Raw genomic sequence first — 57,671 nt, 5'->3', positions numbered from 1 at the left:
GATCGCCTCGATCTCGGGCACCACGTAGTGCGGCCGATGGCGCTCGATGACGGCCATCAGTGCATCGGCGTCGGTCATGTCGATCACCTCGGCGCGATGTGCCACCTGCTGCCCGGGCGCATCGGCGTACCGATCCACCGCGATCACCTCGACACCGAGGCGCTGGAAGGCGATGATCACCTCTTTGCCCAGTTCACCGGCGCCGAGCACCATCACCTTGGTCGCGGTCGGGCTCAGCGGCGTGCCGAGCACCGCGGGCGGTCCGACCGCGGCATGGCCCACCTCGTGCACCGGCCCGCCCTGCACCGGCGCGGCCTCCTCGTCGGCCGGCACCGACGCCTCGGAAGCACCTTGGCTGTCTGACGTCATGCCCAAATCCTACGTGCAGTTCAGCACAGACCCGCGGGGCCCACGGAACCCTCGCTCAACCCGTGACCTCGTGCACGTAGCACCACCGCCACACCTCTCCGGGCTCGGCCGAACGCATCACCGGGTGGCCGCTCTCGTCGAAATGCGCAGTGGCGTGGCGGCGCGGGCTGGAATCGCAGCATCCGACATGCCCGCATGTCAGGCAGATCCGCAGGTGCGCCCAATGGTGTTCGCCGAGCGCGGTGCACTCCTCGCAGGCGGCGTAGTCACCGGCGCGCGGCTCGGGGTCCGCGTTCGAGTCGATGCCGTAGGTCGCCAACTCCTCACATCGTGATCCGCCGCCCGACGATCCACCCCCACCCATGGTCTCGGATCGGTCGTCGCCACCTCGCCGGAAGATACGCATGTACGCCATTATCCGGATCGTCGCGATCCCCGCGACGGGCGATGCCGGGATAGGTTCTTCGCGTGAGCGCATCGCTGTTGTTGGTGGCGGTGGTTGCCGTGGTCCTCGCCGCACTGTGCCGGCGATACGGATTGTCGGCGCCGCTGATCCTCGTCCTGGTCGGCCTGGGTATCGGCTGGATCCCGGGTACCCCCGAGGTGATGCTGGAACCGGAGCTGGTGCTGTTCCTGATCCTGCCGCCGCTGCTCTATTCGGCCGCGCAGGAGAGTTCCTACCAGGCCATCCGCGCCAACCGGCGGGCGATCGGGCTCCTCGCCATCGGCCTGCCGCTCTTCACCACGGTGATCGTCGGACTGGTCGCCTACGCGACGGTGCCGCACCTGCCACTCGCCGCGGCGCTGGTGCTCGGCGCCGTGGTGGCCCCGCCGGACGCGGTGTCGGCGCAGGCGATCGGGCGGCGCGTCGGACTCCCCCGACGGATCATGACCCTGCTCGGCGGCGAGAGCCTGCTGAACGACGCGACCGCCCTCACCGCCTTCCGGGTGGCCCTGGCCGCCGCGATCGGTGCGACCGCGTCGGTATGGGAAGGGTTGTCCACCTTCGCCATTGCCGCCGTCGGCGGCCTCGTCATCGGGCTGGCGGTCGGATTCGCCGTCTCCTGGCTGCGGCTCTGGCTCACCGACCCGCCGATGGAGACGGCGATCGGCCTGATGGTGCCGTTCGGGACGTATTACGTCGCCGAGGAGATCCACGCCTCCGGCGTGATCGCCGTGGTGGTCGCGGGACTGTTCCTCGGTCAGCGATCGGTGCGACTCGGCTACGCCACGCGACTGCAGGACGACGCGGTCCGCAAATCGATCGACGCGCTCCTGGAATCCTTCGTGTTCCTCCTCATCGGGCTCCAGCTGCCGTTCCTCATCCGCGGTCTCGCCGGTGAGTCGTGGGTCCAGATCGCCATCGATGCCGCCGTCGTGCTGGCCGCGACGATCCTGGCAAGGTTCCTGTGGGTCTATCCCGCCACCTACCTACCCAGGGCGCTCTCGTCCAGGATCCGTCGCCGCGAGGAACGCCCGGCGCCCCGCGCGGTGTTCATCGTCGGGTGGGCGGGGATGCGGGGGGTGGTCTCGCTGGCCGCGGCCTTCGCGATCCCGCTGACCACCGACGACGGCGGGCCGTTCCCGGCGCGCGCCGAGATCCTGTTCCTCACCTTCGTCGTCGTGGTCGGCACGCTGCTCCTGCAGGGCACCACCCTGGGCTGGATGATCCGCCGACTCGGCATCGGCACCGACGACGCCGCGAAGGACCGGCTGGCCTATGCGTCGGCGCAGGATCGCGCGTCCCGGGCGTCGGAACGACGACTCGACGAGCTGGCCGCAGAGCTCGCGGAGAACGACCCGCGTAGACATCAGGTGGGGATGTTGCGGAAGTGGGTGACCACCCAACGCAACGTCGGCTGGGAGGAACTCGGGCGCGGCCCCGAGGACATCGGCGAGAGTCCCACCGCGGCCGGCAACCGGATGCGCATGGAGCTGTTACAGATCCAGCGGAAGGTGTTCATCGAGGAGCGCGACGACGGCCACATCGACGACGAGGTCTTGCGAACCGCGTTGCGCCGGTTGGATTTCGCGGAGGGACAGATGGATCGGGAAGTCGACTGACGTAGCCTGCAGCCAGGTCCGAGCCAACCCCGTTCAGCCCCACCGTCATGCTGCTGACGGTGAGCGTCCTCGCCGAGGGCACCTGACCGTCGCCCCGAGCGCACAGATGACACCAAAGCGCGCCACGGCGACGACATTCGACACGGCGACTCGCTCAGGTGTCATCCGGGTCGGCGATCCGTGCCGCATGGACCACCGTCTCCGCCGTCCGGCCGCGCAGAGTGGTGGCCTCCTGCTGCTCCCATCGCGCGGCCTCCGGCCCGGCCGCCTCGACGGCATGACCGGACGCGAGCGGACGCGCCGGATCCCGTTTGGCCAGTTCCGAGAGCCGTGCGCTCTCGTTGACCGCATCGCCGATCACCGTGTACTCGAATCGTTCGATGGCGCCGACGTTTCCGGCGACGACCCGCCCATAGCTGACGCCGATGCCTGCGGCCAGATCGGGCACGTCCCGTGCGAGGCCGCCGGCGATCTGCCGGGCAGCGGACAGCGCGGCGCCGGCCGGGTCCTCGAGGTCGATCGGCGCCCCGAAGATCGCCAGCACCGCATCACCTTCGAATTTGTTCACCAGACCGTGCCGGCCCTCGACCGCTGCGACGATCACCGCGAAGAACCTGTTGAGGATCTCGACCACCTCGGTCGGGCTGTGTCGCGACGCCAGCGTGGTGGAACCGATCACGTCGACGAACACCACCGCGACGATGCGTTCGGAACCGCCGAGCTCCGGATCTCGTTGCAGCGCAGCGGCAGCGACGTCGCGCCCGACATGCCGGCCGAAGAGATCCTGCAACCGCGCACGCTCCCGCAGCCCGGTCACCATGCCGTTGAAGCCCACCTGCAGGTCACCGAGTTCGGTGCCGTCGTAGACCACCAGATCGACGTCGGTGTCACCGTCCTGGACCCGCTTCATCCCCGACCGCACGCTCCGGATCGGCCCGGTGATACTGACACTGGACAGAACGGTCAGGATCAGCCCGGTCCCCAACGCGATCACCGCCAGCACGGTGACGCCGATGAACAGGTCGAGTTTGTCGGTGTCGTCGCGGAACACGCCGAAGAGCACGACGAGCAGGATTCCGGTGATCGGGATCGCGGAGCCGGCCAGCCAGGACACCAGTGACCGGGCCCGCACACCGCTGCGTTTGCGGCGACCGTATCCGGCGCTGATCACCTCGGCGAGGACCGGCCGCATCGCGAATTCCACCAAGAGGTACGAGTTCGCAACCACCACAACGCCACTCAGTGCGACGACGAAGAAGATCTTGGGAATGAGGGCGGGATCGAGAACCCCGTACATGATCGTGAACATCACGGTGGCGACGCCCCAGAGCATCCCCTGGATGGCGACCAGCCGCCACGGCGCGCGCTGGGTGCGGCGAGCGTCTCGCGCGCTCGGCTGCCGGCCGCGGATCGCCCATCGCAGATCGCGGACCACCACCACGGTGCCGAGTCCGATGCCGACGACGAACGCGGCCCCAACATAGACGGGCAGCACGAGGAAGTTCACCCACCAGAGGCGGGCCTGGAACACCGACGGCTGCGGAATCCCGACGCCGGTCAACAGGATCGCGACGCCGGCGCCGATCAGGTTGGCGACCACGATCATCCCGGTCAGCAGGGTCTGGATACGCAGGCGCTGACGGAAGGAACTCTCGTCGGCGGACCCGAGCAGAATCGACCCGTAATCCCTGCTGCCCTGCGCCGTCATCGAGTCCCCCGCCGGCCCTTCCGCTTACACGATCTCGCGACGAACGATGGTCTGTTCCCGGCCCGGCCCCACTCCGATGCACGAGATATGAGCTCCGGCAAGCTCTTCCAGTCGAAGAATGTAGTTCTGGGCGTTCTGTGGCAGGTCCTCGAAAGTCCGGCACTCCGAGATGTCCTCCCACCAACCGGGCATCTCCTCGTAGACCGGCTTCGCGTGGTGGAAACCGGTCTGCGTCATCGGCATCTCGTCGATGCGTTCGCCGTCGACCTCGTATGCCACGCAGATCGGCACCGTGTCCAGGCCGGAGAGCACGTCGAGCTTGGTGAGGAAGTAGTCGGTGATGCCGTTGACGCGCGTGGCATACCGCGCGATGACGGCATCGAACCAGCCGCAACGACGTGCGCGACCGGTCGTCACGCCGACCTCGCCGCCCGTCTTGGCGAGGTACTCGCCCCACTCGTCGAAGAGTTCGGTGGGGAACGGTCCCGACCCCACGCGGGTGGTGTAGGCCTTGAGGATGCCCAGCACGGTGGTGATCTTGTTGGGACCGATCCCGGAGCCGACGGCGGCGCCGCCGGACGTCGGATTAGACGACGTGACATACGGATACGTGCCGTGGTCGACGTCGAGCAACGTGCCCTGCGACCCTTCCAGCAGCACCGTCTCGCCCTGTTCGAGGGCCTGGTTGAGCAGCAGTCGGGTATCGGCGATGCGGTGCATGAACCCCTCGGCCTGCTCGAGCACCTCCTCGACCACCTGCGCGGGATCGAGGGCACGACGGTTGTAGATCTTCACCAGGATCTGGTTCTTCAGCTCCAGCGCGGCCTCGACCTTCTGCGCCAGGATCTTCTCGTCGAGCACGTCGGCGGCCCGGACCCCGACGCGGGCGATCTTGTCCTGATAGCAGGGCCCGATGCCGCGGCCGGTGGTGCCGATCTTCTTGTTCCCCAGGAACCGCTCGGTGACCTTGTCGATCGCCACGTGGTACGGCATCAGCAGGTGCGCGTCGGCCGAGATGAGCAGACCCGAGGTGTCGACGTCGCGGTCCTCGAGGCCGCCGAGCTCGGTCAGCAGTACCCCCGGATCGACCACCACGCCGTTGCCGATGACGTTCTTCACCCCGGGCGTCAGGATTCCGGAGGGGATCAGATGGAGTGCGAAGGTCTCCCCGTTCGGGAGGACGACGGTATGTCCGGCGTTGTTGCCGCCCTGATACCGAACCACCCACTGCAGCTTTCCGCCGAGCAGGTCGGTTGCCTTACCTTTGCCCTCGTCCCCCCATTGGGCGCCGATAAGCACGATCGCGGCCATGGTCGGATGCTCCTTTGAGTTGGCGCGCTGAACAACAGGCCAACCTTACTTGGTCGACGTCGCATCCAGAGCGGTGGATACGCTATCCGCGTGCCGATTGTCCCGATCACCGAAGCGGCGACGACCGCGGAGAAGCGGGCGATCCGCGCCGCCGTCGCCGATGCCCTGATCGATCCCGACGTCTCGCGGATCGTCGTGACCCCGCTCGACGGGGCCGGGGCCGATGCCTACCTCGCCCAGGTGGTGGCCGCGCTGATGATCGGTGAGCGCCTCGACGTGGAGGTCGCCTACGCGGCGCCGTCGCCGACCCGGGCCACCGTCGTCTACGGACTGCCCCACGGCGTCGGCGCGGCCGCACTCGCCGAGCGGGGCCGGGCGCGGGCGGTACCGCTGATCCGCGACGACGCGGCCACCGTGCTGGTGGGCCGGGCCCGGCACCTCGGCGCCGACGACGCGAAACTGCACGGCGAGACCTATGTGGACAACGAGCGCCTTTTCACCGGCGAGGTCCGCGGGGTGGAGATCGAACCTCTCCGCACCGCGCCCGGTCTCCGGGCGCGGCTCGATCGGCCCCTGATCAGGGGCCGATGGCATCTCGGGCGGGCCGCGCAGACCGGCGGCACCAACATCGTCGTCGAGCGTGAGGGGACGGTCACGCCGCGGGTTCTGAAACGGTCGACGTTTTACCGGCATCATGTGGACATGAACCTGGTGTTGCTGCCATGACCACCACGACCCGCGAGATCGCCCGCGCCGTCCGCCCGGGCCCGGTCTTCCTCGGCCTCGTCGTGGTGGCGGTGATCGGCGGGTGGATCGTGGCCGGTTCCGAGCCCGGACGCAATCTCGAGTCGGTCGGCGGGACCCTGCTCGTCGTCCTCGCCGGCTGGGTCATCTCGCTGTGCCTGCACGAGTTCGCCCACGCGGTCACCGCGTTCCGGTTCGGCGACCGCAATGCCGAACTCCGCGGCTACCTCACCCTGAACCCGTTGCGCTACACCCATCCGGGGCTGTCGCTGGGACTGCCACTGCTGATCATCCTGTTGGGCGGCATCGGTTTTCCCGGCGGCGCGGTCTACGTGAACCAGCACGGGTTCACGCGCGTCCAGCGGACGATCGTGTCGCTGGCCGGCCCGGCCACCAACGCGCTGCTCGGCGTCGCGCTCCTGCTGGCCGTCCGGTTCGCCGCGCCGGACTCCTCCGGCGCCCTGGGCTTCGGCGCGTCGAACGTCCTCTACATCGTCGACGGGCTCAACCTGTGGGCCGCGTTGTCGATGCTGGCCTTCCTGCAGATCACCGCCGCCGTGCTGAACCTGCTGCCGGTGCCCGGTTTCGACGGCTACGGCGCGATCGACCCCTACCTGTCGGATCAGACCCGCGCGTCGGTCAGCAAGATCGCCCCGTACGGATTCCTGATCGTCTTCGCACTGCTGTTCATCCCGTTCCTCAACCGCGCGTTCTTCGATCTCGTCTACTGGCTGTTCGGCCTGTCCGGGGTACCGAGTGCACTCGCGTCCTACGGCTGGGACCTGTTCGTCTTCTGGCGGTAGAGGCCGGCAACCGACGCCGGCAGATCGCCGGGGCTCGCGGTGACCGGCTCGTCGTAGACCACCCGCATCGGGATGTGTCCGGTCCAGCCGTCCGATCCCGCCCCGTCCGATCCCGGCCCGCCCGACCGCGCCTTGGCCAACCACTGCCCGTCGACGATGGGCAGAGCCAGGATCACGGTGGCCGACAACTCCTTGTGCGTGTGGTCGCGGACCTCCACGCTGCGGCCGGGGAGCACCGCGTCGGAGAAGACATCGAGAGCGCGTGCGGCATCGGACGGGTCGACGCGCTCGAGCGTGCCGCGCACCACCACCGACCGGTAGTTCATCGAATGGTCGAACAAGGTAGCGGCGACGACGAGGCCGTCGGCGACGAAAGCGGTGAACGTCGCACGCGCTCCGGCCGCGACCTGCCGCAGCGCCCCCGCCCCCGAGGACCCGTGGATCAGGAGTCGGTCGCCGTCGCGGGCCACGAGCATCGGCACCGACCACGGGAACCCGTCGTCGGTGACGGTGGACAGCACACCGACGTGGGCTTCATGCAGCACCTGGTCGAGGAGTGCACGATCACCGCCCCGATCGGGTTTACGCGTGAGGGAGGCGAGGTCGGCGTCGTCGGACATGGAAGCCAGCATGACCGGACCGCGACGGATTGTCAGCCGGGTTTCCCGCGGCGGCGCTCACCACCGCAGTTCGTCGTGGCACCGCTCCCGCACGTCGTGCGGATCGACCTGGATGGTGGCGTGCTCGAGACCGTGCCGGGTGAGCACTGCCTGGGCGGCGGTCAGCACCTCGCGATTGGATCCGTTGCTGCCCAGGTGGACCGTGGCGACATCCATGCCGGTGGTGAGGGTCCAGACGTGCAGGTCGTGAACATCGTCGACGGAGGGGATCGCGGCGAGTTCCTGTCGCAGTTCGTCGACGTCGATGTGCGCGGGCGCCTGCTGGTTGAGGATGCGGAGCGCCTCGAGGGCCAACCGCACGGCACGCGGGACCACCCACAGGGCGATGAGGACGGCCACCACGACGTCGGCGTAGCCCCACCCGGTGGTCAGCGCGACCACGCCGGCGATCAGCACACCCACGCTGCCGACCGCGTCGGCGAGGACCTCGAGGTAGGCGCCGCGGACGGCAATCGATTCCTGTGCGTCCGCGCGCAGCAGCAGCATCACCGCGAGATTGACGAGCAACCCGATCAGGGCGACGACGATGAGGGTGAGGCCGGGCACCTCCGGGTCGGTGCCGATCCGTTCCACCGCCTCGTAGAGCACGAAGGCCGCGACCCCGATCAGCAATACGGCATTCGCCACGGCGGTGAAGACCTCGGCGCGATGCCAGCCGAAACTGCGGTCGTCGGTGGTGGCACCGTGTTTGGCCAGCAGCAGCGCGACCAGACCCATCACCAGGGCGACGACGTCGGTCAGCATGTGACCGGCGTCGGCGATCAGGGCCAGCGAATCGACCAGCAGGCCCACCACGAGCTCGACGACGAAATAGCCACCGATGATCGCGACGGCAACCGCCATCGGCCAGATCCGGCGATTCGCCACGGATCCGGTCGTGTCGGCGTGCGTGTGTGAGTGTGAGTGGCCCATTTGTCGTCAATATATGCGCGTTTTCGCATATATGACAAGAGGTAACCCTAAGTTGTCGCCGGTTCGCCGTGGTCGGTCCGAGTCAGCGCAACGTGGCCATCGCCGAGGACCGGCGCAGTCCGGCAATCATCAGCATGTCGATCAGCAGCGACCGCAGCTCGGCCATCACGGCCGTCTCCGACAGCGCGCTGCCGGTGACCAGCTCGGCCTTGGCCTTGCGCGCGACCGTGCGGATGACGCGCGCGGCGTCGGCCTGGTCGGGCTCCTCGCCCGGTTTGGCGATCATCATCTCGCGCAGCACCTCGAAGGCTTCCGCGACGTCGGCGATGATGTCCACGATCTCCGGTCGCAGAGGCTCGCCGCGCTGGGTCATGCCGAGCGCCCGTCGCGCGATGATCCGGAAATTCCGGACGGCATTGTCGATCGGATCGGCCGTCGCCGAGATACGCGCGAGGCGTTCCCGCGCGTTCCAGTACAGGGGCGAGAGGGTGCTCACCTCGCGACCGCCGCGCATGTCGGCACGCATCTCGTTGATCGCGTCCTGCGTGCCGCGCGCGGAGACGAGCGCCTCGGTGACGGCGTCGACCTCCATCTCGCGAAGGCCGGTGACCAGGGTGCGGGCCGAGTCGCGCATGGTCGCGAGGAGTGCCGCCGCATCGCGGCGGGCCCGGTGGGCCGGATTGACCGGGAACAGCGCCACGATGATCATCCCGACCACCCCGCCGATGAGAGCGTCGATCGCGCGGTGGAACCCGCCGATGCCTCCGGGCGGGAGCAGCGTCGCCACCAGGACGCCCGACGACGCGGCCTGCATGGGAACGAGCGGCCCGTTGTCGAGGAACACGGCCACCGACATCGCCAGCGCGACGACCACCATGATCTGCCACGTACCCGACCCGATCTGCGAGACCAGGACGTCGCCGATGAGGATTCCCAGCGTGACACCTGCGACGAGTTCGACCGAGCGGCGCCACCGTTTACCCAGCGACAGGCCGAGCGAGACGACGGCGGCGATCGGCGCGAAGAACGGCTGCGGGTGGCCGAAGATGTTCACGGCGATCCACCAGGCGGCGCCCGCCGCGAGTGAACACTGCGCGATGGGCACCAGCGACAACAAGAGTCGCCGAACCCGCTGCCGCACCGGCGGCGGTAATCCGTTCAGCCGTCGGCGCAGCCAGTCGGTCAAGCCAGTCCGAGGTGCTGCGCCGCCGTCGGGTCGCTGTCGTTGAGGAGATCCAGACAGCGCAGGTACTCGTCTTCTTCACCGACCGTCCGCGCGGCGCGCGCCAATGCACCGACACAGCGCAGAAAGCCCTGATTGGGCTCGTGGCTCCACGGCACCGGGCCGAAACCCTTCCAGCCGTGGCGGCGCAGCTGGTCGAGGCCACGGTGATAGCCGGTCCGCGCATACGCGTAGGCCTCGATCACCTTGGGCGTACCGGCTCCGGCGTCCGCCGCCGCCAGGGCGGCATCGGCCAGGTACGCCCACGCGATCGAGGCGGTGGGGTGGACGGCCGCGGTCTCGGCCGGATCTGCTCCGTTGAGCAGGTCCGATTCGGCCTCGTCGTCGCCTGTGAGCAGGACCGGCTGCGGTCCGAGCAGATCTCCGAAGGAAGTCACGCCTACATTGAATCACTCCAGAACCGCAGGAGCGTCCTGGCCGCGTACGGCGTCGACGGCTCGTCGATCACCCGACCGGAGTACGTCACAGCCCACCGAGTACGGCACCCAGGGGGGATTCGCTAGGGTGAGTGGCGCGATCGACCAAGCGCAACCGACTCGGCGGGTGACGGCGGGCAGTCGGGGCGGCGACCACATCGATTCGGGAGAAGGCGGGGTGTTCAACACGATGCCTCCATCACGCGACGACCAGGATTCATTGCTCGGCCGCGCCCGCTCCGCATGGCGCAATCGCGGTAAAGACCACGCGGCACAGACCGGCCGCCGCGGCCCGGATGACTCCTGGGTCGCCAGTACGAAGGACGACGACGCAGCGGTGACCGACGCGACGAACAACGAGGATGCGACCGACACGTCGGCAGACGACGCTGCGACACAGGACTTCGGAGCACAAGACCCTGCGGCGCAAGTCACCGGAGCACAGGACACCGGAGCGCAGGACACCGGCGCGCAGGGCGAGGCGGTCGACGAGACGCCGTCCGACGAGACCGCGGACGAGTCGTCGAGTGACGGCGCGGAGTCCGAGACGGACGACGAGCCCTCCGGAGAAGCCGACGACTCGGCCACAGCGGGCGATTGGGACACAGAGGGCGACTCGGCCACAGAGGGCGATGCGGCAACGGAAGAGCCATCGGCCGAAGGCGACACGGCAGCAGACGCCGGCACATCAGACGACGCCGAGCCCGACGAGGCGCCGGACTCCCCCGACACCGGTACCGACACCACCGCGACAGTGACCGAGGCGGCATCAGGGACCGAGGCGGCAGAGACCGAGGCGGCATCAGGGACCGCGACCGACGAATCGGAACCGGCCGCCGCGGAGGAGTCCACCGAGCAGACCACCGAGGCCCCCAAGGCAGCCCGTCCGAAGCCCAAGGGTGGCCGCGGGATCGACTCGGCCACCAAGGTGATCCGCCGCGAGGACCTGCCCGACATCAGTGAACTCGAGGACCTCGAGAACATCGAGGCCGAGGCCGGTTCCGACGCTGCGGAGACCGCGACCGGCCGCGGTGAGAACACCGGTGAGAACACCGGCGAGAACACCAAGGCGGACAAGCCGAAGACCAAGCGGTCGGGTATCGGTCCGAGCGATTCGGCGACGACGGTGATCCAGCGCGGCGATCTCCCCGATTCCGCAGACCTCGACGACCTGTCCGAAATCGACGCGCTCGGTGCAGGCGGAGGCGCCGCCGCGGGTGCCACTGCTGCGGCCGCTGCCGGCGCGGCCGCTGCCGCCAAGTCCGACCGCACCGACGCCGAGAGCAACACCGATCACGTCGACAGCAACCGCGATCGCGCCGACAGCAACAAGGATCGCGCCGACAGCAACGACGACCAGGACGCGGACGGCTCCACCAAGGCCTTCCCCACCGGCACCGACACCGCAGGGACCGGCACTACCGCGAAGCCGGCGGAGTCCGACGATTCCGACGACTCCGAGACCCGGCCGGTGACCAAGGCTGCCCCAGCAACATCGGCAGCGGGTGCGGGTGCGGCGGCAGGCACCACGTCGGCCGCCCAGGGCTGGTCCACCACCGCCCACAAGCCCACCGTCTACCCCGGCAAGGACGACACGTCGAAGCCGAAGCCCGCCAAGGAGTCCTCCGGTCGCCGGCGCTGGCCGCTGCTCGTCGGTGCCGCCGTGGTCGTCGTGATCGCCGTGATCGGCGGGGTCTTCGCGTACCTGAACCTGCGTCCCCCGGCCCCGGCCGACGAGGCCGCCGACGTCGCGAAGGAGTTCTCCACCGCTCTGTACGAGGGCGATCTGAGCACCCTGCGCTCCACCACCTGCGGTCAACGCAACGAGTTCTACACGACGATCAGCGATGCCGATTTCCAGAAGATCTACGACGGCCAGAAGACCCGGAACGAACTCATCCAGGTCAGTGATGTCAAGGCCGTCAAGGTCACCGGCGACGGTCATCAGGCCGTGGTCGAGGTCTCGGCGCTGCACAGCAGCAAACCGGACGCACCTCAGACCGTGACCATCAACCTGCAGAAGTCCGGCGATGATTGGAAGGTGTGCACGCCTCAGTGACCGGCAACGGACCGACCACCCGACTGCCACACAGCGACACCCGGGCACTTAGCGGCGCCCCGGCACATAGCGATACCTGGGTTCAGCACAACGCCCCACCACCCCGGAGTCCGCACACGCCGTATCCGCTCGACGCGCCGCCGCAGGCCTACTTCGAGCCCGCAACGCATCCACTGCGCATCGAGCGCCGGACCACCCGGACCACACCGCCGCCACGTCTGCACCGACGTCGGATCGACCCCGCCGTCGTGGCCGCCGCGATCGTCATGGTCGCGCTCGCCGTCGGGGTCGTCGTCGGTCTCGCAACGCTCTGACCCGCCACCCCGCCGACAGCAACCGGAATCCCGCCCACAGCAACACGTTTCGCGCCCACAGCAACACGTTTCGCGCTGACAGCACCCCAATCCTGTGCCAGGACACCCCGAGACGCCGACAGCGCCCGGCCGTGAGCCGGACGCTGTCGGTGATGCTCGGCGTCGGTCCGCAGACCGACGGGCGGGCGGGTCGGATCAGGCGCTGATCGACTTGCCCGTCGACTTCAGGTCTGTGCACGCCTCGACGACACGCTCGGACATCGACGTCTCGGCCTTCTTGGACCACACGCGCGGGTCGTAGGTCTTCTTGTTGCCGACCTCGCCGTCGATCTTCAGCACGCCGTCGTAATTCGAGAGCATGTGCCCGGCAACCGGACGGGTATAGGCGTACTGGGTGTCGGTGTCGACGTTCATCTTGACGACGCCGTAGCTCAGCGCCTCCTCGATCTCGCTCTTCAGCGAGCCGGAACCACCGTGGAAGACGAAGTCGAACGGCTTCGCGCCGTCGGCCAGCCCGAGCTTCTTCACCGCGACCTCCTGGCCGGAGTTGAGCACGTCGGGGCGCAGCTTCACGTTGCCGGGCTTGTACACGCCGTGCACGTTGCCGAAGGTGGCCGCCAGGAGGTAGCGGTTGCCCGAGTCGCTGGCGCCGAGTGCGTCCAGGGTCTTCTCGAAGTCCTCGGGCGTGGTGAACAGCTTGTCGTTGACCTCGTTCTCGACGCCGTCCTCTTCGCCGCCGACAACGCCGATCTCGATCTCCAGGATGATCTTGGCCGCGCCCGCCTTGGCGAGCAGATCCTTGGCGATCTCCAGGTTCTCGCCGAGCGGGACCGCGCTGCCGTCCCACATGTGCGACTGGAACAGCGGGTTCTGGCCCGCGTCGACGCGCTCCTGCGACACTGCCAACAGCGGACGGACGTAGGTGTCCAGCTTGTCCTTCGGGCAGTGGTCGGTGTGCAGGCCGATCGTCACGTCGTACTTCGCGGCGACCACGTGGGCGAACTCGGCCAGCGCGACGGCGCCGGTGACCATGTCCTTGACCCCGAGTCCGGAGCCGAACTCCGCACCACCGGTCGAGAACTGGATGATGCCGTCGCTGCCCGCGTCGGCGAATCCCTTGATGGCGGCATTGATCGTCGACGACGACGTGCAGTTGATGGCCGGGAAGGCGTATCCGCCCTTCTTGGCCTTGTCGAACATCTCGGCGTACTGCTCGGGGGTTGCAATCGGCATTTCTCGTCCTCCAACCGGATCGGTTTCGCAGTCGTGGTTCACGCTGTCGGAGCGGTCACTCCCGTTCAGTATGGCAAGTGCCGTCCGCGCGCGTGCGACGCCTGGTGTCCGGCGGATGCGGCACAGCGGTGGGATGTGACGGCGCATGGATGTGACAACGCGCAATGACCGTTATGTCGGATTGTCGGTACGATGGCCCGCAATGTCCACGAACCCGACGACCGCCCCGACGCAGCTTTCCTCCTCGCCCGGGCACGGCGATCCCGCCGATCCCGCCGATCACGACGCCGATGGGTCGCGCCGACCACGAGCCGTCGCCGCCAACGTGGTCCGCGGCGCCCTGATCGGTGTGGCCGAGACCGTGCCCGGCGTCTCGGGCGGCACTGTCGCCCTCGTGTCCGGCATCTACGGCCGGCTCATCGGATCGGTCAAACACGTCCTCGACATCCCGCGAATGTTGGTCACCAGGGGCGACTGGCGCGCGAGCGGACGGCAGGTCGACTGGTGGCTGCTCATCCCGGTCTGTCTGGGCATGGCGGTCACGGTCTTCTCGATCGCGGGCGTCATGGAGAGTTTCGTGACCGATCAGCCAGTCGCCTCCAGGGCCCTGTTCATGGGCATGATCGCAATGTCGGTGGTCGTCCCGTTCCTGGAGATCGAGAACGGGGCGCTGACGCGGCGTCCGGCCAGACTCCGGGCGGTTGGCGTGTTCGCCGCCGCCGCCGCGGTCGCTTTCGCGCTCACCTCGCTGCCCCGCTCCGAGATCGTCGACCCACCGCTCATCCTCACCTTCGGCGCGGCGGCGATCGCCGTCTGTGCCCTGGTACTGCCCGGCGTCTCCGGCTCGTTCTTCCTCCTCGTCGTCGGGATGTACGCGCCGACGCTGGCCGCCGTCGACGCGATGGACATCCGGTACCTCGCCGTGTTCGCTCTCGGTGCCCTGGTCGGCCTGATGTCGTTCGTGCGCGCGCTCGAATGGCTCCTCGCGAACCACCACACGCTCGCCATGGTCGCCGCGGCCGGCTTGTTGTCGGGCTCGCTGCGCGCACTCTGGCCGTGGCAGACCGACGACGGCGGACTGCTGGGTGTCGGCGACGACTGGCCGGTTGCCCTGCTGCTGCTCACGGTGGGCGCGGCGGTCGTGGCCGTGGTCGCGCTGGTACAGCGGCGCCTCTACACCGCCGACGCCTCGGCGGCTGACGCCGAGCATCGCGAGGCCAGGTACTCTGGGGCCCCGTGATCGACTCCGCGCTCGCCCAAACCACGACGAACGTCGCCCTCATGCCGGGATTCCTCGACCCGGTGACCCTCCTCGGGTATTTCGGCGCGTGGGCCTTCTGGGGTCTGCTGCTGGTGATCCTGATCGAGTCCGGAGTCCTCTTCCCCGTCCTCCCGGGCGACTCCCTGCTGTTCGTGGCCGGCATGGTGGTCGCCGCCGGCGGCAAGGAGGGCATCGACCAGTTCGCCTCGCTGTGGCAACTCCTGATCTTCGTCCCGATCGCCGCCATCATCGGCGGACAGATCGGCTACTGGATCGGCCGCTATGTGGGCACCGCCATGTTCAAGCCGGACGCCCGCTTCCTCAAGGAGCGGTACCTGACCGAGGCTCACGAGTTCTTCGACCGGCGCGGACCGGTGACCATCTTCCTGGCCCGCTTTGTGCCGATCGTCCGCACCATCGCTCCCATCGTGGCGGGCGCCGCGCGGATGAAGTACTCCGTCTTCGTCGTCTACAACGTCGCCGGCGCCATCGTCTGGGGCGCGGGGATCGTGCTGCTCGGGTACTGGCTCGGCCGTTTCGAATTCGTCCAGAACCTCATCGAGCCGATCTTCATCGTGATCGTGGTGCTGTCGGTGCTGCCGATGTTCATCGAGTGGTATCGCAGGCGTCGGGCGGCCAAGGTCACCGCCAACGCCGTCCCGGCGGACACCGCCGGCGCTGACACCGATGTGAGCGAGGGACCTGAGACCTACCGCTGATCCACCGTTCTGCCCACACGCCCGGGTGACAACTCACGCGTCCGGACACTCGGTGTGCGGCCGACCCAGTGCCGCGTCCACACCCGCCAGGTACTCGTTCAGGCTCAGCGGTCCGAAGAGCGCGCGGTGGACGATGTAACCCTGCGACACCGCAACCATCCCCCGCGTGATCGCATCGACCTCGGCGACGCGACCGCCCTGTGCGGCGACCCAGCGCGCGACCGCGCCTTTGTAGGCGTCCCGGATCTGGCCGATCGCCTGTTCGACGACGTTGCCGATCTCCACATCGACCGCCGCCTCCGCCCACATCTGCAGGACGACTCGATGCGGCACCTGATCGTCGTCGAGAGCTCCCAGAAAGACACCGAGGATCTCTCGTGGTGTCTGGGGCTCCGGTGTCTCGAAACGGCTGTCGACCAGGGCTTGCGCCCGCGGGCCGATCACCGACGCCGCCACATCTGCCGCGATCTGCGCCTTTCCGCCGAAGTGCGAGTAGATCGATCCCGTCGACAATCCCGACTCGGCCGAGATGTCGGCGATCGACGTACGTGCGACGCCGCGGGTCGCCATCACCCGTAATGCCGCCGCGACGATCTCGTCACGGCGCGACTGTGCGGTTTCCTGGGTCAGACGAGGCATACAAAAAGAATACTCATTCTGTATAGTAGCCGCGAACGAACCCTGATCGATCGCCACGATGGAGTGTTGACATGACACAGACGACCGCGGACACCACGCCGCGACCCACACGTCCGGTGACCACCTGGCCCGCGGCGATGACCATGGCGCTGCTCGCCGCAGTGGCCATCGGCGTGGTTGTCCTGGCCTTCTTGTGGCCGGTCGCGACCTCGTCGGCAAAAGATCTTCCGGTCGGGCTCGTCGGTGAGCCGGCCGCGGTAGCGCAGGTCGAGCAGAACATCGGCACCAATGCGCCCGGCACCTTCGACACGACCACCTACGCCACGCGCGACGAGGCGGTGTCTGCGATCAAGCGACGTGACGCCGACGGCGCGATCATCGTGGGCCGGACACCGGAGGTACTGGTCGCCTCAGCCGCCGGACCGGCCACCGTGACGATCCTCAAGGGTGTGGCCGGCTCGCTACAGCAACAGGCGGGAGCACAAGCGGCAAACGCCGGTGCGGGCTCGGCTCCGGCGACCGTCACGACGACGGACATCGTGCCGCTCGCCGAGTCCGATCCGAACGGCTCGGGCCTGAGCGCCCTCGGCTTCCCGCTCGTGCTGGCCGGACTGCTCGGCGGCATCCTGATCGCGCTGCTCGTCAGTGGTGTGACCCGTCGCCTGGCGGCGCTCGTCGTGGTCGCCGTCGTCGGCGGCATCGGCGTGACCCTGGTGACGCACACCTGGTTCGGCTTTCTGCCCGGCGACTTCCTGCCGCTGTGTGCGGGGATCAGCCTCGCCGTGTTGGGCACCGCGTCATTCGTCGTCGGGATGAACGCCCTCATCGGCCCGGCCGGCATCGGCGTCGCCGCGGTCATCACCATGTTCGTCGGAAACCCGTTGTCGGCAGCGACAATTCCGGTGCAGTTCCTCGCCTCCCCGTGGGGAACCATCGGCCAGTACCTCGTCCCCGGCGCCGGGGCGACCCTGGTGCGCGATCTCGGCTACTTCCCCGAGGCGGATGCGACCCGGTCGTGGCTCGTCCTGACGGCATGGGCGGTTGTCGGTGTCGCGTTGAGCGCCCTCGGACATTTCCGGAACCGCGAGGTGGTGCATGTTGCGGCCTTCGAGGAACCGGCCACCGACTGACGGTCTGGCTCAGGGGGACACCGCGTACGCCGCGGCGAGATCGATGCGCAGCCAGCCGCCGTTGGGACCCGACTGGTCGAGCGGATAGCCCGAACGGATCGCCGTGCGGCGCAGGATGTCCAGCCGTTGTGCGTCGGTCAGGCGCGGGAACCGGCTGCGCAGCAGGGCCGCGGCCGAGGCGGGGATCGCGTTGCGCTGGCCCGGCGACACGACCGGGAATCCGTACGTCATCATCCCGCGGTGCTCGGTGACCGCCTGCTGCGTGGTCAGGTACGGCGTATCGCGGGCGATGAAGTCCTTGAGGGGCACACCGATCGAGCGGCCGAGTTGGGCGCGCAACTGCGCACCTGCCTGGTCGACGAGCCGGCCGAACCGCGGGTCGGCCAGCCGGGCGGCGGCGATGTCGGTGCCCATGATCCGGCCGCCCATCACGTCGAGCGGATAGTGCACGCCGAGGACCATGCGGCTCCGACCGATCTCGCCGGCCCGCGCGATGATCTGCGGTCCCAATTCGGGCAGCCAGTACGCCAGCAACGCGCCCTTCCAATAGGCCATGTTGCTGTGGCCCGAGGGGTAAGAACCGTTGTTCACGAGATCTGCGTAGAGATCGCCGCCGGGCTTGTTGTATTTCTTGATCGACTTGGGCGCCACCACGAACGGCCGCGGATTGTCGTAGTACTCCTTCTCCAGCAGTGTCGTGCCGAGCGGGAGCCCCGCCCGAGCCGTGTCACCGCCGGCCAGCGCGTCGACCTTGGGCAACTTGCCCGCCGCGAGCAGCTGGCGGAAGACAGTCCCCAACCGGTCGCCGAGGGCGTCGGAGAGCGATACCAGCCGGTCGTCGTAGTTGATCGAGATGGCGTCGGCCTGCTGTGCACGGGTTGCGGAATTGTTGATTCCCTTCACCTTCTGCAGGTTCGACGCGATGATGTCCGGACGATCCCGACGGAGCCCCGCGAATCCGTCGAGGACGGGGATGTAGGTGCCCGACGGCGGTACATCGGAGGCGTACGGACCGAAGAGCTCGGCGGGGGTGAACGGGGCCGGGGTGGCCACCGTCGGGGCCGCGGTGGCCACGCCACTCGCGACGAATCCCGTGACGAGGAGAATGGGGGTCAGGACAGAGATGATCGCAGAGCGCAACCGCAGAGTCGACACGGCTCGTAACTCTTCCCCGGTCGTGTTGATTGCGCAAGTGAACGATCCGTTACGGTGTGCGGCACAGCAGCGCGCCTGCGCGGCAGAGCCTGAGGTGATCGATGAGCAGCACAACCGCACATGTCACACAACTGTGGCGTCATCCGGTGAAGTCCATGGCCGGAGAACCACTCGAGACCGCCACCCTCGGCCGCCGCGGAGTGCTCGGCGACCGGTTGTGGGCACTGCACGACGTGGAACGCGACACCACGATCTCGGCGCGCCGACTGCCCGCGGTCCTGCGTTTCGCCGCCCGTTACGTGAGCATTCCCGGCTCCGACGCCGGACCCGGTCGTGCACCGGCCGTGATCGTGACGGCCCCCGACGGCACCGAACACCACAGCGACGATCCCGGCATCCACGCGGCGCTGTCGTCGCGGCTCGATCGTGACGTGCGCCTGGTTCCGTTACCCGACGATCCGCGTGCGCATCGGCTTCCGTGGCGAGAGCGTCTCGGCACCCTGCCCCCGGGTGCCCTCGCCCGCGATCTCGGGATCGCCCCCGACGAGAAGATGCCGAAGGTTTCGGACATGAATGCGAGAGCACTCGCGACCCTCGCCCGGAACGCCACTCCGCCAGGTAGTTTCGTCGACCTCTGCCCGGTGCATCTGATCAGCGAGGCGAGCACGGCCACCATCGCCGACGCCATCGGCGAGGACCACGTGGACCCGCGGCGCTTCCGTCCGAACATCGTCATCGCCGGAACCACGACCGGACTCCCAGAGGCCGAATGGACCAAGGCCACAATCAATCTCGGCAACGCGCGATTGCACGTCGTCATGAAGACCGTGCGCTGCGTGGTGCCGAGTCGCGAGCACATCGACCTGCCACTCGACAAACGGCTGACCCGCGCGGTCGCCTCGACCTCCGACCGCTATCTCGGTGTCTACGCCGACGTCGTGAGGTCCGGTGAGGTCCGCGTCGGGGACACGCTCACCGTGACGCCCCCGCGGCCGCCCAACCGCTTACAGCGCCTCGCGGGCACCGGACGCACTCTCGCACTCGACAGTGCGAACCGGGCCGTCGAGCTCCTGCGTCGCCCCTGATCGTCACCGGGACATAAAGTTCCGACGACCGCCGGCTCACCAGGCCTGACCGAGGTCCGCGTGCTGCCGAACCCAGGCATGCATCGCGATCCCCGCGGCCACACCGGCATTGATGCTCCGCGTCGACCCGAACTGCGCGATGGACACCGTGAGGTCGGCGTGACGTTGCGCGTCGTCGCTCACCCCCGGCCCCTCCTGGCCGAAGAGCAACACGCAATCGCGCGGGAGGTCGGCGGTCTCGAGCGGCCGGGCCCCCGGCGTGTTGTCGACTGCGACGACGGCGACCCCCTCCCCGCGCGCCCAATCGATGAGGTCGGCGACCGAATCATGGTGCATCAGATGCTGATAGCGGTCGGTCACCATCGCCCCGCGCCGGTTCCAGCGCCGTCGGCCGACGATGTGCACGGCGGCCGCGGCAAACGCATTCGCCGTCCGGACCACGGTCCCGATGTTGGCGTCGTGCGCGAAGTTCTCGATCGCCACGTGGAACGGATGCCGACGTGCATCGATGTCGGCCACGATCGCCTCGCGCGTCCAGTAGCGATAGGCGTCGACGACGTTGCGGGTGTCACCGTCGGCGAGTAGTTCGGGATCGTATCGGGGATCGGTCGGTGCCGGACCGCCCCGCTCGTCGGCCCACGGCCCGACACCCACCGCCGGTCCCGACCGTGGCTGCCACTCGGTCGGCCCGGGCTCGTCCACGCGTCAGGCCAGCCCGAGGTCGCTCAACCCGAGCAGCGAGCGGTACGGCACGCCGAGGGCTCCGATCACCTCGTCGGCCCCGGTGTCGCGGTCCACCACGGTGGCCACGCCGACGACCGTCGCACCGACGTCGCGGGCGGCCTCGACCGCGGCCGAGGGCGACGCACCGGTGGTGGACGTGTCCTCGACGATCAGGACGTTGCGCCCGGCGATGTCGGGCCCTTCGATCCGACGCTGCATGCCATGTGTCTTGGCCGCTTTGCGCACCACGAACGAGTCGATCTCACGACCGGCCGCATGCATGATCGAGGTGGCGACGGGGTCCGCGCCGAGGGTGAGCCCGCCGACGGACAGATAATCCCAGTCGGCGGTGAGCTCACGCATGAGGCTGCCGATCAGACGGGACGCCTCGTGATGCAACGTCGCACGGCGCAGGTCGACGTAGTAGTCGGCTTCCTTGCCCGACGACAACGTCACGCGACCGCGCACCACGGCGAGTTCGGTGACCAGCTCGGCCAGTCGGGAACGTCCATCTTCGTTGACGCTGGGCGGCACAGGCGCGGACATGTCACGGCTCATTTCTCGCTGATGGTTTCCGGTGCGCGCCGGACCGTCCGCAGGTCAGTTCCGGCGGTGACGATTCGGGCGATCCGTCGGGGCGTTGGTGCCCGGGGGCATATCGTACGGCCGCGCCGGACGTCCACCGGCCGGTGGTGGCGTCGCGGTGCCCTCCCCCGGATCAGCGGGCGGTCGCGGCCCGCCGGGCGCCTTGGTCGGCGGCTGCGACGGGCGACGTACGGGCATCGGCTGCATCCGCCGGCCGCCGGTCGACGGTGGCCCCGGCTGCGGTGACGACGGCTGCGGTGACGACGGCGGAGCGGAATCCGGCACCGCGCTCCAGGCCCGGGTGGGTGCGGGCGGTGCGGGTTCGTCGTCGGGTGCGTTCCCGGCGGCCGCGATACGCGCACGACGCTGCTTGTCACGCATGTTCTCGGTCTTCTCGTCCGCGAGCTCGGCGCGGGTAGGTCCATGCGGATCACGCGGGTCCGGGGCGTCCTGCGGATCGTTGACCGGCGGCAACACCCGCAGCAGATCCGCGAATCGCCGGACCACCTCGAGCCCAGTGTCGAGGTGATCGGTGTCGGTGGTCAACGGCATCGAGCCGAGCACCCAGTTCCCCTCGTTCCACAGCACCTCGATGTAGGACGGCGTGGTGTTGGCCAGCGCCACCATCCGCCGGTCACACACCCGGCGGGCCACGTCCAGGTTGTTGGAGAACATCACCCTCGGGCCCATGGCACCGAGCAACTCGACGTCTTCCTCGGCCGGGGCGAGCACGTCCTCGTGCCGGAGATCGACAACCACGGACGACGCGACCGAGCGGCGAACCGCCACCACGGTCGCGGTGTCGACGAGATCGAACACCGCCGCCTCCGCACCGGAGTAATGGCCGAATGCAACATCCTGAACCTCGACGTGGTCCGGCACGTTCATCGTCGCGCGATGAAAGACCTTGCGCAGCTTGGTATCCGACTCACGGAACTTGAACTCGTGCTGGTCTCCCCAGACCGCGCGCTGATGCCGCGCAACACTGGAACGCTGGTGATCCAGCCACAACAGGGCGCCGGCACCGGCCAGCGCCAACACGGCGATCACGAAATACACGATGGTCATCGCGCTACAGCCTACTATCGCCGCCGCCGCGCCTCGTGCTCACGACATAACCTCGCTCCTTGTCGACGATGTTTTCCAGCACTTCGGCCGGAGATTGCCCGTCCGCACCGAGGTAGCGGCGCAGATTCGCGAGGAACAGCCGAGCCAGTTCGTCGCGCCAGCCGGCCACGTCACCACTCATGTGCGCGGAGATCGCGACGTTGTCCATCGCCCAGAGCGGACTGGACGGATCGAGAGGTTCGTCGGTGAACACGTCGAGCGACGCCGCACCGATCTCGCCGGCCGTCAGCGCCTCGATCATCGCGGGCTCGTCGACGAGCTGCCCGCGCCCAACGTTGATCAGATGGGCGTCGTCACGCATCGCCCGGAGAACGGTCGCGTCGATCATCCGATCGGTCTGCGGTGTGAGTGGGGCGATCGCCACCACGTTGTCGAAGTCACCCACCACAGAGGCCAGATCCGACGTCGGCAGCACGGAGCCGAAATCGGCGTCGGCGTCACGCGGTGTCCGCCCCGCTCCGGTCACTCGCAGGCCGACCGCGCGCAGCAACCGGGCGGTCGCCCGACCGATCCCCCCGGTGCCGATCACCAACGCGGACGATCCCTCGGTCCGAGCGGTATCCCGATGGCGCCACACCCGTTGCGACTGCAAGGCCTTGGAGACGTGTAACTGCTTGTCCCGAGCCAAGATCGATGCCAGGACGAACTCCGCGATCGGCCGGTCGAAGACTCCCGCGGCGTTGGTGACCACGATGTCGGAGTCATTCAGCTCATCGAACAACAGAGAGTCGACGCCGGCCGCACATATGTGCACCCAGCGGAGATCTCCGGCATGTGGTCCCCAATTGTCCTTCAGCGCACCGGAAAAGAAGTCCCACACGAGCAACACATCGGCGCCGCACAGAGCTTGCGGCAACGTGTCGGCGGTGCAGTGTCGGATGGTCGCGAGGTCGGCGATCTCGTCCAGGTTGGTCGGTGACGGGACACCCGGGGCCCCGAGGAGTGCAATGGTCGGTCGATTGGTGGCCACGCCCCACCGTAACCAGATCCACCCCACCCCGCCGCCGACAGCACCCGGCCCCTCGCCGACCGGGCGCAGTTGCTCGCCGAGCGGGCGCAGTCAGTCGCCGACCGGGCACTCACAACGAGCCCTCGACTCCCTCCACGCCCCGATCCCTGCCCTGACCGCGGCCAACCGCCGGGTCGGCCTGTCCCAGATGACACCTCAGCAGGTCACCGCGTCGAAATGCGCCTCGGCGTGACGCTCAGGTGTCATCTGGGACACCCCATCCGTGGCACCCCGACAATCCACATCCACGGCCCACTGTCGAATTGTTGACAATCCGACGATCGACCGTCACCGTGGACGCATGACCGTCACCGCCGAATCCATGCAGACCGCCCAGACCGCGACGCTCAGCCCCGCGCTCAAACAGGCCACGCCCGTCGTGGTGGACCATGCGCTCGGCTCGTGGATTCATGGCACGGACGGCAACGACTACCTCGACTTCACCACCGGCATCGGCGTCACCAGCACGGGCCACTGCCACCCACGCGTCGTCGCGGCCGCGCAGGAGCAGTGCACCAAGATCATCCACGCCCAGTACACGACCGTGATGCACCCGCCGCTGCTCGAGCTGACCGAGAAGCTCGGACACGTCCTGCCGCTCGGACTCGACTCCGTCTTCTACGCGAACTCGGGGTCGGAGGCCGTCGAGGCGGCGATCCGCCTCGCCCGCATGGCCACCGCACGCCCGAACATCGTCGTGTTCCAGGGTGGGTTCCACGGACGTACCGTGGCCGCTGCCAGCTTGACCACCGCGGGAACCAAGTTCTCCGCAGGCTTCTCGCCATTGATGGCCGGCGTCCACATGTCGCCGTTCCCTTACGCCTACCGGTACGGCTGGGACACCGACACCGCCGTCGACTTCGCGCTGCGCGAGCTCGACTACCTCTTGCAGTCACGTGTCGCGCCCAACGACACCGCCGCCTTCCTCATCGAACCGGTTCTCGGCGACGGCGGCTACCTGCCCACGCCGCCGCGCTTCCTGGAAGGACTGCGTGAGCGCGCGGACCGGCACGGCATCGTGCTGATCCTCGACGAGGTGCAGGCCGGCTTCGGCCGCACCGGCAAGTTCTGGGGTCATCAGCACGCGGCCGACCTCACTCCCGACATCCTCATCACCGCGAAGGGCCTGGCCTCCGGATTCCCGATCTCGGCGATCGCCGCGTCCACCGAGCTGATGAGCAAGGCCTGGCCGGGCTCGCAGGGCGGCACCTACGGCGGCAATGCGGTGGCCGCAGCGGCCGCCGTCGCCACCATCGACGTCATCCACGACGAGAACCTCGTCGACAACGCGCGTATCCGAGGCGAGCAGATGCTCAGCGGGCTGCAGGAGATCGCCACCGGCTTCGACGCGATCGGCGATGTCCGCGGTCTCGGCCTGATGGCCGGCATCGAGTTCGTCACCGGCGGTGACGGCACCACGCCGGTGCCCGATGCGGCCGCCGCCGCGGCCGTCCAGCAGGCCACCACCCGGCACGGGCTGCTGACCCTCACCTGCGGGCCGGCCGGCAATGTCGTGCGGTTGATCCCGGCGCTCGTGGTCACCGAGGACGAGAGCGCGACGGGCCTCGAGCGATTCGCCGCTGCCCTGTCAGACGTACTCCCACGCGATACGCTCGGTTGAGATGACACATGCCCCCACCGCCGGCGGTACGCAGACCGATGTCGCCGGAGACCTCGACGCCCTCGGCGTCGAGGTCGACTCCTCGTCGCGGCGCCTCGCGGAGTACTCCTACGACGCCTCCAACTACCGGATCCGTCCGGTCGCCGTGGTGTTCCCCCGCGACGCCGACGAGGTGGCGCGCACGGTGTCGTACTGCCACCGCCATCACATACCCCTGATCCCGCGTGGGGGCGGCACCTCGATGGGCGGCAACGCCATCGGCCCCGGCATCGTGATGGACCTGTCGCGGTACATGAACCGGGTGCTCTCGGTGGACGCCGAATCCGGGACGGCGGTCGCGGAGTCCGGCATCGTCCTGACGACTCTCGCGGCGCAGGCGCGGGCCGCCACCGACGGCCGGCTCACGTTCGCCCCCGACCCGTCGTCGGCGTCGCGAGCCACTCTGGGCGGGGCCATCGGAAACGATGCGTGCGGGAATCACTCTGTGCGCCACGGCCGTACCACCGACCACATCGACGAGCTCTACCTGGTGAGCGCCGAGGGCCGCCGCCTGACCGCCACCCGCCACGGCATCGAGGCCACCGATCGCACCGACGACGCCGCCGTCGACGCCGCCGCCGAGCTCACCCACCGCCTCCGTGACCTCGCCGCACAGAACATGGCGATCCTGCGCACCGACCTGGAGACCATCCCCCGTCAGGTCTCCGGATACCACCTGGCGAAACTGTTGCCGGAGAACGGCTTCGATGTCGCCCGTGCACTTGTCGGCAGTGAGGGAACCTGCGCCGTCGTGGTGGGCGCGCGGGTCCGGCTGGTACCCGTCGCCGCCTCGCCACTGCTGATCTGCGTCGGCTATCCGACCGTCAGCGACGCCGCGCGCGACATCCCGGCGATCCTGCCGTATGCGCCATCGGCGGTGGAGGGCATCGACCGCAAGATCGTCGCGACGATGGCCGCCCGCCGCGGCCGCGACACGGTTTCGGCGCTACCCGGAGTGACCGACCGCGACTGCACCGCATGGCTGTTCATCGACATCGACGAACAGAGCGCCGCGCGCAAGTCCGAGACGGACGTCGGCGCGACGGCGAAGCTGCTCCTCGACGACCTCCGTTCGAGGGGCCGGATGATCGCGGGTACCACGGTTCCCGATCCGGTTGCGCGCAAGACACTCTGGCGTGTCCGCGAGGACGGTGCCGGCCTGTCGTCGCGGCTCGCCGATCCCGACGACGAGAGCGTCGGCGCCGACTACGAGTCCTGGCCGGGGTGGGAGGACGCCGCCGTCGCACCCGAGCGGCTCGCCGACTACCTCGACGAGTTCACCGACCTCCTCGACCGTCATCACCTCACCGGCGTGATGTACGGGCATTTCGGCGCGGGGTGCATGCACGTGCGGATCACCTTTGATCTACGCAGCGACGAAGGCCGCGCCGTGATGGACAGCTTCTGTACGGATGCCGCGCGACTCGTGGTCGCGCACGGTGGATCGCTGTCCGGCGAGCACGGCGACGGACGCGCACGGTCGGCTCTGCTGCCCATCATGTACGCCCCGGCGATGCTGTCCGCCTTTGCCGAGTTCAAGCAGATCTGGGACCCGCAGGGCACGCTGAATCCGGGTTCCATCGTCGATCCACCGCCGATCACCGACGATCTAGCGCTCGCAGGCGTCCCGGCGCGCGCCTGGCCCACCATGTTCCAGCTGGGTGTCCCCGGCTCCTCCGACCCGGGTGCCGCACCGGAACCGCCGGCACCGGGCGCTCCCGGAAAAGCGGCCCAGAAAGGCGCCCTCGGTACGCCCGCGGATGACGCCGTGTCGACGGCGGCTCCGCAGGGGGCGGATTTCCGGGGCGGTTTTCTGGAGCTCAGCCAGACCACCGGGGGCGCGCACGCGACCTCGCCGGACCCGTTCGTCCACGCGGTCCAAGGATGTATCGGCGTCGGGCGGTGCCGATCCTCGTCGGGTGGTGTCATGTGCCCGAGTTATCGCGCCACCCGCGACGAGAAGGACTCCACCCGCGGCCGCGCGCGCGTCCTGCAGGACATGGTTCGAACCGCACCCGACGTCGAGACCGGCTGGCAGTCAACCGATGTAGCCGATGCACTGGATCTCTGCCTGTCGTGCAAGGCGTGTTCCACCGACTGCCCCACGGGTGTGGACATGGCCACCTACAAGTCCGAGTTCCTCCACCACCACTACCGCGGTCGACGTCGGCCGATGTCGCACTACTCGCTGGGCTGGATGCCCGCATGGCTCGGTGTGGCGGGCACGCTGGCCCCCGCGATCAACGCGGCGTTGAAGAGTCCGCTGCGCCGCCTGGCCGCGCGCACCGGAGGCCTCGATCCGAGGCGGAGCATGCCCCGATTCGCCACCCGGCGTGATCGGCTTGAGCACTTGCGCGCGCTGCCCCCGGTCACCTCGGCCACCGACACGGTGCTGTTCGTCGACTCGTTCACGAAGGCATTCCGCCCGCACGTCGCCACCGCCACCGCCGAGGTGCTCGGGTCGACGGGCGACGTGGTCGGCTGCAGCGCCGACAACTGCTGCGCCCTCACCTGGATCTCCACCGGGCAGCTGACACACGCCCGCAAGGTGTTGTCGCGGACGGCCGAGAACCTCGACGACGGCACCGACCGCCCGATCGTGGTGCCGGAGCCCAGCTGCGCGGCCGCGCTCCGCAAGGATCTGCCGGAATTGGTGCACACCGACGCGGCCCATCGGGTGTCGGCGCGGGTGCACAGTTTCGCCGACCACCTGTCCCGCCTGGTGGAGGCCGGCTGGCGGCCGGCAGGCCTACCCGAAGCCGTCACGCTGCAGACCCACTGCCACGAGCACGCGGTGTTCGGCGCGACCACCGGAGCCGCGGTCCTGCAATCGCTCGGCGTCGAGGTACACACCGCCGACGGCTGCTGCGGAGTCGCGGGGAACTTCGGCTTCGAGCAGGGGCACTACGAGGTCAGCGTGACCGTCGCCGAGCACGCGCTCGCCCCCGCGCTGCGCTCCGCACCCGAACGGCCGGTGATCACCGACGGTTTCAGCTGCGCCATGTCCGTCGACCATCTGACCGCCACCGATCCGGCGATCTCGTCGACAGGTCTGCACCTCGCCGAGCTCCTCACCCGCGGAGCCGCCACCCCCCGCCCGCCGACGGCAACCGAGTTCCCGCCGACGGCAACCGGTTCTCCGCCGACAGCAACACAAGATCCGCCGACGGAAACCACCGCCGAACCCACCGAACCCACCGACCCGCAAGGAGCGTGACCATGACCGCCACCATCTCCCCCACCGCTGCCGCCCAGGTGATCTCGCGCATCCACACCGACCTCTTCATCGACGGCCGATGGTCGCCGGCCGCTTCCGGCGCCACTTTCACCGTCGAGAACCCGGCCACCGGTGAGGCGCTCGCCGAGGTCGCCGACGGCAGCGCCGACGACGCCCGCCGCGCCCTGCAGACCGCTGCCGACCACCAGGCTGCCTGGGCCGCGACCTCACCGCGGTCGCGGAGTGAGATCCTCTACCGCGCCTATCAACTCATCATCGACCGCACCGACGAGATCGCATCAGTGATGACCGCCGAGATGGGTAAACCGTTCGCCGAGGCACGTGGCGAGGTCGCCTACGGCGCCGAGTTCTTCCGGTGGTTCGCCGAGGAGGCCGTCCGCATCGGCGGCGACCACACCGTCACCGGCGACGGCGCCAACCGCGTCGTCGTCAGCAAGCAGCCCGTCGGCCCGTGTGTCCTCGTCACGCCGTGGAACTTCCCACTCGCCATGGGCACCCGCAAGATCGGGCCCGCGGTGGCGGCCGGTTGCACGATGGTCTTCAAGCCCGCCGAACTCACCCCGCTCACCGCACTGCTGCTCACCGAGATCCTCGCCGAAGCAGGACTTCCCGACGGCGTCCTCAACGTCGTCACCACCTCCGATCCGGGAACCGTCGTCGGCGAGTGGATGACCTCGGGCAAGGCCCGCAAGGTCAGCTTCACGGGCTCCACAGAGGTCGGCAAGATCCTGCTCGGTCAGGCGGCCGGCACGGTGATGCGCACGTCGATGGAACTGGGTGGCAACGCACCGTTCATCGTGTGCGCCGACGCCGACGTCGACCGCACCATCGAGGGCGTGATGGTGGCGAAGATGCGCAACATGGGGCAGGCGTGCACCGCTGCCAATCGGATCTTCGTGCACCGCAACGTACTCGACGAGTTCACCGAGAAACTGAGCGCCCGGATGAGCGGCCTCGTCGTCGGCGACGGCAGCCAGGACGGCACGCAGGTCGGTCCGCTCGTCGAGGAGAAGGCTGTCGACAAGGTGACCGCCCTCGTCTCCGACGCCGTCGAGCGTGGCGCCCGCATCGTCTGTGGCGGCGAACGTCCCGACGGCGCAGGCCACTTCTACCCGCCGACCGTGCTGACCGACGTCGACGCCGCCGCCGACCTCATGCACACCGAGATCTTCGGCCCCGTCGCCGCGATCATCCCATTCGGGACCGACGGCGCCGACGCTGCCGCGGGGTCCTCCGACGACCAGGAGGTCGTCCGGCTCGCCAATGACACGCCCTGGGGCCTGGTCGGCTATCTCTTCACCCGCGACATCGACCGCGCCGACAGGCTGTCGACCCAGCTGGAGGTCGGTATGGTCGGCGTGAACACCGGACTCGTGTCGAACCCGGCCGCACCCTTCGGCGGGGTGAAGCAGTCGGGTCTCGGACGCGAGGGCGGCCGCCTGGGAATCGAGGAGTTCCTGGACGTCAAGTACATCGCCCGGCCCATCCCGACGCCGTAGCGTCGCCGTCCCCACCCAGATCAACCAGACAGGAGACACCGGATGTACCTGGGCGCTCAGCTGTTCACCGACAGCGAGTACGAGCAGCGGCTGACCCGTGTCCGCGAAATGATGGACCGGCAGGGACTCTCGGCGATCATCGTCACCGATCCGGCGAACATCTTCTATCTGATCGGCTACAACGCGTGGTCGTTCTACACCCCGCAGATGCTGTTCGTGCCGATCGACGGCGAGATGGTGTTCTTCGCCCGCGAGATGGATGCGCATGGCGCACACCGCACCACGTGGCTGGGCGAGGATCAGATCGTCGGCTACCCGGAGAGTTACGTGCACCGGCCGCACGTCCATCCCTTCGACTGGGTGGCCTGGGCGCTGCGCCAGCGGTTCCTCATCGCACCGGCCTCCAAAGGCTCGGTCGGACTGGAGATGGACTCACACTTCTTCTCCCCCAAGGCCTATCGCGCGCTCTACAACGCCATCCCGGAATGGAAGCTCGTCGACAACTTCGAGTTGGTCAACTGGGTGCGGTCGGTGAAGTCCGATGCCGAGGTGCAGCTCATGCGGCAGGCGGGGATGGTCTGTTCGGAGGCGATGCGCGCCGCGATCGACACCATCGATGTCGGTGTCCGCCAGTGCGATGCCGCGGCGGCCATCTCGCAGGCCCAGATCACCGGCACCGACGACTTCGGCGGCGACTACCCGGCCATCGTGCCGATGATGCCGACCGGCGCGGCGGCCGACACCCCGCATCTCACCTGGCATCAGGGCACCTTCGTCGAGGACGAGGCCGTCGTCATCGAGCTGACCGGCGCGCACAAGCGGTACCACTGCCCGCTGGCCCGGACGGTGTCACTGGGGAAGCCGTCGAACGATCTCGACTACGTCGCGAACGCGACCGCAGAGGGCCTCAACAACGTACTGGACACGGTCCGTCCCGGGGTGGCGACGCGGGAACTCGCATCCACCTGGAACTGGACCCTCGCCAAATACGGGCTGGAAAAGCCCTCGCGCCTGGGATATTCGATCGGTATCGGATATCCCCCCGACTGGGGTGAGCGCACCATCAGCATCCGGACCGAGGACGAGACGATCCTCGAGACCAACATGACCTTCCACATCGTCTGCGGAATGTGGATGGACGACTACGGTTTCGAGCTGTCCGAGTCCGTCCGGGTGAGCCCGACCGGCGTGGAGACGTTCACCAGCTTCCCACGCGAACTGATCCGCAAGTAGAGATCCACAAGCCCCAGCACCGATGAATTGAGGTGACCACGATGACCGCCACCACCGAACCCACCACCCACGATCTACGACGATCGGCGCCCACCCTGCCACTGGCCGGACGAGCCAAAGACCTGGTCGGGTCGATGATCGATTCGTCGACGTCGTTGCTGGCAGCGCAATCCCACGACATCGTGCGATTCGCCATGGGCTCGCCGGCCGACGAGGCGGTACCCGCGGACGAGTTCCGACAGATCGCCGGCGAGATCCTCGACAACTCGTCGTTCACCTACGGCGCCACCGAGGGCGAGCCACGCCTGTTGCAACTGCTCGTCGACTATCTGGCGACCACGCCGGACCCGTCGAGCCATGAGCGACTGGTCATCACCACGGGCGGCATGCAGGGACTCGACCTCGCGTGCAAGCTCTTCGTCGATCCCGGCGACCTGGTGATCGTCGAGTCACCGACGTATACCAACGGCAGCGCGACGGCCCTCTCCTACGGAGCACAACTGCTCGAGGTCCCGGTCGACCAAGACGGCATGCAGGTCGACGCGCTGGAAGATCTCGTCGCGCACACCCGCCTGACCCCCAAGGCCATCTACACGATCCCCACCTTCCAGAACCCGTCCGGCGTCACGCTGTCCGAGGAGCGACGGCGTGAACTGCTGCGGCTGGCACATCAGTGGGGCTCCATGATCATCGACGACGATCCGTACGGCCTGCTGCGGTTCGCCGGCACCGACGTCCCCACCTTCCAGACGCTGAGCCCGCAGGACCCGCTGGTGTTCTCGGTGCGCACCTTCTCGAAGATCCTCGCACCGGGCTGGCGGGTCGGCTGGGTCGACGTCGATCCCTCGTTGCGGCAGTTGCTCATCAACGGCAAGCAGGCCATGGACACCTGCACCAACGTCCCCAATCAGCACATCGTCGCCGAGTACATCGCGCGCGGCGGTCTCGAGGACCATCTGGCCGAGATCCGAACCCTCTATCGTGAGCGCAAGGAGGCGATGATCGACTCGATCCGCCGCCACCTCGGCGACCGCGTCGACACCACCGACCCCGAGGGCGGCTTCTTCCTGTGGGTGACACTGCGCGAGGAGTTCGCCGAGATCGACACCCGCGAACTGTTCGAGGTGGCCCTGGCCGACGGCGTGGCCTTCATCCCGGGTCCCGCGCTGTCGCCCGGCGGCCGGTTCCGCAACGCGCTACGGCTGTGCTTCGCCTCGAGCACCCCGGAGCGGATCGACGAAGGTATCCGCCGCTTGACCACGAGCCTCGAGAAGATGGCTCATACTCCATGAGTGATCGAACGACGACCAACGGATGAAAGGTGATGCGGTGTCGCTGACCGAGGCAGAGGCCGGCGTACTCTCCCACATCAACGCCGACACCATCGCGACGCTCACCGCGTCGCTCGTGGAGGCCTCCAGCGAGAACCCGGGCGGTACCGAGGGCGCCGCGGTCGATGTGCTCCAGAAGGCCTGCCGCTCGGCCGGCTTCACGGTGAGCACCCACGACGTGGCGCCCGAGCGCCCGAACCTCGTGGCGACGCTGCCGGCCGGCGACGGCCCGGGCCTGATGGTCCTCGGCCACTCCGACGTCGTCCCGGCGGGACCCGGCTGGACCTCCGATCCGTATCGCCCGCGGATGTCCGACGGGCGGATCTACGGCCGCGGCACGACGGACATGAAGGGTGGCCTGGCCGCGGCGGTGGTCGCGATGCAGGCGCTGTCACACGCGTCCGCCTACGGGGCCGACCTGTCCGGCCCGGTCCAACTCGTCTGCACCGTCGACGAGGAGGAGCACGGCATCGGCGTCCGCGACTTCGTGACCCGGCAGGCGGAGCATTCCTTCGCAGGATGCATCGTCGCCGAACCCACCGACATGGCCGTCGTCCGTGGCTGCCGCGGCGCCTCCTACATCGAGATCGACATCACCGGCCGTGCCGCGCATTCCGGCCGTCCGGCCGACGGTCGCAACGCCATCGAGGCTGCCGCGTCGATCGTGGATCTCATCCGGCTCGACCACCGACAGCTCGCGATGGACGCCGACGACCTCCTCGGTTCGGGAACCTGGAACGTCGGCACGATCGAAGGCGGACAGGGCATCTCGGTGGTCGCGCCGATGTGCCGTCTCGGTATCGATCGGCGCCTGATGCCCGACGAGAACCCGCACCACATCGCCGAGCGGCTACGCGCGGCGATCCGGGAGTCGGCCATCGACACCGACGGTGTCACCGTGGACGTCCGGGTCACCATGGAGATGCCCGGGTTCGCGACGCCCGCCGACCATCCACTGGTGGCCACCACGGTATCCGCGGTCACCGACGCCGGCCGGACCACGTCGGTGGGCGGCTGGAGCGCGGCCTGCGATGGCGGATTCGTCCACCGCGATCTCGGGATTCCGGCAATCGTCTTCGGCCCCGGCGACATTCACGCCGAGGCCCATCAGCCCGACGAGTCGGTGCTGATCGCGGATCTGGAGAGCGCCGCACGCGCCTACGCACTCACCGCGTTGCGTCTCCTGCGCTGACAACAGTTCCCGCTCCCCCGTTTCGTTCGCGCGTACTCGGTCGAATGCGCGGGAACGGAATGAGGGAGCGGGAAGGTTGAGCGTCAGCGACCGGGTTTCATCCCCTGCAGCATCCGGAAATCATTTTCCTTGCTGGGCGTCTCGGTGCCCCGGATGGACACGCCCGCCGTCTCCTTCAGGAACACCATCGCCACCAGTCCGATTGCGCAGGCGCCCATCATGTACACCGCCGGGAACAGATTCCAGCCCGTGTGCTCGACCACCGCATCGTTCACCAGTGGCGCCGTGCCACCGAACGCAGCGGTTGCCACGTTGTAGGAGATCGCGAACCCCGCGTACCGGACCTGCGTCGGGAACATCGCCGGGAAGGTCGCCGAGATGGTGGCCAGCTGCGGTATGTAGAGCAGACCCAGGATGACGAAACCGACAATCGCCCAGGCGAATCCCTGACCCATGAGCCAATACAGTGGCAATGCCAGGATGAACAGGCCGATAAGCGACCCCCACCACATCGGTTTTCGCCCGGTGGAGTCGGACCAGCGCCCGAAGAACGGGATCATCGCCATCATCGCGACCTGCCCGATGAGCACGACCACGGAACCCGACGTCTCGGACAGCCCGATCGTGTCCTTGAGGTAACTCGGCTGATACGCCAGCAGCGTGTAGTTCACCACGTTGAGCGCGATGACCATCCCGAACATGACCAGGATCGGGTGCCAGTAGTTGGTGAGCAGATCCTTGAACCGGGTCCAGGCACTGCCCTTGATCTCGTCTTCTTGCTCGAGCTCCTGGAACACCGGGGTGTCCTCCATCTGCGACCGCAGATAGAGACCGATGAGACCCATCGGCAGAGCGATCAGGAACGGGATGCGCCAGCCCCAGGTCTGCATCTGATCGTCGCTGAGCAGCAACTCGAAGAGCAGGACGATCGCGGTACCGGCGCTGAAGCCGGCCAGTGTGCCGAATTCCAGGAACGAACCGTATCGCCCGCGCTTCTTGTCCGGCGCGTATTCCGCCATGAACGTTGCGGCACCGCCGTACTCTCCACCGGTGGAGAATCCCTGGATCACCCGCAGCAGGATGAGCAGGATGGGTGCCCACACCCCCGCCACCGCGTGGGTCGGCAGCACACCGATGAGTGCCGTGGCCCCCGAGATCAACAGGATCGTCATGGCCAGAACCGATTTGCGACCGATACGGTCACCGATCGGTCCCCAGACCATCCCGCCGAGCGGACGGAGGACAAAGGAGATCGCGAAACCCAGCATGGTGCCGATGCTTCCGAGATCACCGGGGAAGAACGCCTCGGTGAGATATGTCGCCGTGGCGGCGTAGACGCCGTAGTCGTACCACTCCGTCGCATTGCCGATGGCGGATGCGGCGATCGCCTTGCGGAGGAGTGATCTGCCCTCCGGCGACTCCGGATCCGGGGCGAGTTCTTCGTACGTCGCCGGTGAGGATGCCTCAGTCATCTGTGCCTTCCTGAAGGAATTCTTTCGGCCAGTTGTCTTCTAGCTCAACTCACATCGGTGGATAGAGATCGGTGAAGCAGTGGATCAGGCGGTCGAGACGGCCCCCGATGACTCGTCTGCACCGACCAGTCGGTGCAGACCATCCTTCATGTGTTCGATCATCAATGTGTCAGCCGCCGTCGCGTCCCCCGACGCTATGGCGTCCACCAATGCCTGGTGCTCGTCGATCCGCTCCTTCCCCGATGAATATGTTCCCCGCATAGCGCGCAAGCACATCCGCGTTTCCACCAGAATAGTCTCGTGGAGACGTGAAAGTCGCTGACTATGCGCATGTTCCACCAGAATCTGATGAAACTCCATGTCTGCCTCGGCCATTTCGGCACTGTTGGGATCGTCGATGAACCCACGCATCCGCGACACTGCGGCATTGAGGTCGTCGATGGCTGCCTGATCACCGCTGACGATCACCTGTTCGATGGCCGCCCGCTCGATCGCCGTCCGCGCCACGTACATGTCGCGGATGTCGTCCTCCTCCATCGACACCACGAACAATCCGCGGTTGCGGTGACTGACCAGCAGCCCCTCGGCGGTCAGTCGCTGCATCGCCTCGCGCAACGGTCCGCGGCTGACCCCGAGGTCGGCCGCGAGGCCGGACTCGGTCAACTGCGAGCCAGGCGGGAAGTTACCGCTCGCTATCGCGTCGTGCAACTTCCGGGCGATGATCGCAGGTGTCGACTCCTGCACCAGTGGTGTCAGAATTCTCTTCCGCCCTTGGCTCTTGTCCTGCGAAACACTCATCGACATTACCTCTAGTTCTTACCCTGATGCACGCGCATAGGACAGTACTTCGCCCCGGGCTCCGCCCATCCAGACGTCGTTGCAGGCCGCGGCGAATTCGTCGAGGCCGGAGACAATGGTCGCGAAGACGTTGCCCGGAACCCACCCGACATCGCCATTGACCAGCAGGTTGTTGCGTCCGTAGAACACCGCGAGATCGATGAGCATCTGATGCTCGCCCGGCGCGGAACCGGACTCGTACCCATACGCCGGATTGGTCAGCACTCCGTCAAAGGTGAAGTAGCAGAGGTCTCCCGGAATGGGCGTCACCGTGGTGTTCTCCGGTCCCGGCTCGGCCGGCGCGAAGGATGGAAACAACGCGTAGATCTCATTTCGGGCAAATTTCCCGTGATACACCTGTCCGCCGAGAGGCAGGGCGTCCCAGACCGCGGCGGCGGTGCGGGGCGCTTCGTCGTCGAGCAGACGTGCCACGGCCGTGACGTTGCGCTGCTCGAGGCGGACGGAGATGAACCGGTCGGTCATCGAACTCCTTCCAGGGTGGCGAATCGCGCCGCGGATTCGTAGGCCGCGGCAATGCGCAGGACCATGTGGTCGTGATGTCGGGCTCCGACGATCTGCAACCCGGTGGGCAGACCCGACCCGTCGTCGGTGTCGTCGAATCCGCTCGGCACCGTGATCGCAGGCTGTCCGGTGAGATTGAACGGATAGGAATACGGTGTCCACGACGTCCAGTCGGGACTTTCGGAATGTGCCGGAACATCAACGCCCGCTTCGAAGGCCACCGTCGGCATCGTCGGGGTGACCAGCGCGTCGAACTCCTCGTGCAGCTTCCCCGTCTCCACGCCCATCGACATCCGCAACGCGGTGGCGTCGAGGTAGTCGGCGGCGGTGAATCCGCTGTGCCGCAACAGAGCCTGCCGGAGTCCAGGGTCGATCTTCTCCATCCCGCCGGGCCCGAACGCGCGCACCACCACCTCGGCACCACTGAACCACAGGATGTGATAAGCCCACGCCGGGTCCTCCCACTGGAGTTCCACCACGGTGACGTCGGCGCCGAGATCACGAAGTGCGACCACTGCGGCGTCGGTGTTCCGTTGGACGGCAGGATCATTCGATCCGAACCCGAGTGTGGAACTGTAGGCGATCCGCACACCGACGAGGTCGGCCGGCGCCTGCGCCAGCAGATCGGCCGTCCGCTGCGTGGGCGTGGGCATCGCCGACCAGTCACGTGAGTCGAAGCCGCTGAGCACGTCGAGCATGGCCGCGCAGTCGCCGACCGTCCGCGTCATCGGTCCGGCATGGGCGAGCGTCCCGAACGGGCTTGCCGGGTAGAGCGGGATGCGGCCGTAGGTCGGTTTGAAACCCACGATGCCGCAAAAGGATGCCGGGATGCGGATGGAGCCACCACCATCGGTGCCCACCGACAGCGTGCTGAGTCCCGCAGCGACCGCGGCCCCGCTCCCGCCGCTGGAGCCGCCGGTCGTCCGGTCGGTGTTCCACGGATTGCGCGTGACGCCGCATCGCAGGCTGTCGGTGACACCCTTCCACCCGAACTCGGGCGTGGTCACCTTGCCGAGCAACACGGCGCCCGCCTCACGCAATCGGGCGACCGCGGGCGCATCGACCGCCCAGTCGAGGTCATCCGGCTCGATCAGCTCCGAGCCACGCAGAGTCGGCCATCCGGCGGTCAGCAGGAGGTCCTTGATGCTGACCGGCACACCGTCGAGCGGCCCCAGCAGACGACCTGCTGCATACCGCTGCGCCGAGGCACGTGCGTCGGCCAGCGCCAGATCGGCGTCGACCAGGCAATACGCATTGATCGCGGGGTTCCCGGCCCCGATTGCATCAAGGTGTTCGGCGGCCACCTCCACCGGCGACAACTCGCCGGAGGAGAATCCGGACACCAGGTCGGCGGCGCTGGACCAGCGTGCGGTCGTTTCCATCAATTCCTTCGGCACATCTCGGCGTTCTTGGTAGATTGTTGACAATCTACTCGGGAGGTGCACGGGTGACAACCAGAACGCCCACAGTCGTCATGCTGTATCCAGGACACGCCGCGGAGGACGATTACCCGCTCGCCGAGAGCGCTCTAGGTGGTGCGGCGTCGTTGCCGGTGATCGTCACCGACATCGAGTCCGACGACCATACGGTCGAGGCGATGCGAGCGGTCGGGGCCGGGCATCGACTTCTCGACGGGGCGCGACAGGCCGCGAAACACCACCCGGATGCGCTGATGTGGGCTTGCACCTCCGGCAGCTTCCTGTACGGCTGGACGGGGGCGCATGAGCAGGTCGCCGAGATCTCCGATGCCACCGGACTGCCGGTGTCCTCGACCTCGCTGGCGTTCGCGGCCGCATGCCAGGAGCTTCGGGTCACCTCGGTCGCCGTGGCCGCGACCTATCCGGCGGCCGTCGCCGACGGATTCAGCACGTTCCTCGCCGATGCGGGCGTCGCGGTGGTGTCCGCGGCGGCGCACGACATCGAGACGGCAACCGAGGCCGGCTCGGTCGACGGGGACAATCTTTTCGAGATGACCCGAGCCGTCGACACCGACGACGCGGAGGCGATCCTGCTGCCCGACACCGCATTACACACGATAAGTTGGATCGACGACCTGGAAAGCGACCTCGGCAAACCGGTGCTGACGGCCAATCAGGTCACCATCTGGCAGGCACTCCGGCTGGTCGATCGACAGGTCCACGCCGAGGGGCTGGGCCGGCTCTTCCGCGATGCCGGCGTCACCGCACGAAGCGGTACCCCATCCCCGATTCGGTGAGGAGGTGCTTCGGATTCGTCGGGTCGTCCTCGAGTTTGCGACGCAGACTGGCCAGATAGACCCGGAGATAGTTGGTCTGCGTGACATACGTCGGACCCCATACCGCCGTCAGGATCTCCCTCTGTCCCACCAGCTTTCCTTCGTTTCGCACGAGGATCTCGATGATCCCCCACTCGGTCGGTGTCAGGTGCACCGCCGCACCATCCCGTGTCACCGACTTCGCCGCCAGATCGACGACGAACCCCCCGGCGTCAACCACCGGGGTCGCGGAACCGTCCACCGAGGCCGCACCGCGTCGCACCGCCGCACGTAGGCGGGCCAGGAACTCCTCCATGCCAAAGGGTTTGGTGACGTAATCGTCTGCGCCGGCGTCCAGTGCGGCCACCTTGTCGGCTGCGTCGGTACGGGCCGAGAGCACGATCACCGGAACATTCGTCCATCCTCGCAGGCCCTCCAGAACGGTCAGGCCGTCGAGGTCGGGCAGACCCAGATCGAGGACCACGACCTGCGGGTCCGTCCGTGCGGCAGCCATCAGCGCGTCGGTTCCGTTCGACGCCGTGGTCACCGCGAATCCCCGGGCGTTCAGATTGATCCGCAACGCGCGCACCAGTTGTGGCTCGTCGTCGACCACCAGCACCCGGACGTGCGCGTTCATCGGGCCGCGTCCACATCGATCCGATCGTCCGACATCGGTAGCGAGACCACCATCGTGGTCCCTCCGCCGGGCGTCTCGGCCGCCTCGAGGGTTCCACCGATCGCGGTGACGAAACCGCGTGCCACCGACAGCCCGAGCCCGACCCCCGACGACGCACCGTTCCGATCTCCGTACTGGTGGAAGGCGGTGAACACCCGGGCACGCTCGTCGACGGGGATGCCCGGACCATGGTCGACGACCCGGATGACGCACCGCGGCCCGTCATCTCCGGTTCCGCCGGGTGGGGTGGGTTCCGCCGACGAATCGTTCGCGCTGCCGATCCCCGCGGACACCGACACCTCACCGCCGCCATGGCGTACCGCGTTGTCGATCAGGTTGGCCAGGGCCCGTTCGAGTAGCCCGGCATCGGTGTAGGCCCAGGCGTGTTCGAGTTCCACGGCCACATTCGGCGAGTCCGGATCTCGCCGATACACGGCAGCCATCGCCCGGTGCACGACCTCGGCCAGGTAGGTGCGATGCAGTTCGGGCCGCACCGCGCCCGCCGCGAGTCGGGAGGAGTCCAGCAGGTTGCCGACCAGCGCGGCCAGTTGATCCACCGATTCCTCGACAGTGGCGAGGAGTTCCGAGGTGTCCTCGACGCTGAAGGTGACATCGGTGCTGCGCAGACTCGAGACCGCGGCCTTCGCCGCCGCCAACGGGGTACGCAGATCATGACTCACCGCCGACAACAGGGCACGCCGCAACTCGTCGGCATGTGCGATCGCGGTGGCCTCGGCCGCCTCGGCCTCGAGCTGATGTCGTTGGACGGCACCGGCCGCCTGGGTCGCGACCGTGGTGAGCACCCGCCGATCGCGACCGCCCAGTTTCGGCCCGGCCAACCACAGTTCGTACTCCCCGCCGGGGACCGGACAGATCGTCACGGCATCATTCTCGACGACCGGTGCGTTCGCCCCGACATCCGAGGCCACCTCGATCACTCCTCGGTCCCGACGACGGATCAGCGCCACCCCCTCCTGGTCGTATGTCTCGCGGACCCGTTCGAGCAGGCCGGGCACGTCAGCACCGCCGAGTACCGCGCTGGAGAACAGCGACAGCAGCTCGGCGTCCCGCCCGGCCCGCTGCGCCTGGACACGTCGTGTCGCGGCCGAGTCCACCAGTGCGGCAACGGCGATCGCGATGATCAGCATCACCAGGATGGTGATCAGGTTGTCCGGCTCGTCGATCGTGAACGTGAAGCGGGGGTCGGTGAAGAAATAGTTGAGAAGCAGGCCCGACACCACCGCCGACAATGCCGCCGGCCCGATGCCGCCGAGCAGCGACACCGCCAGCACCGCGACGAAGAACAGCGCCGACTCGCTGGCGAACCCGAGCCAGCGGTCGAGCCACACGAGGATCCCGGTCACCACGACCGGGACGACGACCGCGGCCAGCCAACTCAGGGGGCGGTGGAAACGGGTGTCGCGGATGTCGAGGCGGTTGCGCCGACGCGTCTCCTCGTGCGTCACCATGTGCACGTCGATGCGACCGCTCTCGCGAACCACGCTGGTACCGACACCTTCGTCCAGGATGCGCTGCCACCGTGGTCGTCGGGACGTACCCAGGACGAGCTGGGTGGCGTTCACCCCGCGCGCGAAGTCGAGCAGCGTGGCCGGGATGTCGTCGCCGACGACGGTGTGGATCTTCGCACCGAACCCGGCGGCGAGCTCGCGGAGGGCGGCCATGTCGACGGGTGCATGATCGGCGAGCCCGTCTCCACGAACCACGTGGACGACCACCAGGTCGGCGCTGGACCGGGAGGCTATCCGGCTGGCGCGGCGCAACAACGTCGACGATTCCGGCCCCCCGGTGATCGCGACCGCCACGCGCTCGCGGGTTTCCCATGTGTCGGTGATCGCATGCGCGGCACGGTAATCTGCCAGATTGTCGTCCACCTGGTCGGCCAGCCACAGGAGCGCGAGCTCGCGGAGGGCGGTCAGGTTCCCCTGCCGGAAGTAGTTCGACAGTGCACCGTCGATCCGCCCGCCCGGGTAGACCTTGCCGGCGATCAATCGTTGCCGGAGAGCTTGCGGTGCGATGTCGACGAGTTCGATCTGATCCGCGGCCCGGACGACGTCGTCGGGCACGGTCTCACGCTGGGTGATCCCGGTGATCTGCGCGACGACGTCGTTCAGACTCTCGAGATGTTGGATGTTGATCGTCGAGAGGACATCGATACCGGCGTCACGGAGTGCTTCGATATCCTTCCAGCGCTTCGCGTTTCGCATTCCCGGCGCATTGGTGTGAGCGAGTTCGTCGACCAGTGCGACCTGCGGCCTGCGGGCGAGGACCGCGTCCAGATCCATCTCCGCCAGGACGGTGCCCCGGTACTCCACGTCTCGCCGGCCGATGACCTCGAAGTCTTCTACGAGCGCTGCGGTGGCCGCCCTTCCGTGTGACTCCACCACGGCGACAACGACATCGGCGCCATCGTCGATGAGCCCACGGGCGGTGGCGAGCATCTCGAATGTCTTGCCAACGCCCGGAGCGCAACCGAGGAAGACCTCGAGTCGTCCCCGAGCATCACCTGCCGCGGCCATGTGGACCAGTGTATCGGCCGGCGACCGGATCGCGGGTCATCGGTGACATGACGGTGCCGTTAGGCCCAGCGCGAGGTTGACCTTCACGACGTTGACCCGGGACTCACCGAGGAAGCCCCACTGCCGTGTACTGGTGTTCTGGTCCACGACCGCCCTCACATGCTGCTCGGACATGCCGTTCTGGCGCGCGACCCGCGGCACCTGCAAGGTCGCATATGCCTGGCTGATGTCGGGATCCAGGCCGGATCCGGAACCGGTCACCGCGTCCGCGGGCACGGCCGACGGGGCCACGCCCTCGCGTCGGGCGATGATGCTGCGCCTCGCATCGATCCATGCCTTCAGGTCCTCGTTGCCCGGGCCCTTGTTGCTCGCGGCCGACGCGGCCGGATTCCCGGGCGCCATCGGGTCGTCGGCTGAGCCCAGCACCCGCGCATGCAGATACGGATCCGGCCGCCCGGGCGGCACCTGTGGGTCGATACCGATCAACGACGAACCGACCGCGCACCCGCGCGCATCGACGAGTTGAGAACCCTCTGCGGAGCTTGCGCCGATGCGGGAAACCGCCCACACCGCCGCCGGATACGCGACGCCGAGCAGCACCGTGAGTGCAAGGAGCACTCCGACTGCCGCGACACACTGGCGCGCGAGGCCTGACACGACCGTTTTCACCGGACTACCCCATTCCCGGGAGAAGACGCACGACGAGATCGATCAACCAGATCCCGAGGAATGGTGTGATCACTCCCCCGACGCCGTAGATGAGCAGATTGCGGCCCAGCAACCTCGATGCCGAGGACGGGCGGTAGCGGACGCCGCGCAGCGACAACGGGATCAGGGCAACGATGATGAGCGCGTTGAAGATGACCGCCGAGACTATCGCCGATTGAGCCGAATGCAACCGCATGATGTTGAGCGCATCCAGTTGCGGATAGATGCCGCTGAAGAGCGCCGGCAGAATGGCGAAATACTTGGCGAGGTCGTTGGCCAGCGAGAATGTGGTCAACGCACCACGGGTGATCAGCAGCTGCTTGCCGATCGCGACGACGTCGATCAGTTTGGTCGGATCGGAGTCGAGGTCGACCATGTTGCCGGCCTCTTTCGCCGCCGACGTCCCGGTGTTCATCGCCAGCCCGACGTCGGCCTGGGCGAGCGCCGGAGCGTCGTTGGTGCCGTCCCCGGTCATCGCCACCAGGCGGCCGCCGGACTGTTCGGTACGGATGAGTGCCAGCTTGTCTTCCGGCGTCGCCTCCGCGACGAAGTCGTCGACGCCGGCCTCCGCCGCTATCGCCTGCGCGGTCAGCGGGTTGTCGCCGGTCACCATCACCGTCCGGATGCCCATCGCACGCAGCTGCGCGAACCGCGCGGCCATCCCCGGCTTCACCACGTCCGACAACCGGATCACGCCGAGCACGCGCGCCACGCCCTCATCCCCGCCGACAGCAACCGATTTCTCGCCGACAGCAACCTGTTCCCCGCCGACAGCAACGCGTTTCTCTGCGACAGCACCGCGGACTGCCACCACCAGAGGCGTCGCGCCCGCCGACGACACCAGCTCCACCTCCTCGAGCACCGCAGCGGGAACCGTCCCACCATGGCCGCACACCCACCGCACGACGGCGTCCGCCGCACCCTTGCGGTACTCGACCGTGCCGCCACGTCCGGGCACGTCGATGCCGCTCATGCGGGTCTCAGCGGTGAAAGCCACCGCCTCGTATTCCGGATGTTCACGCGAGCCCGCGGCCGCCACCGACGAACCGTCGAGCGCCTCGATGCCGTACTCACGGATGCACAGGTCGACGATGCTGCGGCCCTCTGGTGTGTCGTCGGCCAGACTGCACCGATACGCAACGTCCGCGAGTTCGGCTGCCTCCACACCGGGCGCACCGATCAGGTCGGTCGCACGCCTGTTGCCGAAAGTGATGGTCCCGGTCTTGTCCATCAGCAGGGTGTCGACGTCGCCGGCCGCCTCCACGGCCCGTCCCGACATGGCGAGCACGTTGCGCTGCACCAACCGGTCCATACCGGCGATCCCGATCGACGACAGCAGGGCCCCGATCGTGGTCGGGATCAGGCATACCAGCAGCGCGATCAGCTTGATCGGATCGGGCGACTGCCCGGCATATTGCTGCATCGGACCGACCGCGACGACTGCGAGCAGAAAGATGATCGTGAGACTCGTCAGCAGAATGTCGAGCGCGATCTCGTTCGGCGTCTTCTTCCTGGAAGCCCCTTCCACCAACGCGATCATCCGATCGACGAAGGTCTCGCCGGGCGCCATGGTGATCCTGACGATGATCCGGTCCGACAACACGACGGTGCCTCCGGTCACCGCAGAACGGTCCCCGCCGGATTCCCGCACCACCGGGGCGGATTCGCCGGTGATGGCGGATTCGTCGACTGTGGCGATCCCCTCGACGACGTCACCGTCACCGGCGATCACCTCACCTGCCTCGACGACGATGAGATCGCCGATCCGCAACGCGCTACCCGAGACCTCGGTGATGGACCCGTCCACCCCGGTCCGGCGGGCCACGGTGTCGCGCTTGACCTTCCGCAGGCTGTCGGCCTGGGCCCGACCGCGTCCCTCGGCGACCGCCTCGGCCAGGTTGGCGAACACCACAGTGAACCAGAGCCACACCGCCACCGACCAGGAGAACCAGCTGGGCTGCCAGATCGCCAGTGCGGTCGTCACGATCGCGCCCAGATAGACGACGAACATGACCGGATTGCGAGCCTGGGCACGAGGGGTGAGTTTCCGGACGGCCTGCGGGATCGACGCGATCAGCCGACGTACATCGAACGCTCCGGCCGTCACGATCTCTGTTGTGTGTCCCGCGTTCTCCTTGGCCGCGCCATCCGGCCGTCCACTCTCCGAGGCCCGAGCCCCCGAGCGCCTCCGCCCGTCCCCTGAGGAGCGAGCCTGCGAGCGTCCCCCGTCCCCTGAGGAGCGAGCCTGCGAGCGTCTCGAAGGGTCCCGATCATTTTCCACCACAGGATGATTCACAACAATGCCTCTGCAATCGGCCCCAGCGCAATTGCCGGGAAGAAGGTGAGTCCGGCGACCAGCAGAATCGTGCCGAGGAGCAGCACGGCGAACATCGGCCCGTGGGTCGGAACCGTCGATGCGTCGGACTGCGCTGGTGCGGTGAATGTTTCGGACCGAGCAGCGGTCAGGGTCGACGCACCTCCGCCGACTGTCGAGGTGGGCTCGACCGGACCACCGGCCGCGACGACACGATCACCGACCGCTCCGTCCCGCGATCGCGGACGTTGCATCCCGAGCCGTCCCGCCAGCGCCAGCACGAAGATGATCGGCAGAAAGCGGCCCAACAGCATCGCGAGACCCAAGGATGTCTGGAACCAGTCGCTGGTCACCGACAATCCGCCGAAGGCGCTGCCGTTGTTGTTCGCGGCCGAGGCGTACGCGTACAACACCTCGCTGAACCCGTGGATCGACCCCGGGGTGCCCGGATCACCGCTGGTGCCCTGGAATCCCGTGGTGGATCCGAGGATAACGGAGATCGCGGTCCCGGAGAGAACGAGCGCAGGCATCACCAGGACGTACAGCGCGGCCAAGGTGATCTCGTGTTGCGCGACCTTTTTACCCATGAACTCCGGGGACCGCCCGACGAGCAGGCCGCCGACGAACACCGTGATCACCGCCATCACCAGAATGCTGTACAGTCCGGCCCCCACTCCGCCGGGCGCAACCTCGCCGAGCAACATGTTCCAGAGCAGTGCACCGCCACCGGCCGCGGAGAAACTGTCGTGCGCGGAGTTCACCGCGCCGGTCGAGGTGCCCGTGGTCGAGACGGCCCACAAAGCTGACGCCGGAATTCCGAATCGCTGCTCCTTGCCCTCCATCATCGCGCCCGCGGCGTTCGAAGCAACTCCACTGGTACGTGATTCGAAGATCCACACGACCGTGAGCATCGCCGCCCAGATGGTCGCCATCACACCCAGCAAGGTGTGACCTTGGCGCCGGTCCCCGACCATCGTGCCGTAGGTTCGGGTCAGACACACCGGAATCACCAGCAGCGCAAGGATCTCCACGACATCGGACAGCGGTGTCGGATTGGAGAACGGATGCGCCGAGTTGGCCGACAGGGTTCCACCACCATTGGTCCCGAGTTCCTTGATCGCTTCCTGCGATGCGAACGGCCCGAGCATGCTGTGCGCCCGCTGCCCGTCCAGCGTGGTGAAGTCGAAGCCGGTCCGCAGTGATTGGACCGCGCCCTGAGTGAGGAGGATGATTGCGACGATGATGCTCAGTGGCAACAGGATTCGGACTGTGCCGCGCACCAGGTCGACCCAGAAATTGCCGATCTGGCCGGTGCCGCGCCGATTGGCGATGCCACGGACGAGCGCGATCGCCACGGCCATCCCGACCGCCGCCGACAGGAAGTTCTGCACCGCCAGACCGAGCATCTGGGTGAGATTGCTCATCACCACCTCGGGCGAATAGGACTGCCAGTTGGTGTTGGTGACGAACGAGATCGCGGTGTTGAAGGCCATCGACGGCGAGACGCCCGATTTGCCATCCGACCAGGGCAAAATTCCTTGAATCCGTTGCAGAACATAGACAAACACGAACGAGATCAGCGAGAATCCCAGCACCGCGAGGGCGTATCCCACCCAGCTCTGTTGCCGTCGCGGGTCGATTCGGCCGATTCGGTAGAGGAGCCGTTCCCCTCGGAGGTGGCGATCCGAATCGTAGACCCGGGCCATGTAATCCCCGAGGGGGACGTACAGAGCGCCCAGCACGATGATCACCAACGCCAACTGAAGGAGGCCGGCTGCTGTCACGGACATGTCAGAACCTCTCCGGAACGATGAGCGCCACCAGCAGGTAGATGACGACCGCGGCGGCCAGTACGACGAGGAGTACGTTGATCAGTCCGTCGGCGGTCATCGGCCCGTCCTCGCGTCGATACCGCGGACCGTCATCAGGCACACCACGAATCCTGCAATCGCCGCGAGCAGATACAGCAGATCAGCCACTTCGACTCCGCTTTCCAGTGTCGATGCCACGCAGCAGTTTCTGCGTGGCCCAACTGTCAGAATCGCCCTCGATCGCAAGCGGCGACAGAGCCCTTAACGGAATCCATACGGCGCGCACCAACTTCTTGACGGCGCCCATGCGCGCACCGCACGCACCACCCACACCCCCTACGCAACCGCGACGGTTCCCGTCATCCGCGACGGCATTTCGGGGGCGCGGATGACGGGAACCGTCGCGGCTGGGGTGTGAGGGGTGTGAGGGGTGGGTTGGGTGGGGAGAGTTGGGTGGGGAGAGTGGGGTGGGGTTAGGGGGTGGGGTTAGGGGGTGGGGGTTATGGAGAGGCCGACCGTCCCGCTCTTGCCGCGGCGCAGGAGGCTGCCCTTGACCGTCAGCCACCCGAGAATCCCGTACTTGCCGATGATCAGGCCACGGACCTTCTCGGTGCCGGCGTCGTCGAGGATCTCGGCGGTGCCGCTCACCGGTTCGCCGGTGGTCTTGCGACCGCGTGCATCGCAGGCCTGCACGACGACTCGCGGGTCGCGGCGGATGCGTTTGACCTTCCACGAATCCGTGGCGGTCCACATCGTCAGTCGCTCGCCGTCGATCGCCGCCCACAGTGGCGTGGCCACCGACGTGCCGTCCTTGCGAAAGGTGGTCAGCTGCACGTACTTGGCCTTCGCCGCCTCGCCGAACGGCGTCTCGGAACTCTGATCGGTCACACGGGTCAGGCTACCCGGGCGAACAGCGATTGCCCGTCGTTCACCGACAGCGACTCCGCCGCGACACCCGCCTCAGCCAATGTCGCCCACGCCGTGACCTGATTCGCCGACAACACGGGCTTACCCAGTTCGGCCTCCATCACACCCAGGACGTCGTAGGTCCAGAGATTGGTGCAGGAGACAAAGATCGCGTCGGCGTCGGGGTGATCGGCGGACCTGATGAGATCGCAGGTGACCGCATACGGGATCGTCCAGATCTCGTGATCACGACCGAGCCCGGACTGGGCGACCACGCTGCGCCCGGATTCGGACAGAAAGTCGCACAGCAATCCGGTGAGTGCGGACGTGTACGGGGTCGCGACCGCGATCCGCCCGATCCCCATCACGTCCAGCGCCCGAACCAGCGCCTCGGAGGTGGTCACCGCTGCAGGCGCACCGGCCGCCAGCATGCAGTGGGAGAGTTCCTGCGCACCGGCCATGCCATAGACAAAGCTCCCCGAGGCGCAGGCGTAGCCGAACGCCCGCGGTCCCACCGCCAGCACGCTGCGTACCGCTGCGGCGATCTCGGAGTGATTGTTCAGGTCACGGCAGAGGTCGACGTCGACGGGAGCCTCGAGGAAGCCGGTCCTGGTGAAGTACAGCGACACCGAGTCGGGCATCCACCGCCACAACTCGCGGTCGAGAGCCATGTCGAAGGGACACACCATCCCGATGCCCACCTGCTGTTGCGGTGGGTTACCTGGGAATTCGACCGGCTTCATGAAGGAATGATGACATATTGTCAGATTGTCGACAATTGGGCCGCAGTGACGTTTGTGTTACGGAACGAGCCGCAGGTCAGGACCCGATTCCGTAGGCGATGACCCGCTCGGGGTGAATCCGGATCAACGCATCGTCCATGCCCGTGCCGGATGATGTGCCACCGACGACCTGCTCGCCACGCCCACGCATCTCCACCATGCGCACCCGCCATGGTGTGACCGACGCGATGTCGTCGACGACGAAGGCGACGCGGTCGTTGTGCACGAGATTGCGGAACTTCCGACTCCTGGTCAGGTTGTACCCGCCGATGTCGATGGTGCCGAGTTCTCGATTGATCCGGAAGCCGACCGGACTGTTCTGCGGCGCACCGTTCTGGTCGACGGTGGCCAGGCGGCCGAGCCGCTGGGTCCCGAGATACTCGAGGACATCGGCGTTCATCAGTTCGGTGTCGTTCATCGTCGGCCTCATCGGGTCGGCAGGGTGTCGATGATCGGGGTGTTCTGGGCGGCGGCCGGCCACCATCGGCCGTCCCGCTCGACGAGGACGTACATCGCCATCTCCGAGAAGCCCCCGTCGAGCGAATTGCGTCCGATGTGCGCGACGATCACACCGGGGCGGGTGCGATTGTCTGCACGACCTCGAAATTCGAGGCGGGTGCCACCCTCGCCGGCATCATCTGACGATGGATCGAATTGAGTGGTGAATAGCCCTGCAGGACCTGGCCTTTAGGCGTTCCCCAGAGGATGTCGTCGGCGAGACCGTGCTGCAGGCGGCCCCGCAGTTCTTCCACCACGGCGCCGGTGGAGACTGTCTCGTCGTTCAGGTTCGGTGGCGTGCCCATGTGGCCGACGCTAAGACCTCAAGTCCACTTCAAGTCAAGGATTGCTGGGCGAGGGACGTCGGATCGACGACCGTGCCTGCGCCACCAGTGACCGCGTCGCGCACTCGTGGGCGTGATCGTTGACGATGCCGCTCGCCTGCATCAAAGCGAACATCGTGGTGGGTCCGACGAACTTCCAGCCGCGCTTCTTGAGGTCCTTGGACAACGCGACCGACTCGGGTGATGTGGTCTGGGTATGCGGTTCCGGTTCCGACTCCGGCTCGTAACGCCAGAAGTAGGCCGGCAACGAACCCTCGTGCTCGATGAGTTCACCGGCGCGCCGGGCGTTGTTGATCACGGCCTCGATCTTGCCTCGATGCCGGATGATTCCCGCGTCGCCGAGCAGCCGCGAGATGTCCACGTCGCTGAATCGCGCGACCTTTTCGATGTCGAAACCGGCGAACGCCGCACGGAAGTTCTCCCGCTTGGTCAGGATGGTGCGCCAGCTCAGACCGGCCTGGAATCCCTCCAGCGCAACCCGCTCGAAGAACGCGTCGTCACCGTCGAGCGGAAAACCCCACTCCTCGTCGTGGTAGGCCGTCTCCGGCTCCACGGCGGCCCAGCCGCACCGCGTCACACCGTCGTCGCCGGTGATCACAAACGACATGCGCAACTCCTCGGTTCGGTCGACATCCGCACCCTACCGCCGCTCTCCGACAGTCGCGTCCGTCCGCCGGCCCGTCCCACCGCCGGCCGAGTAGCGGTGACGAAGGAGTCGCGTATCGAGGCCCCCGACCTACCCTGGAGACGTGACCCCGCATGAGTACGTCCTCAACAGCCCGGACACCTTCATCACCGACGCGCTGCGCGGTTTCGTCGCTGCTCACCCGTCGATCGCGTGGCAGCCGGACCCCGGCTTCCTCCACCGACGCGACGTCCCGGAAGAACCCCGGGTCGGGGTGATCTCCGGCGGGGGATCGGGTCACGAGCCGATGCACTCGGGGATGATCGGCGCGGGCATGATCGACGCCGCGTGCCCGGGCCTCGTGTTCACCTCCCCCAACGCCCTGCAGATCGCCGGCGCCACGCGCTGGGCCGACCAGGGCAACGGCGTCCTGCACATCGTGAAGAACTACACCGGCGACGTGATGAACTTCCGGATCGCCCGCCACATGCTGCGCGACGACGTCGCGACCGACCACATCATCGTCGCCGACGACGTGGCCACCGAATCCGAAACGGGTCCGGGCAGACGCGGCACAGGCGCCACCATCATCGTCGAAAAGGTGTGCGGCGCAGCCGCAGCGCGTGGTCACGATCTCGACCACCTTGCCGAGATCGGACAGCGCACCGCCGACAACGCACGCAGCATCGCGGTCGCCTATCGAGGCTGCACAGTGCCCGGCGCCGGCGCGCTCACCTTCGAACTCGAGCCCGACGAGATGGAGTTCGGCGTCGGTATCCACGGTGAAGCCGGTGAGGAACGCACCACCCGGGTGGGTGCGCGCGAATTGATTTCCCTTATGCTGGAACGAATTTCGGAGTCCTTGGGCCTACAGAAAGGCGAGCAGGTCATCTGCCTGGTCAACGGACTCGGCTCGGCACACCCGCTGGAACTGTCACTGGTGTTCGGTGAGGTCGCCGCCGAGCTGGATATCCGCGGCATCGCCGTCGAGCGATCGATGGTCGGAACGTTCGTCACCGCCCTGGACATGACCGGCTTCTCGATCACGCTCGTCCGGCTCGACGACGAGGTCCTGTCGCTGTTCGACGACGAGACCGACGCTCCTGCATGGCCATCGACCATTGCGCGTGGCCGCCCCACGGTCTCCGACATCACGTTCGCCGAACCAGACGACTCCGCCGCCGACGGCACGGAATCCGGGTGGCTCTCCGATTTCGTCGGGCGTGTGCTGGACTCGATCGACGATCTGACGGCCCTCGATCAGCAGGCAGGCGACGGCGACTTCGGCACCAACATGAAGGCGGCGCTCGGGCACTTCGATCTGCCACTGCGGGGGACCGATGCCGAGATCCTCACCGCCATCAGCACGTCGTACCTCGTGCGCGCGGGCGGCACGTCCGGCGCCGTGTTCGGCGTGTTGTTCCGTGAACTGGCACAGGCTTTCGGAACAGCGGACCACATCGCGAGCGCTCTACGCGAGGGGACGGCAACGGCGCTTGCCGAGATCAAGGATCTCGGCGGCGCCGACGTCGGCGACAACACGGTGGTTGACGCTCTCAGCCCTGCCGCCAGGGCGCTGTCGGACGAGGAGTCGCTGTCCGCCGTCGCCGACAAGGCCCAGGAGGGCGCCGAATCCACCAGGGACACCACCGCTTCCAAGGGGCGAGCGAGTTACGTCGGTGAGAACGCGCGTGGCGTGGTCGATCCCGGTGCGCTGGTGATCTCGTGGCTCTACCGAGCCGCGGCCGAATCGGCCTGATCTCGCCTACTCGCGCAGGCGGGCACGCGCTCAGACGTTCTTGACGACTTCGCGGAATGTCTCGTAGGTCGCCGCCAGGGTCTCCGCAGCGACTGCCGAATCGGCGAGAGCGCCCGCCTGGTCACATCGCCAGGCGTCCATCGAGAGGTGCATGAGCGACATGTACACCGCGACCACCACCCGCACCCGGCCGTCCTCGGCGGGCAGTTCCATCCGCTCGGCGACCTTATCGGTGATGTTCCGGAACTTCTTCTCGGCAAGTTCGGTGTTGCGGCCGCTCACCGACGGCGCGCTCTGGATGATCCGGTTCATGGTCTCGAATCGGGTCAGATCGACAGAACCAGTCGGACACTCGCCGCAGAAGATCTGAACCTGCGCGTTGACCAGCGCCTCGAAGGGGTTTCCGGTCCGCGGCTGCGCGTCGAGGGATGCGGCCATCGCGGCGATCATGTCCTCGGCCGGCGCCAGGATGACGTCCTCTTTGGTGGCGAAATACCGGTTGAACGTACGCGGCGAGATGTCGGCCGCGTCTGAGATCTGCTCGACAGTAGTCGACTCGAAACCCTGCGTATCGCACAGATCCAGAGCCGCGGCTATCAGCCGGTCGCGCGTCTGCAGCTTCTTGCGTTCGCGAAGACCGGCCTTGAGCTGGCCTGTTCGGGATTCAGCAAGGGTCACGACCAGATTGTAACTCTTCCGGCCAGATATTTCTGCAGTCTGCGCCAATTGACTGATTCAGTATTTTGTCTCTTGACGACTTCTGTCTGGCTCTGCCACTATTGCCAGGCACCGATACTTCACCCCTCCGGATCGAGGACCCCTTGACCACATCGGACACTGCTCTATCGCGAGATCTCCCTGACTCCGCACCCGCATCCCCGCCTCCGGCACACTCACGTCGCTGGTGGGCGCTGGGCATCATCGCCCTGGCCCAACTGATCGTGGTGCTCGACGCCAGCATCATCACGATCGCCCTACCCTTTGCCCAATCCGACCTGGACATCTCCGATGCCAATCGCCAGTGGGCGCTCACCGCGTACACGCTGATGTTCGGCGGACTCCTGCTGCTGGGCGGCCGGATGGCCGACTACCTGGGGCGCCGGCGGATGTTCCTGATCGGGCTCGCCGGTTTCGCCGCGTCGTCGGCGATGGCCGGATTCGCCTGGGACGGCATGTCATTCTTCGCCGGACGTGCCCTGCAGGGGGTGTTCGCGGCAATGCTCGCGCCCGCGGCGCTGTCGCTGATCACCGTCACCTTCACCGAACATCGCGAGCGGGCCCGCGCCTTTGCGGTCTACGGTGCCGTGTCCGGTGGCGGCGCCGCGATCGGCCTGATCGCCGGCGGCGCTCTCACCGAGTTCTTCTCCTGGCGCTGGACCCTGTTGATCAACACCCCGATCGCGATCGTCGCCGCGATCGGCGGACTGGTCCTGGTGATCCGGGACGTGCCGTCCAAACGGACGGGCCACTACGATCTCCCGGGTGCGGTGACCGTCACCCTGGGGCTCGTCAGCCTCGTCTACGGATTCACCAGAGCAGCTGAATCCGGCTGGGGCGCACCATCGACCATCCTGTTGTTCGCGGCCGCCGCAGCGCTGTTGGTCGCATTCGTGATGATCGAGCTGAGAAGCGCCAGCCCTCTGCTCCCGCTGCGTATCCCGGGTGACCTGAACCGCGGTGGGGCCTATCTGGTGGCGTTCATCGTCCCGACCGCCATGTTCGCGATGTTCTTGTTCTTGAGCTACTACTTCCAGAACACGCTGGGCCACACCCCTCTGCAGGCGGGTGTCCTGTTCCTGCCGTTCCCGGCGGGGATCATCGTCGCGGCCGCAGCGGCCAGCTCGCTGCTCCCCCGGTTCGGGCCGCGGCCGCTGATGATGGCCGGCACTCTGTCCGGCACCCTCGGCTACCTCTACCTGGCGCAACTGGATTCGGACTCGACGTGGCTGGCACACATCCTGCCCAGCGAGCTCCTGATCGCCCTCGGGATGGGCCTGGTGTTCGTCTCCATGCAGTCGGTGGCCTTGCACCGTATCGACGAAAAGGACGCCGGTGTGGCCAGCGCGCTGGTCAACACCTCCCAGCAGGTCGGCGGCTCGGTCGGCGTTGCACTCCTGAGCACGATTGTGGCGCAGGTGTTGTCCAACGACAGCCGCAGCGCCATGGCGCTCGATCCGACCACCCGACAGCCTGTTCCGGTGAACCCGGCGGGCTTCATGTCCGCGAGTATCCACAGCTACGACGTGGCCTTCTATTGCGGCGCCGGGTTCATGTTCCTCGCGTTCCTGGTCGTCACCGGCATGATCCGGATGGGACGACACGAGTTGGGCGACGAAACGCAGAATGCGGCGGTCGTCGCGGCCTGATCGCGGGCACACGCCACTGACGGCGGCCGAGAACCCCTGCACCATGTCGGTGCAGGGGTTCTCGGTGTGACTCGCTCGATGTCATGGCGAGATGCCACCATCGGCGACCATGACGACCAAACGCCCGGTGCCGCCGATGAACGACGACGAACGAACCACGCTGGAGGGTTGGCTGGACTTCTACCGCGCGACGCTCGCACAGAAGTGCGACGGTCTCGACGACGAGCAACTCCGCACCGCGTCGACCGAGCCGTCGACCTTGACGCTCCTGGGTCTGGTCCAGCACCTGGCGGAGGTGGAACGGAACTGGTTCCGCCGCGTACTGCTCGGGGAGCAGATCGGCCCGATTTATGACAGCAGCTCTCGACCCGTCGGCCATGATGGCGGATTCGAGCTCGCCGAGGAGTCGTCGTACCGCCGCGCCGAAGAGATCAGGCAGAATGAGATCACCCGGGCGCGGGAGAATTGCGCGACCCGAGAATTGCCCGACACCAGTTCATTTGGTGGTGGTGATGTGAGTCTGCGCTGGATCTACACACACATGATCGCCGAGTACGCGCGACATTGCGGCCACGCCGACTTAATTCGCGAAAGCATCGACGGGGTGACCGGCGTGTGACGACAGCAATCGTCCCCGAGGGGTGGTACCGAGGGGAATACCCCTCGGGCCGCCCTCTCGGGGACGATCTCGGTCACCAGATCAGCCGAGCACCAACGATTCTCCGTCGGCACCGACGTCCACCGGCACGATGTCACCATCGGTGACGTCGCCCGCCAGCAACGCCTTCGCCAGCCGATCGCCGATCGACTTTTGCACCAGCCGCCGCAACGGACGGGCACCGTAGAGCGGGTCGAAGCCACGCTCGGCCAGCCACTCCTTGGCCTTCGGCGTCACCTGCAGTTCCAGGCGGCGCTGTGCCAGCCGCTTACCGAGCTGCGCCAACTGGATGTCCACGATGGACACGAGCTCTTCCGGGCTCAGCGCGTCGAAGATCACCACGTCGTCGAGCCGATTGATGAACTCCGGCTTGAAGGCTGCGCGGACCGCCGCCATCACCTGGTCCTTGTCGCCACCCGAACCGAGGTTCGAGGTGAGGATGAGGATGGTGTTGCGGAAGTCGACCGTTCGGCCCTGCCCGTCGGTCAGGCGACCTTCGTCGAGGACCTGCAGCAGCACGTCGAAGACGTCCGGGTGGGCCTTCTCGACCTCGTCGAACAGCACCACCGTGTACGGACGTCGCCGCACCGCCTCGGTGAGCTGACCGCCGGACTCGTAGCCGACGTAGCCGGGAGGTGCGCCGACGAGCCGCGCGACGCTGTGCTTCTCGCCGTACTCACTCATGTCGATCCGGACCATCGCACGCTCATCGTCGAACAGGAACTCCGCCAACGCCTTCGCGAGCTCGGTCTTGCCGACACCCGTCGGCCCGAGGAACAGGAAAGACCCCAACGGACGGTTCGGATCGGCGACACCCGCCCTGGCACGTCGCACCGCGTCGGAGACTGCCTGCACGGGCGCCTGCTGTCCGATGACCCGTTGTCCGAGTTCGTCTTCCATCCGCAACAGCTTCGCGGTCTCGCCCTCCAGCATGCGGCCGGCGGGGATGCCGGTCCACGCCGACACGACCTGCGCGACGTCGTCGGGCCCGACCTCCTCCTGCAGCATCACGTCCTGGCCGGGGTCGGTGCCGGTCTTCTCCAGCGCCGCCGTGAGTTCCTTCTCGAGGCTCGGAATCTTGCCGTACCGCAGTTCTGCGGCCCGGCCCAGATCGCTGTCGCGCTCGGCCCGATCCGCCTCGCCGCGAAGCCTTTCGAGTTCCTCCTTGGTGTCCCGGACGGCGTCGATGGCGGTCTTCTCCGACTGCCAGCGTGCCGAGAGCTCGTTGAGCTTCTCCTTCTGGTCGGCCAGTTCGCCGCGCAGTTTCTCCAGACGTTCCTTCGACGCCGCGTCGGTCTCCTTCTCCAGGGCGACCTCTTCGACCTCGAGGCGGCGGACGATGCGCTCGACCTCGTCGATCTCGACGGGACGGGAGTCGATCTCCATGCGCAGTCGCGACGCGGCCTCGTCGACGAGGTCGATGGCCTTGTCGGGCAGGAACCGCGAGGTGATGTAGCGGTCGGAGAGCGTGGCGGCCCCCACCAGCGCGGAATCGGTGATGCGCACGCCGTGGTGCACCTCGTAGCGGTCCTTGAGTCCACGCAGGATGCCGATGGTGTCCTCGACCGTCGGCTCCCCCACGTACACCTGCTGGAATCGCCGCTCCAGAGCGGCGTCCTTCTCGATGTACTGGCGGTACTCCTCCAGCGTGGTGGCGCCGACCATCCGCAGCTCACCGCGGGCGAGCATCGGCTTGATCATGTTGCCGGCGTCCATCGCGGAGTCGCCGGTCGCGCCTGCGCCCACGATGGTGTGCAACTCGTCGATGAAGGTGATGACCTGACCGGCCGATCCCTTGATCTCCTCGAGGACGGCCTTGAGCCGCTCCTCGAACTCGCCGCGATACTTGGCGCCGGCCACCATCGAGCCCATGTCGAGGGAGACGACCGTCTTGTTCCGTAGCGATTCCGGGACGTCGCCCGCGATGATCCGCTGGGCCAGGCCCTCGACGATCGCCGTCTTGCCGACGCCGGGCTCACCGATCAGCACCGGGTTGTTCTTGGTGCGGCGCGAGAGCACCTGCACCACACGGCGGATCTCGGTGTCACGACCGATGACCGGGTCGAGTTTGCCCTCACGCGCAGCCGCCGTCAGGTCGGTGGAGTACTTCTCCAGCGCCTGATAGGTCTGCTCGGGGTCGGGCGTGGTGACACGAGCATTGCCGCGCACGGCGACGAACGCCTCCTGCAAGGCCTGCGGCGTCGCGCCCGCGTTGGCCAGCAACTTGGCGGTGTCGGAGTCGCCGGTGGCCAGGCCGACGAGGATGTGCTCAGTCGAGACGTATTCGTCGCTGAGCTCACCGGCGAGCTGCTGAGCTGCAGTGATGGCCGCGATCGACTCGCGGGAGAGTTGCGGGTGCGCGCTCGCACTGGCCACCGTCGGCGCCCGATCCACCAGCCCCTGGGCCTGCGCACGAACGGTCGACGGATCCACGCCGACCGCTTTGAGCAGAGGTGTGGCGATGCCGTCGGACTGATCGAGCAGGGCCACCAGGATGTGTGCGGGACGTACGTCGGAATTACCGGCAGCGGCCGCCGCCTGCAGGGCAGTGCTCAGCGCAGCCTGTGTCTTGGTGGTCGGGTTGAAGCTGTCCACTCGCGTACCTTTCTCTCTTTAGTCCAATAGGCTCAAGTATGAGCCATACGGGAGAGAGAACGCCAGCAGAGTTGAGTGTATTCCGCTCAACTCTGGTCGACACATCGTCGATTTTCCGCTCGGACTGGCGGCACAGGCGGTAGACGAATCGACGGTCGGGACCGCCGGTTCGTCTGATCACCCGTCGGTTCGTCCTATGACAATGCCGTGGCCGACAGATGTGCCGAGGGCTTCACAGACTGTCCGCGAACCGTTTGATGTCGGCAATGGTCGCGTCATGCGCCTCGCGGACCGACGTCGGGAAGATGGTCTCGGCAGCATGGGTGAGGCCCAGGTTCACACGTCCATGGGCGACGACGCCTGCCTGAACAAGCTTCCGGAAATAGGCTCTGCCTTCATCGCGGAGCGGGTCGAGTTCGTTCACGGAGATGACGTGAGGCGGCAGTCCGCGAAGGTCGTCGACACTGGCGAAGTATGGCCAGCACTGCGGATTGTCGGCGTTTCCGAAGTCCGGGTCGTAGGTGGCCGCAAGGACATCGAGTCTCGAGCACGAGGCGAAGTACCCGTCGTTCTCGATCATCGACG

At 67.4% G+C, this 57,671-nt stretch carries 53 protein-coding genes (2 of these 53 cut by a window edge); 19 read left to right on the top strand and 34 right to left on the bottom strand.

The features are described 5' to 3' along the window. Both purT and ACLQ3I_RS08385 read right to left on the bottom strand, forming a co-directional pair. Positions 1-369 carry the beginning of a formate-dependent phosphoribosylglycinamide formyltransferase gene (gene purT / locus ACLQ3I_RS08390; RefSeq protein WP_425801211.1) on the bottom strand. 1,293 nt of this gene lie to the left of the window's left edge, so 369 of the gene's 1,662 nt are visible here — the first part of the coding sequence; the start codon lies at positions 367-369; its stop codon lies off the left edge, out of view. Between the two features lie 55 nt (positions 370-424). Further along, complete coding sequence (locus ACLQ3I_RS08385) at positions 425-775, bottom strand: UBP-type zinc finger domain-containing protein (RefSeq protein WP_425801209.1); 351 nt, start codon at positions 773-775, stop codon at positions 425-427. Positions 776-837: 62 nt separating this feature from the next. Between ACLQ3I_RS08385 and ACLQ3I_RS08380 the strand changes: the two genes are divergently transcribed. Then, positions 838-2,433, top strand: a complete 1,596-nt coding sequence (locus ACLQ3I_RS08380; RefSeq protein WP_425801207.1) for a Na+/H+ antiporter — start codon at positions 838-840, stop codon at positions 2,431-2,433. A 154-nt stretch (positions 2,434-2,587) separates the two neighbouring features. Here the strand turns inward: ACLQ3I_RS08380 and ACLQ3I_RS08375 are convergent, their stop codons facing one another. Further along, positions 2,588-4,141 carry an adenylate/guanylate cyclase domain-containing protein gene (locus tag ACLQ3I_RS08375; RefSeq protein WP_425801204.1) on the bottom strand — a complete coding sequence of 518 codons (1,554 nt, stop codon included), beginning with the start codon at positions 4,139-4,141 and terminating at the stop codon, positions 2,588-2,590. Positions 4,142-4,165: 24 nt separating this feature from the next. After that, entirely contained in the window at positions 4,166-5,452 is a 1,287-nt protein-coding gene (locus ACLQ3I_RS08370) for an adenylosuccinate synthase (RefSeq protein ID WP_425801202.1), read from the bottom strand. A gap of 90 nt (positions 5,453-5,542) precedes the next feature. On the opposite strand from ACLQ3I_RS08370, the gene ACLQ3I_RS08365 reads away from it, so the two are divergent. Both ACLQ3I_RS08365 and ACLQ3I_RS08360 read left to right on the top strand, forming a co-directional pair. Next, complete coding sequence (locus tag ACLQ3I_RS08365) at positions 5,543-6,178, top strand: hypothetical protein (RefSeq protein WP_425801200.1); 636 nt, start codon at positions 5,543-5,545, stop codon at positions 6,176-6,178. After that, the gene (locus tag ACLQ3I_RS08360) at positions 6,175-6,999 is read left to right on the top strand and encodes a site-2 protease family protein (protein WP_425801198.1); all 825 of its coding nucleotides are present in this window, start codon (positions 6,175-6,177) and stop codon (positions 6,997-6,999) included. Before ACLQ3I_RS08365 ends, ACLQ3I_RS08360 begins: the two co-directional genes overlap by 4 nt. Here ACLQ3I_RS08360 and ACLQ3I_RS08355 read toward each other — a convergent pair. The 4 genes from ACLQ3I_RS08355 to ACLQ3I_RS08340 all read right to left on the bottom strand — a co-directional run bounded on the left by ACLQ3I_RS08355 (position 6,966) and on the right by ACLQ3I_RS08340 (position 10,211). After that, positions 6,966-7,619 carry a pyridoxamine 5'-phosphate oxidase family protein gene (locus tag ACLQ3I_RS08355; protein WP_425801196.1) on the bottom strand — a complete coding sequence of 218 codons (654 nt, stop codon included), beginning with the start codon at positions 7,617-7,619 and terminating at the stop codon, positions 6,966-6,968. The genes ACLQ3I_RS08360 and ACLQ3I_RS08355 overlap by 34 nt on opposite strands. 57 nt (positions 7,620-7,676) lie before the next feature. Then, the gene (locus tag ACLQ3I_RS08350; protein ID WP_425792443.1) at positions 7,677-8,591 is read right to left on the bottom strand and encodes a cation diffusion facilitator family transporter; all 915 of its coding nucleotides are present in this window, start codon (positions 8,589-8,591) and stop codon (positions 7,677-7,679) included. An 82-nt stretch (positions 8,592-8,673) separates the two neighbouring features. Continuing rightward, positions 8,674-9,777 (bottom strand): FUSC family protein, encoded by a 1,104-nt coding sequence (locus ACLQ3I_RS08345; protein ID WP_425792442.1) that lies wholly within the window; start codon positions 9,775-9,777, stop codon positions 8,674-8,676. After that, the gene (locus ACLQ3I_RS08340) at positions 9,774-10,211 is read right to left on the bottom strand and encodes a DUF3151 domain-containing protein (RefSeq protein ID WP_425792441.1); all 438 of its coding nucleotides are present in this window, start codon (positions 10,209-10,211) and stop codon (positions 9,774-9,776) included. The genes ACLQ3I_RS08345 and ACLQ3I_RS08340 overlap by 4 nt, the downstream gene beginning before the upstream one ends. Positions 10,212-10,440: 229 nt before the next feature. On the opposite strand from ACLQ3I_RS08340, the gene ACLQ3I_RS08335 reads away from it, so the two are divergent. Beyond that, positions 10,441-12,309 carry a hypothetical protein gene (locus ACLQ3I_RS08335; RefSeq protein WP_425801194.1) on the top strand — a complete coding sequence of 623 codons (1,869 nt, stop codon included), beginning with the start codon at positions 10,441-10,443 and terminating at the stop codon, positions 12,307-12,309. Further along, the gene (locus ACLQ3I_RS08330; RefSeq protein WP_425801192.1) at positions 12,306-12,623 is read left to right on the top strand and encodes a hypothetical protein; all 318 of its coding nucleotides are present in this window, start codon (positions 12,306-12,308) and stop codon (positions 12,621-12,623) included. The genes ACLQ3I_RS08335 and ACLQ3I_RS08330 overlap by 4 nt, the downstream gene beginning before the upstream one ends. Positions 12,624-12,818: 195 nt before the next feature. On the opposite strand, the gene fbaA is transcribed toward ACLQ3I_RS08330, so the two are convergent. After that, complete coding sequence (gene fbaA / locus ACLQ3I_RS08325; RefSeq protein ID WP_425801190.1) at positions 12,819-13,856, bottom strand: class II fructose-bisphosphate aldolase; 1,038 nt, start codon at positions 13,854-13,856, stop codon at positions 12,819-12,821. Between the two features lie 202 nt (positions 13,857-14,058). Between fbaA and ACLQ3I_RS08320 the strand changes: the two genes are divergently transcribed. After that, positions 14,059-15,096, top strand: coding sequence for a DUF368 domain-containing protein (locus tag ACLQ3I_RS08320; protein WP_425801188.1), 1,038 nt, complete (start codon positions 14,059-14,061; stop codon positions 15,094-15,096). After that, the gene (locus tag ACLQ3I_RS08315; protein WP_425801186.1) at positions 15,093-15,836 is read left to right on the top strand and encodes a DedA family protein; all 744 of its coding nucleotides are present in this window, start codon (positions 15,093-15,095) and stop codon (positions 15,834-15,836) included. Before ACLQ3I_RS08320 ends, ACLQ3I_RS08315 begins: the two co-directional genes overlap by 4 nt. A gap of 33 nt (positions 15,837-15,869) precedes the next feature. Here the strand turns inward: ACLQ3I_RS08315 and ACLQ3I_RS08310 are convergent, their stop codons facing one another. Beyond that, positions 15,870-16,475 carry a TetR/AcrR family transcriptional regulator gene (locus ACLQ3I_RS08310; RefSeq protein ID WP_425801184.1) on the bottom strand — a complete coding sequence of 202 codons (606 nt, stop codon included), beginning with the start codon at positions 16,473-16,475 and terminating at the stop codon, positions 15,870-15,872. A 71-nt stretch (positions 16,476-16,546) separates the two neighbouring features. Here ACLQ3I_RS08310 and ACLQ3I_RS08305 point away from each other — a divergent pair, with 71 nt between their 5' ends. Beyond that, the gene (locus ACLQ3I_RS08305) at positions 16,547-17,605 is read left to right on the top strand and encodes a hypothetical protein (protein ID WP_425792434.1); all 1,059 of its coding nucleotides are present in this window, start codon (positions 16,547-16,549) and stop codon (positions 17,603-17,605) included. Between the two features lie 9 nt (positions 17,606-17,614). Here ACLQ3I_RS08305 and ACLQ3I_RS08300 read toward each other — a convergent pair whose 3' ends face one another. Next, positions 17,615-18,760, bottom strand: a complete 1,146-nt coding sequence (locus tag ACLQ3I_RS08300; RefSeq protein WP_425801182.1) for a phosphatase PAP2 family protein — start codon at positions 18,758-18,760, stop codon at positions 17,615-17,617. A gap of 101 nt (positions 18,761-18,861) precedes the next feature. On the opposite strand from ACLQ3I_RS08300, the gene ACLQ3I_RS08295 reads away from it, so the two are divergent. After that, positions 18,862-19,845, top strand: a complete 984-nt coding sequence (locus tag ACLQ3I_RS08295) for an MOSC domain-containing protein (RefSeq protein WP_425801180.1) — start codon at positions 18,862-18,864, stop codon at positions 19,843-19,845. Between the two features lie 36 nt (positions 19,846-19,881). Here ACLQ3I_RS08295 and ACLQ3I_RS08290 read toward each other — a convergent pair whose 3' ends face one another. From ACLQ3I_RS08290 to ACLQ3I_RS08275, 4 genes are read right to left on the bottom strand one after another with little or no spacing between them, the layout of a single operon-like run. Then, positions 19,882-20,547 carry a TrmH family RNA methyltransferase gene (locus ACLQ3I_RS08290; RefSeq protein WP_425801178.1) on the bottom strand — a complete coding sequence of 222 codons (666 nt, stop codon included), beginning with the start codon at positions 20,545-20,547 and terminating at the stop codon, positions 19,882-19,884. A gap of 3 nt (positions 20,548-20,550) precedes the next feature. Beyond that, positions 20,551-21,114 (bottom strand): orotate phosphoribosyltransferase, encoded by a 564-nt coding sequence (locus ACLQ3I_RS08285; protein ID WP_425801176.1) that lies wholly within the window; start codon positions 21,112-21,114, stop codon positions 20,551-20,553. Between the two features lie 54 nt (positions 21,115-21,168). Then, positions 21,169-22,221 carry a hypothetical protein gene (locus tag ACLQ3I_RS08280; protein ID WP_425801174.1) on the bottom strand — a complete coding sequence of 351 codons (1,053 nt, stop codon included), beginning with the start codon at positions 22,219-22,221 and terminating at the stop codon, positions 21,169-21,171. Positions 22,222-22,225: 4 nt separating this feature from the next. Beyond that, positions 22,226-23,251 carry a D-2-hydroxyacid dehydrogenase gene (locus tag ACLQ3I_RS08275; RefSeq protein ID WP_425801172.1) on the bottom strand — a complete coding sequence of 342 codons (1,026 nt, stop codon included), beginning with the start codon at positions 23,249-23,251 and terminating at the stop codon, positions 22,226-22,228. A gap of 340 nt (positions 23,252-23,591) precedes the next feature. Between ACLQ3I_RS08275 and ACLQ3I_RS08270 the strand changes: the two genes are divergently transcribed. Genes ACLQ3I_RS08270 through ACLQ3I_RS08245 form a run of 6 tightly spaced genes read left to right on the top strand, consistent with a single transcriptional unit; the run spans position 23,592 to position 33,443 of the window. Then, positions 23,592-24,911: an aspartate aminotransferase family protein gene (locus ACLQ3I_RS08270; RefSeq protein WP_425801170.1), complete on the top strand. Its 1,320-nt coding sequence runs from the start codon at positions 23,592-23,594 to the stop codon at positions 24,909-24,911. A gap of 1 nt (position 24,912) precedes the next feature. Further along, a complete protein-coding gene (locus ACLQ3I_RS08265) occupies positions 24,913-28,167 on the top strand; it encodes an FAD-binding and (Fe-S)-binding domain-containing protein (protein WP_425801168.1) in 3,255 nt (1,084 codons plus the stop codon). A 2-nt stretch (positions 28,168-28,169) separates the two neighbouring features. Then, positions 28,170-29,687, top strand: a complete 1,518-nt coding sequence (locus tag ACLQ3I_RS08260) for an NAD-dependent succinate-semialdehyde dehydrogenase (protein WP_425801166.1) — start codon at positions 28,170-28,172, stop codon at positions 29,685-29,687. A 42-nt stretch (positions 29,688-29,729) separates the two neighbouring features. After that, entirely contained in the window at positions 29,730-30,920 is a 1,191-nt protein-coding gene (locus ACLQ3I_RS08255) for a M24 family metallopeptidase (RefSeq protein ID WP_425792424.1), read from the top strand. A 41-nt stretch (positions 30,921-30,961) separates the two neighbouring features. Continuing rightward, positions 30,962-32,212, top strand: a complete 1,251-nt coding sequence (locus ACLQ3I_RS08250) for a PLP-dependent aminotransferase family protein (RefSeq protein WP_425801164.1) — start codon at positions 30,962-30,964, stop codon at positions 32,210-32,212. A 22-nt stretch (positions 32,213-32,234) separates the two neighbouring features. Next, entirely contained in the window at positions 32,235-33,443 is a 1,209-nt protein-coding gene (locus ACLQ3I_RS08245; protein WP_425801162.1) for a M20 family metallopeptidase, read from the top strand. A gap of 83 nt (positions 33,444-33,526) precedes the next feature. Here the strand turns inward: ACLQ3I_RS08245 and ACLQ3I_RS08240 are convergent, their stop codons facing one another. From ACLQ3I_RS08240 to ACLQ3I_RS08225, 4 genes are all read right to left on the bottom strand, one after another. After that, on the bottom strand, positions 33,527-34,915 hold the full coding sequence (locus ACLQ3I_RS08240; protein WP_425792421.1) for an MFS transporter: 1,389 nt from the start codon (positions 34,913-34,915) through the stop codon (positions 33,527-33,529). 84 nt (positions 34,916-34,999) lie between these two features. Then, positions 35,000-35,713 (bottom strand): GntR family transcriptional regulator, encoded by a 714-nt coding sequence (locus ACLQ3I_RS08235; RefSeq protein ID WP_425801160.1) that lies wholly within the window; start codon positions 35,711-35,713, stop codon positions 35,000-35,002. Between the two features lie 18 nt (positions 35,714-35,731). Then, positions 35,732-36,235, bottom strand: a complete 504-nt coding sequence (locus ACLQ3I_RS08230) for a DUF3830 family protein (protein WP_425792419.1) — start codon at positions 36,233-36,235, stop codon at positions 35,732-35,734. After that, positions 36,232-37,656, bottom strand: coding sequence for an amidase (locus ACLQ3I_RS08225; protein WP_425801158.1), 1,425 nt, complete (start codon positions 37,654-37,656; stop codon positions 36,232-36,234). Before ACLQ3I_RS08225 ends, ACLQ3I_RS08230 begins: the two co-directional genes overlap by 4 nt. Positions 37,657-37,748: 92 nt before the next feature. Between ACLQ3I_RS08225 and ACLQ3I_RS08220 the strand changes: the two genes are divergently transcribed. Further along, positions 37,749-38,489, top strand: a complete 741-nt coding sequence (locus tag ACLQ3I_RS08220) for a maleate cis-trans isomerase family protein (RefSeq protein WP_425792822.1) — start codon at positions 37,749-37,751, stop codon at positions 38,487-38,489. Here the strand turns inward: ACLQ3I_RS08220 and ACLQ3I_RS08215 are convergent. From ACLQ3I_RS08215 to ACLQ3I_RS08160, 12 genes are all read right to left on the bottom strand, one after another. After that, entirely contained in the window at positions 38,452-39,144 is a 693-nt protein-coding gene (locus tag ACLQ3I_RS08215) for a response regulator (RefSeq protein WP_425792417.1), read from the bottom strand. The two genes, ACLQ3I_RS08220 and ACLQ3I_RS08215, sit on opposite strands and share 38 nt — an antisense overlap. Next, a complete protein-coding gene (locus ACLQ3I_RS08210; RefSeq protein WP_425801156.1) occupies positions 39,141-41,720 on the bottom strand; it encodes a DUF4118 domain-containing protein in 2,580 nt (859 codons plus the stop codon). Before ACLQ3I_RS08210 ends, ACLQ3I_RS08215 begins: the two co-directional genes overlap by 4 nt. A gap of 36 nt (positions 41,721-41,756) precedes the next feature. Continuing rightward, positions 41,757-42,389 (bottom strand): potassium-transporting ATPase subunit C, encoded by a 633-nt coding sequence (locus tag ACLQ3I_RS08205; RefSeq protein WP_425801154.1) that lies wholly within the window; start codon positions 42,387-42,389, stop codon positions 41,757-41,759. Between the two features lie 4 nt (positions 42,390-42,393). Beyond that, positions 42,394-44,439, bottom strand: coding sequence for a potassium-transporting ATPase subunit KdpB (gene kdpB, locus ACLQ3I_RS08200; protein ID WP_425801911.1), 2,046 nt, complete (start codon positions 44,437-44,439; stop codon positions 42,394-42,396). A 281-nt stretch (positions 44,440-44,720) separates the two neighbouring features. Further along, entirely contained in the window at positions 44,721-46,532 is a 1,812-nt protein-coding gene (gene kdpA / locus ACLQ3I_RS08195) for a potassium-transporting ATPase subunit KdpA (RefSeq protein WP_425801152.1), read from the bottom strand. Between the two features lies 1 nt (position 46,533). Beyond that, entirely contained in the window at positions 46,534-46,632 is a 99-nt protein-coding gene (locus ACLQ3I_RS08190) for a potassium-transporting ATPase subunit F (protein ID WP_425792412.1), read from the bottom strand. 407 nt (positions 46,633-47,039) lie between these two features. Then, positions 47,040-47,441 (bottom strand): PPOX class F420-dependent oxidoreductase, encoded by a 402-nt coding sequence (locus ACLQ3I_RS08185; RefSeq protein WP_425792411.1) that lies wholly within the window; start codon positions 47,439-47,441, stop codon positions 47,040-47,042. 5 nt (positions 47,442-47,446) lie between these two features. Next, positions 47,447-48,202: a maleate cis-trans isomerase family protein gene (locus ACLQ3I_RS08180; RefSeq protein ID WP_425801150.1), complete on the bottom strand. Its 756-nt coding sequence runs from the start codon at positions 48,200-48,202 to the stop codon at positions 47,447-47,449. A 76-nt stretch (positions 48,203-48,278) separates the two neighbouring features. Beyond that, positions 48,279-48,659, bottom strand: coding sequence for a PPOX class F420-dependent oxidoreductase (locus ACLQ3I_RS08175; protein ID WP_425801148.1), 381 nt, complete (start codon positions 48,657-48,659; stop codon positions 48,279-48,281). Between the two features lie 8 nt (positions 48,660-48,667). Further along, positions 48,668-48,811, bottom strand: a complete 144-nt coding sequence (locus ACLQ3I_RS08170; protein WP_425801146.1) for a hypothetical protein — start codon at positions 48,809-48,811, stop codon at positions 48,668-48,670. Next, positions 48,808-49,044: a hypothetical protein gene (locus ACLQ3I_RS08165; protein WP_425801144.1), complete on the bottom strand. Its 237-nt coding sequence runs from the start codon at positions 49,042-49,044 to the stop codon at positions 48,808-48,810. The genes ACLQ3I_RS08170 and ACLQ3I_RS08165 overlap by 4 nt, the downstream gene beginning before the upstream one ends. A gap of 34 nt (positions 49,045-49,078) precedes the next feature. Beyond that, on the bottom strand, positions 49,079-49,690 hold the full coding sequence (locus ACLQ3I_RS08160) for a DNA-3-methyladenine glycosylase I (RefSeq protein ID WP_425792407.1): 612 nt from the start codon (positions 49,688-49,690) through the stop codon (positions 49,079-49,081). Positions 49,691-49,832: 142 nt separating this feature from the next. Between ACLQ3I_RS08160 and ACLQ3I_RS08155 the strand changes: the two genes are divergently transcribed. After that, a complete protein-coding gene (locus ACLQ3I_RS08155) occupies positions 49,833-51,467 on the top strand; it encodes a dihydroxyacetone kinase family protein (RefSeq protein ID WP_425801142.1) in 1,635 nt (544 codons plus the stop codon). Positions 51,468-51,497: 30 nt separating this feature from the next. On the opposite strand, the gene ACLQ3I_RS08150 is transcribed toward ACLQ3I_RS08155, so the two are convergent. Continuing rightward, positions 51,498-52,145, bottom strand: coding sequence for a TetR/AcrR family transcriptional regulator (locus ACLQ3I_RS08150; protein WP_425801140.1), 648 nt, complete (start codon positions 52,143-52,145; stop codon positions 51,498-51,500). Positions 52,146-52,288: 143 nt separating this feature from the next. Between ACLQ3I_RS08150 and ACLQ3I_RS08145 the strand changes: the two genes are divergently transcribed. Both ACLQ3I_RS08145 and ACLQ3I_RS08140 read left to right on the top strand, forming a co-directional pair. Then, complete coding sequence (locus tag ACLQ3I_RS08145) at positions 52,289-53,833, top strand: MFS transporter (RefSeq protein WP_425801138.1); 1,545 nt, start codon at positions 52,289-52,291, stop codon at positions 53,831-53,833. A 109-nt stretch (positions 53,834-53,942) separates the two neighbouring features. Continuing rightward, a complete protein-coding gene (locus tag ACLQ3I_RS08140) occupies positions 53,943-54,452 on the top strand; it encodes a DinB family protein (RefSeq protein WP_425801136.1) in 510 nt (169 codons plus the stop codon). Between the two features lie 81 nt (positions 54,453-54,533). Here the strand turns inward: ACLQ3I_RS08140 and clpB are convergent, their stop codons facing one another. Together clpB and ACLQ3I_RS08130 are read right to left on the bottom strand one after the other, a co-directional pair. After that, positions 54,534-57,086 carry an ATP-dependent chaperone ClpB gene (gene clpB, locus ACLQ3I_RS08135; RefSeq protein WP_425801134.1) on the bottom strand — a complete coding sequence of 851 codons (2,553 nt, stop codon included), beginning with the start codon at positions 57,084-57,086 and terminating at the stop codon, positions 54,534-54,536. A gap of 232 nt (positions 57,087-57,318) precedes the next feature. Next, on the bottom strand, positions 57,319-57,671 hold the final stretch of the coding sequence (locus ACLQ3I_RS08130) for an alpha/beta hydrolase fold domain-containing protein (RefSeq protein ID WP_425801132.1). It continues 748 nt past the right edge of the window; the window shows 353 of its 1,101 coding nt (coding positions 749-1,101); its start codon lies off the right edge, out of view; it ends in the stop codon at positions 57,319-57,321.

Origin of the sequence: Gordonia sp. DT101, from assembly GCF_049844895.1 — a bacterium.
In the GTDB taxonomy this organism is placed as follows: domain Bacteria; phylum Actinomycetota; class Actinomycetes; order Mycobacteriales; family Mycobacteriaceae; genus Gordonia.
Note: the sequence above shows the minus strand (reverse complement) of the source record. Positions and strands in the feature narration are given on the sequence as shown.

Bases quoted from the DNA above. Each gene is read 5' to 3' on its own strand.
- ACLQ3I_RS08385 (WP_425801209.1), bottom strand. From the start codon at position 775: ATGCGTATCTTCCGGCGAGGTGGCGACGACCGATCCGAGACCATGGGT.
- ACLQ3I_RS08375 (WP_425801204.1), bottom strand. From the start codon at position 4,141: ATGACGGCGCAGGGCAGCAGGGATTACGGGTCGATTCTGCTCGGGTCC.
- ACLQ3I_RS08370 (WP_425801202.1), bottom strand. From the start codon at position 5,452: ATGGCCGCGATCGTGCTTATCGGCGCCCAATGGGGGGACGAGGGCAAA.
- ACLQ3I_RS08360 (WP_425801198.1), top strand. From the start codon at position 6,175: ATGACCACCACGACCCGCGAGATCGCCCGCGCCGTCCGCCCGGGCCCG.
- ACLQ3I_RS08355 (WP_425801196.1), bottom strand. From the start codon at position 7,619: ATGTCCGACGACGCCGACCTCGCCTCCCTCACGCGTAAACCCGATCGG.
- ACLQ3I_RS08350 (WP_425792443.1), bottom strand. From the start codon at position 8,591: ATGGGCCACTCACACTCACACACGCACGCCGACACGACCGGATCCGTG.
- ACLQ3I_RS08335 (WP_425801194.1), top strand. From the start codon at position 10,441: ATGCCTCCATCACGCGACGACCAGGATTCATTGCTCGGCCGCGCCCGC.
- fbaA (WP_425801190.1), bottom strand. From the start codon at position 13,856: ATGCCGATTGCAACCCCCGAGCAGTACGCCGAGATGTTCGACAAGGCC.
- ACLQ3I_RS08320 (WP_425801188.1), top strand. From the start codon at position 14,059: ATGTCCACGAACCCGACGACCGCCCCGACGCAGCTTTCCTCCTCGCCC.
- ACLQ3I_RS08310 (WP_425801184.1), bottom strand. From the start codon at position 16,475: ATGCCTCGTCTGACCCAGGAAACCGCACAGTCGCGCCGTGACGAGATC.
- ACLQ3I_RS08305 (WP_425792434.1), top strand. From the start codon at position 16,547: ATGACACAGACGACCGCGGACACCACGCCGCGACCCACACGTCCGGTG.
- ACLQ3I_RS08295 (WP_425801180.1), top strand. From the start codon at position 18,862: ATGAGCAGCACAACCGCACATGTCACACAACTGTGGCGTCATCCGGTG.
- ACLQ3I_RS08285 (WP_425801176.1), bottom strand. From the start codon at position 21,114: ATGTCCGCGCCTGTGCCGCCCAGCGTCAACGAAGATGGACGTTCCCGA.
- ACLQ3I_RS08280 (WP_425801174.1), bottom strand. From the start codon at position 22,221: ATGACCATCGTGTATTTCGTGATCGCCGTGTTGGCGCTGGCCGGTGCC.
- ACLQ3I_RS08270 (WP_425801170.1), top strand. From the start codon at position 23,592: ATGACCGTCACCGCCGAATCCATGCAGACCGCCCAGACCGCGACGCTC.
- ACLQ3I_RS08265 (WP_425801168.1), top strand. From the start codon at position 24,913: ATGACACATGCCCCCACCGCCGGCGGTACGCAGACCGATGTCGCCGGA.
- ACLQ3I_RS08260 (WP_425801166.1), top strand. From the start codon at position 28,170: ATGACCGCCACCATCTCCCCCACCGCTGCCGCCCAGGTGATCTCGCGC.
- ACLQ3I_RS08255 (WP_425792424.1), top strand. From the start codon at position 29,730: ATGTACCTGGGCGCTCAGCTGTTCACCGACAGCGAGTACGAGCAGCGG.
- ACLQ3I_RS08250 (WP_425801164.1), top strand. From the start codon at position 30,962: ATGACCGCCACCACCGAACCCACCACCCACGATCTACGACGATCGGCG.
- ACLQ3I_RS08245 (WP_425801162.1), top strand. From the start codon at position 32,235: ATGAAAGGTGATGCGGTGTCGCTGACCGAGGCAGAGGCCGGCGTACTC.
- ACLQ3I_RS08240 (WP_425792421.1), bottom strand. From the start codon at position 34,915: ATGACTGAGGCATCCTCACCGGCGACGTACGAAGAACTCGCCCCGGAT.
- ACLQ3I_RS08235 (WP_425801160.1), bottom strand. From the start codon at position 35,713: ATGAGTGTTTCGCAGGACAAGAGCCAAGGGCGGAAGAGAATTCTGACA.
- ACLQ3I_RS08230 (WP_425792419.1), bottom strand. From the start codon at position 36,235: ATGACCGACCGGTTCATCTCCGTCCGCCTCGAGCAGCGCAACGTCACG.
- ACLQ3I_RS08225 (WP_425801158.1), bottom strand. From the start codon at position 37,656: ATGGAAACGACCGCACGCTGGTCCAGCGCCGCCGACCTGGTGTCCGGA.
- ACLQ3I_RS08220 (WP_425792822.1), top strand. From the start codon at position 37,749: ATGCTGTATCCAGGACACGCCGCGGAGGACGATTACCCGCTCGCCGAG.
- ACLQ3I_RS08215 (WP_425792417.1), bottom strand. From the start codon at position 39,144: ATGAACGCGCACGTCCGGGTGCTGGTGGTCGACGACGAGCCACAACTG.
- ACLQ3I_RS08210 (WP_425801156.1), bottom strand. From the start codon at position 41,720: ATGGCCGCGGCAGGTGATGCTCGGGGACGACTCGAGGTCTTCCTCGGT.
- kdpB (WP_425801911.1), bottom strand. From the start codon at position 44,439: ATGTTCGTCGTCTATCTGGGCGCGATCGTGACGACCGCACTGGCGATC.
- kdpA (WP_425801152.1), bottom strand. From the start codon at position 46,532: ATGTCCGTGACAGCAGCCGGCCTCCTTCAGTTGGCGTTGGTGATCATC.
- ACLQ3I_RS08190 (WP_425792412.1), bottom strand. From the start codon at position 46,632: ATGACCGCCGACGGACTGATCAACGTACTCCTCGTCGTACTGGCCGCC.
- ACLQ3I_RS08180 (WP_425801150.1), bottom strand. From the start codon at position 48,202: ATGAAGCCGGTCGAATTCCCAGGTAACCCACCGCAACAGCAGGTGGGC.
- ACLQ3I_RS08175 (WP_425801148.1), bottom strand. From the start codon at position 48,659: ATGAACGACACCGAACTGATGAACGCCGATGTCCTCGAGTATCTCGGG.
- ACLQ3I_RS08165 (WP_425801144.1), bottom strand. From the start codon at position 49,044: ATGGGCACGCCACCGAACCTGAACGACGAGACAGTCTCCACCGGCGCC.
- ACLQ3I_RS08160 (WP_425792407.1), bottom strand. From the start codon at position 49,690: ATGTCGTTTGTGATCACCGGCGACGACGGTGTGACGCGGTGCGGCTGG.
- ACLQ3I_RS08140 (WP_425801136.1), top strand. From the start codon at position 53,943: ATGACGACCAAACGCCCGGTGCCGCCGATGAACGACGACGAACGAACC.